Consider the following 57,671-nt stretch of genomic DNA (forward strand, 5'->3'; position numbering starts at 1 on the left):
ATGTCACCAACCAGGCCGACGACTGCCGGACCACGGTCTACGGCAGCAACACGGTCACGGGCGGCAAGGGCCTTACCAACATCGAGGTGACGCCGTGAGGTGACGCCGTGAGGTGACGTCACGAGGTGCGCACGACACGGCCGGGCCGCAGGCGCCTGCCGCGCCCGGGACCGAACCGGTGCCCCAACCGGTCGACGGCGACCTCGCCCGGCCTCGGTGCAGCAGGGCGCACCGGTCGCCGAACACCGCGCGTCCCGCGCACCGCGGGCCGCCCCGGAGAGGCACCCGGGCCCGGAGGGCGGCCCGGACGCCGAACCCGGAGAACGGAAAAGCCACGGGGCCCGCATCCGAAGGATGCGGGCCCCGTGGCGTCGATCAGCGGCTCCACCTCAGCCGCGCGACCCGGCTACCCGGCTGCCGCCGGAGCGGCAGGCGCTCAGCTCTGGCCGCCGGCCAGCTTCTCGCGCAGGGCGGCCAGGGCCTCGTCCGACGCGAGCGCGCCGGAGTTGTCCTGCGTCTCCGAGGAGTAGGAGCCGCCGGAGGCGGCCGGAGCGGACTGCTCGCCACCCTCGGCCGCGGCCTGCGCGTCGGCCTCGCGGGACTTGATGACCTGCGCCTGGTGCTGCTCGAAGCGCTGCTGGGCCTCGGCGTACTGCGTCTCCCAGGCCTCACGCTGCTGCTCGTAGCCGGGCAGCCAGTCGTTGGTCTCGGGGTCGAAGCCCTCGGGGTAGATGTAGTTCCCCTGGTCGTCGTACGACGCGGCCATGCCGTAGAGGGTCGGGTCGAACTCGACCGAGGCCGGGTCGGCGCCGAAGGACTCGTTGGCCTGCTTCAGCGAGAGGCTGATGCGGCGGCGCTCCAGGTCGATGTCGATGACCTTGACGAAGATCTCGTCGTTGACCTGGACGACCTGCTCCGGGATCTCCACGTGGCGCTCGGCCAGCTCGGAGATGTGGACCAGGCCCTCGATGCCCTCGTCCACCCGGACGAACGCGCCGAACGGCACGAGCTTGGTGACCTTGCCGGGCACGACCTGCCCGATCTGGTGGGTCCGGGCGAACTGCTGCCACGGGTCTTCCTGGGTCGCCTTCAGCGACAGGGAGACGCGCTCGCGGTCCATGTCGACGTCCAGGACCTCGACGGTGACCTCCTGGCCGACCTCGACGACCTCGGACGGGTGGTCGATGTGCTTCCAGGACAGCTCGGAGACGTGCACCAGGCCGTCTACGCCGCCCAGGTCCACGAAGGCGCCGAAGTTGACGATCGACGAGACCACACCGGACCGCACCTGACCCTTCTGGAGGGTGGTGAGGAAGGTCTGGCGCACCTCGGACTGGGTCTGCTCCAGCCAGGCGCGGCGGGAGAGGACGACGTTGTTGCGGTTCTTGTCCAGCTCGATGATCTTGGCCTCGAGCTCCTTGCCCACGTAAGGCTGGAGGTCGCGGACACGGCGCATCTCGACGAGGGAGGCCGGAAGGAAGCCGCGGAGGCCGATGTCGAGGATGAGACCACCCTTGACGACCTCGATGACGGTACCGGTGACGATCCCGTCCTCTTCCTTGATCTTCTCGATGGTGCCCCAGGCACGCTCGTACTGGGCACGCTTCTTCGAGAGGATCAGGCGCCCCTCCTTGTCCTCCTTCTGGAGGACGAGGGCCTCGATCTCGTCGCCCACGGCGACGACCTCGTTCGGGTCGACGTCGTGCTTGATCGAGAGTTCCCGGGACGGGATGACGCCCTCGGTCTTGTAACCGATGTCGAGCAGGACCTCGTCCCGGTCGACCTTCACGATGACGCCGTCGACGATGTCGCCGTCGTTGAAGTACTTGATCGTCTCGTCGATCGCGGCGAGGAAGGCTTCCTCGTTACCGATGTCGTTGACCGCTACCTGCGGGGTGGTGGCGGTGGTCTCGGTGCTGCTCGTCATGTGGGAAAGGGCTCCGGTACGGACATTGAAGTCGTAGGTACTGCTTTGCGCCGTGAGCCCGTTTCGCTCTGAAGACGCCGGACAGCCTAGGAGGCGCTTTCCCTCTCCCCACCGGTCGCCGGGAACCGGAAGAGCCAGAAATGCACCTCGACAACCGAGGGGACATACAACAGATGCGAGCACGGCCTGCTCGGTCTGAGGCGCGCAGGCCCGCAGCGCAACTTGTAGCATACGGGGGCAGCCGGACAGGGTCAATGCACGAAGACGCACACCCGGGGCGGATCACCACATACCCGGCACACATCCTGTTGCCTCAGGCCACATGGGTAGCGAGGACGCGCCTCGGGGGACCGTCCGGCGGGTCGCACCACAGGGAACGGCAGCAGGCTCGACCGGAGAATACGACGATGGAGCCGATCATCCAAGAGCGCGATCTGACGGGGCCCTCCGGAGGCCCTGCGGAGGAGCATTCCCAGCCATCCGGGCCGTTCAGGCGGACCGAGGGGGCCGAGGGGGCCGGGCCGTTCGAACCGGAGGCCACTCGCCGCACCTCCTCGGCCGCGGAGAGCAGCCGCGCCAACCGCGGCTGGTGGGACAGGAACGCCGACGAGTACCAGCACGAGCACGGTGCCTTCCTGGGGGACGACCGATTCGTGTGGGGGCCCGAGGGGCTGGACGAGGCCGAGGCCGGGCTGCTGGGCCCGGTGGCCGCGCTGGCCGGCCGCAGGGTGCTCGAAGTGGGCGCGGGTGCCGCGCAGTGCTCGCGGTGGCTGGCGGCGCAGGGCGCGCGGCCGGTCGCCCTTGACCTGTCGCACCGGCAGCTCCAGCACGCGCTGCGGCTCGCGGACGCGCTTCCCCCGGGCGCCGGCGTGCGCCTGGTGCAGGCGGACGCCGGGGCCCTGCCCTTCGCGGCCGGCTCCTTCGACCTGGCCTGCTCGGCGTACGGGGCGCTCCCGTTCGTGGCCGAGCCGGTGCGGGTGCTGGCGGAGGTGTACAGGGTGCTGCGGCCCGGCGGCCGGTTCGTCTTCTCGGTCACGCACCCGATCCGCTGGGCCTTCCCGGACGAGCCGGGCCCCGAGGGCCTGTCGGTCGGCTCCTCCTACTTCGACCGCACGCCGTACGTGGAGCAGGACGAGGCGGGCCGGGCCGTGTACGTCGAGCACCACAGGACGCTCGGTGACCGGGTGCGGGACGTGGTCGCCGCCGGATTCCGCCTGCTGGACCTGGTGGAACCCGAGTGGCCGTCCTGGAACGGTCAGGAGTGGGGCGGCTGGTCGCCGCTGCGCGGGAACCTGATCCCCGGCACGGCGATATTCGTCTGCGAGCGCTGACGGCGGCCCGCCCCGCCCCACCCCCGCACGGGCGGCGCGGGCGACGGACCGGCGGCCCCGGCGGCCCCGGTTGGGGCTGAGCCGACGGCTGCGGCGGCCGACCCCGCGCGCCCCGCGGAGGCGGGGCCGACGGCGTTCCGTGCGCCCCGCGGAGACGGTGCCGGGCGCGCGGGCGCCGGGTGCCGGGCCCTGCCGCCGGCCCGGTCGCCGTCCGGGACACTGGCCGTGTGATGCGTACCGATGCCCTGGACCGGCTGCCGGTCCGCACTGCACTGCCCGCGCTGCGTACGGCCCTGGACGGCCCCGGCGCGCACGGCGCCGCGGTCCTGTGCGCGCCGCCGGGAACCGGCAAGACCACCCTCGTCCCGCTGGCGCTGGCCGGGCTCCTGGCGGACGGCGGTCCGGTGCGGCGCGTGGTGGTCGCGGAGCCGCGCCGTATCGCGGCCCGTGCCGCCGCGCGCCGGATGGCGTGGCTGCTCGGCGAGCAGCCCGGCGCGAGCGTGGGCTACGCGGTGCGCGGCGAGCGCGTGATCGGAGCGCACACGCGCGTGGAGGTCGTCACCACGGGCGTGCTGATGCAGCGCCTGCAGCGCGACCAGGAGCTGGCCGGTGTCGACGTGGTGGTGCTCGACGAGTGCCACGAGCGGCATCTGGACGCGGACACGGTGGCGGCGTTCCTGCTGGACGTGCGGGCCGCGCTCCGCCCCGAGCTGCGTCTGGTGGCGGCGTCGGCGACGACCGACGCGCAGGGCTGGGCGGCGCTGCTGGACGGCGCGCCGGTGGTCACGGCACAGGGGGTCTCGTATCCCGTGGACGTGGTGTGGGCGCCGCCCGCAGCGCCGGTGCGGCCGCCGCACGGGATGCGGGTGGATCCCGCGCTGCTGGCGCATGTGGCCGCGGTGGTGCGCAGGGCGCTCGCGGAGCGGGACGGCGACGTGCTCTGCTTCCTGCCGGGCGTCGGCGAGATCGGCCGGGTGTCGGGGCTGCTGGGCGGCCTGCCGGGCACCGAGGTGCTCCAGGTGCACGGCCGGGCGCCCGCCGCGGTCCAGGACGCGGTGCTCACGGGCGGCCGGAACCGGCGGGTGGTGCTGGCCACGGCGGTGGCGGAGTCGAGTCTGACGGTGCCGGGAGTGCGGACGGTGGTGGACTCCGGCCTCGCCAGGGAGCCGCGTACGGACCATGCGCGCGGTCTGGGCTCGCTCACGACGGTACGGGCCTCGCAGGCGGCGGCACGGCAGCGGGCGGGCCGCGCGGGCCGTGAGGGGCCGGGCGCGGTGTACCGCTGCTGGGCCGAGGCGGAGCACGCCCGGTTGCCGCGGTTCCCCGCGCCGGAGATCAGGGTCGCCGACCTGACGGCTTTCGCTCTCCAGACGGCGTGCTGGGGCGACCCCGGGGCCACGGGGCTGGCGCTGCTGGACCCGCCGCCCGCGGGTGCCCTGGCTGCGGCCCGGGAGGTCCTGACGGCGATCGGTGCGATAGGGGACGGGGGCCGGGCAACGGACCGCGGTGTCCGGATGGCCCGTATGGGGGTGCATCCCCGACTGGCGCGTGCGCTGCTGGACGGGGCGCGCGAGGTCGGTGTCCGGCGTGCGGCGGAGATCGTCGCGCTGCTGAGCGAGGAACCGCCCCGCGCCTTCGGGGACGATCTGGCGGCGGCCTGGCGCGCGGCACGGCGCGGCGGCGACGCTGCGGGGGACGGGTACGCCGGGCGGTGGCGGCGGGAGGCGGGGCGGCTGGCCGGCGCGGCCCGCGGCGCTCTCGGGAGCTCCGGCCGGCAGCCGCGGGACGACGGGGCGCAGGACGACGGCGGTGGGCGGGGGGCCGGGGACGACCAGGCGGCCGGGCTCGTCGCCGCCCTGGCGTTTCCGGAACGACTTGCGCGCTCCCGTGGTGACGGCACCTATCTGATGGTGTCCGGCACCGGGGCGGAGCCCGCGGACGGATCGGCGCTGCGCGGTGCGCCCTGGCTGGCGGTGGCCGTGGCGGACCGGCCCGTGGCACGGGCACACGCCCGCGTGCGGCTCGCCGCGCCGGTCGACGAGGACACCGCACGGCAGGCGGCGGCCCCCCTGCGTTCCGGCGCGGAGGAGGTCGGCTGGGTGGCCGGGGACGTGGTGGCGCGCCGGGTGGAGCGGCTGGGCGCGGTCGAGCTGACCGCACGGCCGCTGCGCGACCCGGCGCAGACCCTGGTGCGCGCAGCGCTCCTGACCGGCCTGGCGGACGAGGGCCTGGGACTGCTGCACTGGACCCGCGAGGCACGGGAACTGCGTATGCGCCTGGCGTTCCTGCACGACAGGGCCGCCGGCCGGGGCAAGGACGCCGAGGGCCACGCGCGCGTGGCGGACGGTGCGCCGAAGGGCGCGGCGGATGCCGGCGGTGGCCCCGCACCGGTCGGCGGTGCATGGCCGGACGTGTCGGACGAGGCCCTGCTCGCACGGGCCGGCGAATGGCTGGAACCGGAGCTCGGGCGGGCCCGGCGGCGGGCGGACCTGGCCAGGATCGACGCGGGCGGCTGCCTGCGGCGGCTGCTGCCGTGGGCGTCCGGTGAGGCGGCGCGGCTGGACGAGCTGGCTCCTGAGCGGATCGTGGTGCCCAGCGGGTCCCGGGTGCGGGTCGACTACTCGGATCCGCGGCAGCCGGTGCTCGCCGTGAAGCTGCAGGAGATGTTCGGACTGGCCCGCACGCCCGTGGTGGCGGGGGTGCCGGTGCTGGTGCACCTGCTGTCGCCCGCGGGTCGTCCGGCGGCCGTCACCGCCGACCTGGCGTCCTTCTGGCGGGAGGGGTACCGGGCGGTGCGGGCCGAGTTGCGCGGACGGTATCCGAAGCATCCGTGGCCGGAGGACCCGTCCCGTGCGGAGCCCACCCGGCACACCACCGCGCGGGCGCGCCGCTGAGGGCGCTGGGCGAAGGCGGACCCGCGGGCCCCGTGCCGTCACGCACGGGGCCCGTCGTCCGCGTTGCCGGTGGTGTCACGACCCCGAGGTGCCCTGCGCGCCTCCCGGCGGCTGCGTGGTTTCGCTGTCGGCCGCCTGGACGGTCAGCTTGACGTCGAGGGTGCCGCCACCGGTGGTGGTGATGCGCAGCAGGAAGGTGCCGGTGGTGTCGTCCGCGTAGAGCTCGGGGAGCTTCAGGAGGCCGTTCTCGTCGGTGGTGAGGTTCGTGAGGGTGCGGATCGGCTTGCCGGCGTCGTCCTTGAAGTAGGGGCCCTTGTCGTTCTCCGACGAGTCGAGGACGGACGTGACGAGGGTGGCGGTCGCGGCGACGCCGGGCGCGGCCGCTCCCTGGTAGGTGGCCTTCACCTCGACGTCGTCCGCGAAGGTACCGCCCGGCGTGCAGATGAGGTCCTCGTCGCTGGTCCTTGCGAGCCTGTCGGCCTGGCGCGCGGTGACCGTCGCCTTGAAGTCGAGGGCGGGCACGGCGCGTCCGACGACGGTGGCGCGGACGACGAAGTCGCCGGCCTTGTCGCCCGCGTCCAGGGCGGGGGCGGTGGCGGTGCCGGAGGCGTCCGTCTGGACGGTGGCCACGGTCTCGCCGCCCTCGAACGTCGCGCCCGTGTCGCCGATGAGGGTGAAACGCACGCGTACCCGGCTCACCGGAGCGTTCTGGCTGTTCTCGGTGCGGGCCTTGACGCGCTGGGTGAAGGACTCCCCGGCGGTCGCGCTGAGCGTGCCGGTGCCGGCGTCCTCGATGTGGGTGACGGTGTCCGTGGGCGTCTCGTCGCCGGAGTCGCCGTCCGCACCGCTCCCGGGGCCGGGGTCCGTCGCGCCGGGGTCCGTCGCGCCGGGATCCGTGCCGGGGTCCGTCGTGCCGGGCTCGGATCCGTGGTCCGCCCCACCGGGCTTGCCGGGCTTGCCGGGGGTGCTGGGTCCCTTGGGCGGCGGGGACGAGGGGTCCGGGGTCTCGTCGCTGCGGTCGCGGGGCGGGACACCGGTGCCGTCCGGTACCTCGTGCGTGCCCTTGCGGTAGTACTCGTACCAGGACAGGACCGTGTTCAGGTAGTCCTGCGACTGGTTGTAGGACAGGATCGCGCGGTGGAGGTCGCCCGTGACGGACATGTCCCGGCCGCCGGCGCACAGGTAGCGGCCCGCGGCCAGCGCGGCGTCGTAGACGTTGTTGGGGTCCTTCTTGCCGTCGGCGTTGCCGTCGGCGCCCCAACCGGTGTGGTCCGGACCGCCCTGGGACCAGGTGGAGGGTATGAACTGCATGGGGCCGACCGCGCGGTCGTGCACCGCGTCACCGTCCAGCAGGCCGTTGTCGGTGTCGGTGATCTCGGCGAAGCCGTGGCCGTTGAGCACCGGGCCGAGGATGGGGCTGAGCGTGGTGCCGTTCGCGTCGACCGCGCCGCCGCGCGCCTGACCCGACTCCACCTTGCCGATGGCCGCGAGCAGTTGCCAGGGGAGGTTGCACCCCGGCTGCGAGGTGGCGAGCGCGTCGGCGGCCTTCTTGTAGGCGTCAAGCACCGTGGCCGGTATGCCGGCCTCGGTGTCGCCGTGGGCGGCCGGCGGGTGGTCGGCGGAGGGTGGCGGGGTGGGGCTGTTGAGCGGGGGCAGGTCCGTGTAGTACGGGGAGTCGCCGGTCGCCGACGAGTCGCCAGGAGGCGTGGTGGCCTCGGACGTCTGGCCGCGGTGGGCGTCCTCGGTCACACCGGGGGCCTGTGAGGCGGAAAGCGCCGCGACCGCGGCTGCCGCCACCGCCGTGGTGGCCGCTCCTCTGCGAAGCCTCCTGCCGAACTGCGCCGCCATCCCGTAAACCCCTCCGTCGGTGTCGTCCCGCCGTGCGCTCCCCCGCACGGTCGGTCCTGGCGACCCTACGGCAACTTCCTGTGCGCGGGCAGCCGTTCGTGCCCGAATTTCACCAGTTGACTACATGCGTGTCATCGGCAGGAAAGGGTCGGGGGGTGGGGGCGGGGCTGTGCGCGCCCGCCCCGCCCGTCGGCCTGGGCCTTGCCCCGCCCTCTCGCCGTGGCTCATCGCGCCGCTTCCCGCGCCCACTTCGGAGCGGGGCTGTGCCTCGGGCAGGGCAGTGCGCGGAACTCCGCGCGCGGTTCGCCCTCGGCCGGTTGGCCGGATACGGCCGAGAGGGCCCTTGCGGGACCATGGCGGCCCCACCGGCTCGCCATGGCTCATCGCACCCCCCGCCCCCTTCGGGGCGGTCAGTGGGCCGCTGACTCCCAGTTCGGGCCGGCGCCGACCGAGACGTCCAGGGGGGCGCGGAGGGCGACCGCGGAGGACATCTCGCGGCGGACGAGCTCCTCGACCGCCGCACGCTCGCCCGGAGCGATCTCCAGGACGACTTCGTCGTGGACCTGGAGGAGCATCCGGGACCGGAGGCCGGCCTCGGTCAGGGCGCTGTCCACCTTCAGCATCGCGATCTTGACGATATCGGCGGCCGTGCCCTGGATGGGGGCGTTGAGCGCCATCCGCTCGGCCATCTCTCGGCGCTGGCGGTTGTCGCTGTTGAGGTCGGGGAGGTAGCGGCGGCGGCCGAGCATCGTTTCGGTGTAGCCGGTGGCGCGGGCCTCGTCGACGGCACGGCGCAGGTAGTCGCGCACTCCGCCGAAGCGCTCGAAGTAGGTGTCCATCAGGACGCGTGCCTCGGCCGCCTCGACGTTCAGTTGCTGGGAGAGGCCGAAGGCGGACAGGCCGTAGGCCAGGCCGTACGACATCGCCTTGATCTTGCGGCGCATCTCCGCGTCGACCGCGGAGGTGGAGACTCCGAACACCTGGGAGGCGACGGTGGAGTGCAGGTCCTCGCCGGAGGTGAACGCCTCGATGAGGCCCTCGTCCTCGGAGAGGTGGGCCATGACGCGCAGCTCGATCTGGCTGTAGTCGGCGGTCATCAGCGACTCGAAGCCCTCGCCCACGACGAAGCCGCGGCGGATGGCGCGGCCCTCGTCCAGCCGGACCGGGACGTTCTGGAGGTTGGGGTCGGTGGACGACAGGCGGCCGGTCGCGGCGACGGTCTGGCTGAAGGTGGTGTGGATGCGGCCGTCCGCCGCGATGCACTTGAGCAGGCCCTCGACGGTGACCCGCAGCCGGGCCTGCTCGCGGTGGCGCAGCATGATGACCGGCAGCTCGTGGTCGGTCTGGGCGGCCAGCCAGGCGAGTGCGTCCGCGTCGGTGGTGTAACCGGTCTTGGTCTTCTTCGTCTTCGGCAGGGCCAGCTCGCCGAAGAGCACCTCCTGGAGCTGCTTGGGCGAGCCGAGGTTGAACTCGTGGCCCACGGACGCGTGCGCCTCCTTCACGGCCTGCTGCACGGCCGCCGCGAACGTCTGCTCCATGGCCTCCAGGTGGGGGCGGTCCGCGGCGATGCCGTGCCGCTCCATGCGGGCCAGCAGGGCCGAGGTCGGCAGCTCGATGTCGGTGAGCAGACCGGTGGCGCCGACCTCCTTGAGCCGGTCGCCGAAGGCGGTGCCCAGGTCCAGGATCGTGCGCGCCTGCACCATCAGGGCCTCGGCCTCGGCGTGGTCGTCCGTACCGAAGGCGAGCTGGCCGTCCGCCTCTGCGGCGGGGACCAGTTCGCGGCCGAGGTACTCCAGGGAGAGCGCGTCGAGGGCGAAGCTGCGGCGGCCCGGCTTGACGAGGTAGGCGGCGAGGGCGGTGTCCATGCTGACGCCCTCGATCCGCCAGCCGTGCTCCGCGAAGACCCGCAGGGCCCCCTTGGCGTCGTGCAGCACCTTGGGCTTGCCGGGATCGGCGAGCCAGTGCGCGAAGGCGTTCTCGTCGGACTCGTCGAGCTGGGACGGGTCGAACCAGGCGGCGGCGCCTGCCGCGGCGGCCAGCGCGACCTCGGCCACCGCGCCCGAGCCGAGCTGCCAGGTGTCCACCGTGGCCACGCCGAGGACCGCGTTGCCGTGCTCGGCGAGCCAGGGGGCCAGCTCACCGCTGCCGAGCACCGAGCCGTCCAGCTCGATGCCCTCGGCGGGCGGGGCGGACTCGGCCTCCTTTGAGCCGGGGTCGACGGCGAGCAGCCGCTCGCGCAGCGAGGGATTGCGGATCTCCAGGGTGTCCAGCACCATCGCCACGGCCGTGCGGTCGTAGGCGGCGCGCTCCAGGTCCGCGACGCCCTTGGGGAGCTCGACCGTGCGGCTCAGCTCGGTGAGGCGGCGGTTGAGCTTGACGGACTCCAGGTGGTCGCGGAGGTTCTGCCCGACCTTGCCCTTGACCTCCTCGACACGCTCCACCAGCTCGGCGAAGGAGCCGAACTGGTTGATCCACTTGGCGGCCGTCTTCTCACCGACGCCCGGGATGCCGGGGAGGTTGTCCGACGGGTCGCCGCGCAGGGCGGCGAAGTCGGGGTACTGCGAGGGCGTGAGCCCGTACTTCTCGGCGAGCTTGTCAGGGGTGTAGCGGGTGAGCTCGGAGACGCCCTTGGTGGGGTACAGGACCGTGGTGTTCTCGGTGATCAACTGGAAGGAGTCCCGGTCACCGGTGACGATCAGCACCTCGAAACCGGCCGCCTCGGCCTGGGTGGCGAGCGTGGCGATGACGTCGTCGGCCTCGAAGCCCTCGATCGCGAAGCGCTCGGCACGCATCGCGTCCAGCAGCTCGCCGATCAGCTCGACCTGGCCCTTGAACTCGTCCGGCGTGGTCGCGCGGTTCGCCTTGTACTCGGCGAACTCCTGGGAGCGCCAGGTCTTGCGGGAGACGTCGAACGCCACCGCGAAATGAGTGGGCGCCTCATCACGCAGGGTGTTCGCCAGCATCGAGGCGAAGCCGTAGATCGCGTTCGTAGGCTGGCCCGTCACGGTGGTGAAGTTCTCCGCGGGCAGCGCGAAGAACGCGCGGTAGGCCAGCGAGTGCCCGTCCATGAGCATGAGGCGGGGGCGGGCCTGCCCGGTCGGCGTGCCGGACGGGCTGCCGGTCGGCTTCTTGCTCTTCTTCGATGCTTTCTCTGCCACGGGTCCGATCCTGCCACGGAGCACTGACAGTGCGGGCCCCGGCTTCGCCGGCCCCCGGTGCGCCCGACGCGGCGGACGGGGCGCGTCCCCTCCCGGGTCCGCCCCGGCGGCGGGAGGCGGGGTCCGGGGCACCGGCACGTCGGTGCCCCGTGGCACGATCGAAGGCGCCGGCGAGGAGATCGCGGCACCGGCAGCCCCCGGCAGGACACCCGGGGTGCGCCGCATACGCTCGAAAGGGAGCCGAGATGGCCAGTAAGCCGCCCCAGGGCGATCCGGTTCAGGACGCACCCGAGGTCGCCGAGCCGCGGCACGCGGCCGCGGGCCTGCCCGCCATCGGGCACTCGCTGCGCATGGCGCAGCAGCAGATGGGCGTGCGCCGCGCCGCGCTCACCCTGCTGCGGGTCAACCAGAAGGACGGCTTCGACTGCCCGGGGTGCGCCTGGCCCGAGCCGGGCCGGCGGCACACTGCCGAGTTCTGCGAGAACGGCGCGAAGGCGGTCGCGGAGGAGGCCACGCTGCGCCGTGTGACGCCCGACTTCTTCGCCGCGCACCCGGTCGCGGACCTGGCCACCCGCAGCGGCTACTGGCTGGGGCAGCAGGGCCGCCTCACCCACCCGATGTACCTGGCCGAGGGTGCGGACCGGTACGAGCCGGTGTCCTGGGAGCAGGCGTTCGACATCGTCGCCGAGGAGCTGACGGCGCTCGACTCCCCCGACGAGGCGGTCTTCTACACCTCGGGGCGCACCAGCAACGAGGCCGCCTTCCTCTACCAGCTCTTCGTCCGGGAGTTCGGCACGAACAACCTGCCGGACTGCTCCAACATGTGCCACGAGTCCTCGGGCTCCGCGCTGACCGAGACGCTGGGCGTCGGCAAGGGGAGCGTGCTGCTCGACGACCTGCACCAGGCCGACCTGATCATCGTCGCCGGGCAGAACCCAGGCACCAACCACCCCCGGATGCTCTCCGCGCTGGAGAAGGCCAAGGCCGGCGGCGCCCGGATCATCACCGTCAACCCGCTGCCGGAAGCGGGGCTGGAGCGCTTCAAGAACCCGCAGACCCCGAAGGGCCTGACCAGGGGGGCCGCGCTCACCGACCTCTTCCTTCAGATCCGCCTCGGCGGCGACCAGGCGCTGTTCCGCCTGCTGAACAAGCTGATCATCGAGACGGACGGCGCGGTCGACGAGGAGTTCGTCGGGACGTACACGCACGGGTACGAGGAGTTCGCGGCGGCGGCGCGGACCGCCGACTGGGACGAGACGCTGGCGGCGACGGGCCTGGAGCGCTCCGCGATCGAGCGGGCCCTGCGGATGGTGCTGGAGTCCCGGCGGACCGTGGTCTGCTGGGCGATGGGCCTCACCCAGCACAAGCACGCGGTGCCGACCATCCGCGAGGTGGTGAACTTCCTCCTGCTGCGCGGCAACGTCGGCCGCCCGGGCGCGGGCGTGTGCCCGGTGCGCGGCCACTCCAACGTGCAGGGCGACCGCACGATGGGAATCTTCGAGCGGCCCGGCGCCGATCTGCTGGACGCCCTCGAGCGGGAGTTCGGGTTCGCTCCGCCCCGGGAGCACGGCTACGACGTGGTGCGGGCCATCAGGGCGCTGCGGGACGGTGCGGCGAAGGTGTTCTTCGCGATGGGCGGCAACTTCGTCTCCGCCTCGCCCGACACCGAGGTCACCGAGGCGGCGATGCGCCGCGCCCGGCTGACGGTGCACGTCTCCACCAAGCTGAACCGCTCCCACGCGGTGACCGGCGCACGGGCGCTGATCCTGCCCACCCTGGGCCGCACCGAGCGGGACCTGCAGGGCAGCGGCGAGCAGTTCGTGACGGTGGAGGACTCCATGGGCATGGTGCACGCCTCGCGCGGCCGGCTGGACCCGGCGAGCGCGCACCTGCTCTCCGAGCCGGCGATCGTGTGCCGGCTGGCGCGCCGGGTACTGGGCCACGAGTCGCGCACGCCCTGGGAGGAGTTCGAGAAGGACTACGCGACGATCCGGGACCGCATCGGGCGCGTGATCCCCGGCTTCGAGGACTTCAACGCGCGCGTGGCGGTACCCGGGGGCTTCGCCCTGCCGCACGCGCCGCGCGACGAGCGCCGCTTCCCCACCGCCACGGGCAGGGCCAACTTCACCGCGGCACCCGTCGAGCACCCGCACCTGCCCGAGGGCCGGCTGCTGCTGCAGACGCTGCGCTCGCACGACCAGTACAACACCACGATCTACGGCCTCGACGACCGCTACCGCGGTATCAGGAACGGCCGCAGGGTCGTGCTGGTCAACCCCGCGGACGCGGCGGCGCTGGGCCTGTCGGACGGTTCGTACACGGACCTGGTCAGCGAGTGGGAGGACGGCGTGGAGCGGCGGGCACCGGGGTTCAGGGTGGTGCACTACCCCACCGCGCGCGGGTGCGCCGCCGCGTACTACCCGGAGACGAATGTGCTGGTCCCGCTGGACGCGACCGCCGACACCAGCAACACCCCCGCGAGCAAGTCCGTCGTGGTGCGCCTCGAACGGTCCGCTCTGGGCTGAGCACTTGCTCAGGTCGTGCCCGGGCGTATGAGATGGGCGCAGCACACGCACTCGGAGAACGGAGCCTGGCCCATGGGTGAGCAGCACGGAGCGCGGCACACCGTGAAGTTCCCGCAGGAAGTGGTGGACGAGTACACCGCGCTCGGGCTTGACCTGCCCGCGCTGTTCTCGGCCGGGGCCCTCGGCGAGCGGATGGGCATCGAGATCACCCAGGCGTCGGCGGAGCGCGTGGTGGGCACCATGCCGGTCGAGGGCAACACCCAGCCCTACGGCCTGCTGCACGGCGGAGCCTCCGCGGTGCTCGCCGAGACGCTCGGCTCGGTGGGCTCGATGCTGCACGGCGGTCCGCACCGCTTCGCGGTGGGCGTCGACCTCAACTGCACCCACCACAAGGGCGCACGCTCCGGTCTGGTGACGGGGGTCGCGACACCCGTGCACCGGGGGCGCTCCACGGCGACGTACGAGATCGTGATCAGCGACGAGCAGGGCCGGCGGGTGTGCACCGCCCGCCTCACCTGCATGCTGCGCGATTCGACCGCCAACGGCAGCAGCGCCGACGGCAGCACGGGCTAAACCGGCGCGGGACGGCGGGACGGCGGCCGCGAACGCCGTCCGGGGAGTGGGCACCGGGAAGTCGGCGGGCCGGCGGACCGCAAGTCAGGCGGAGGTTGCGGGGCCGCGGGGGCGCTGGACGCTCGCGGAGCAGCGCAGGCACACCGGGGTCGCTGGCACACCCCAGGAACGCGTAAGCTGCGCTACGCGGTCGCCCGCACAAACCGGCCACCGGGTCATGTGCCCGTACCACCGGTGGGGTTCCGCTGATCGTCCGGCCCTCCGCGGTACTCTCCGTCACCTGGGTGCCGCCCCTCCCGCGCACCCGTGAAATCGGGTACCACGCGCACGGGCATCCCCACGGTGCTCAACCGTGAATGCGCAAAAGCATCGTGGAATGCCGCCCTTCCTTTTCCCGCAAGCAACACGCTGTAATACGCATGCAAAGCAGCGGCTGACATTCTCGTGGGTTGGGCATACCGCTCGGGCTTTTCCGTGGCGCTCGCCGCGGCACGCCCGCCACCGGCCGCGTCATGACCAAACCCCCCGACAGTGCTGCAGGTTCTCAACTGGTGGACAGCACCCGGCGAAGCATCCCCGCTCAGCCGCCCCTTTTAACGCAGCAATTGGGCCAGGTCATAACAAGAACGTCACAGCCTTGGCCAGAACACTCCATTGCCCAAAACCCGCGTTTAGAGTCACGCCCAGTCACCGCGCCACCGGATTCCTTGTCAGTTCGGTTCTCGCGCTCGACCCGGCTGCCCCACAAGGGAGCGCCGTGCCAGGGGAAAGGACTGATCGTGCGCCAACGCTCACTCATAGCCATCACCGCCGTACTCTCGGCGGGAGCCCTCACGCTCACCGCCTGCGGCTCACGCGACAAGAAGGACAGCGCCGGCGGCGACAGCGGCACCACCACGGTGGTCATCGGCGTCGACGCGCCGCTGACCGGCCAGAACTCCGCCACCGGGCTGGGCATCCAGTACGGCACGCAGATCGCCGTCGACGAGGCCAACGCGAAGAAGACCGTCCCCGGCGTGACCTTCAAGGTGGTCGCCCTCGACGACAAGGCGCTGCCCGCCACCGGCCAGCAGAACGCCTCCCAACTCGTCGCGGACAAGCAGGCCCTCGGCGTCATCGGCCCCCTGAACTCGGGTGTGGCCACCTCGATGCAGCAGACCTTCGCGGCCGCGAACCTGGCCGAGATCTCGCCTGCCAACACTGCACCGGAGCTCACCCAGGGCAAGAACTGGCAGACGGCCAAGAAGCGGCCCTTCAAGACGTACTTCCGCACCGCCACCACCGACGCCCTCCAGGGCGGCTTCGCGGCCCAGTACGCGGTGAAGACGCTCGGCAAGAAGAAGCTCTTCGTCGTCGACGACAAGCAGACCTACGGTGCCGGCCTCGCCAGACTCTTCAAGTCGAACGCCTTGAAGTTCGGCGGCAAGGTCATCGGCGAGGACCACGTCAACACCGGTGACCGCGACTTCTCCAGCCTGGTCACCAAGATCAAGAACTCGGGCGCCGACCTGGTCTACTACGGCGGCCAGTACGACGAGTCGCAGGTCATCACCAAGCAGCTCAAGGACGCCGGCGCCAAGATCCCGCTCTTCGGCGGCGACGGCATGTTCTCCGACACCTACATCAAGACCGCCGGCAAGGCGTCCGAGGGCGACCTCGCCACCTCCGTCGGCGTCCCGCTCGACACCGTCGACGCCGCGAAGGACTTCATCAAGACCTACAAGGACAAGAAGTACCCCGGCGACTACGGCACCTACGGCGGTTACTCGTTCGACGCCGCCAACGCCCTCATCAAGGCGGTCGGCGAGGTCGTCTCCGCCAACGACGGCAAGCTCCCGGGCGACCTGGACAAGAACCGCAAGGACGTGGTCGCCGCCGTCCAGAAGACCAACTTCCAGGGCATCGCGGGCCCCGTCGCCTTCGACGACTACGGCGACACGGTCAACAAGCAGCTCACCGTCTACCAGGTCAAGAACGGCAAGTGGACCGCCGTGAAGAGCGGCACCTTCGACGCCGCGTGACCCCTGCGCGCACCGCGCGGTAGACACACCCGCCCAGCCCGGCACCACCACCGCGGTGCCGGGCGTGGCGCTCTTCAGTGACCGGGGGACACCGTCCCCGGCTTCCCGCACCACACCAGTCACCCACCACCACGACACGGAGGCCACGCGGTGCATGCTCTGCCGCAGCAGCTGGCCAACGGGCTGTTCCTCGGCTCGATGTACGGGCTGATCGCCATCGGCTACACGATGGTGTACGGCATCGTCCAGCTCATCAACTTCGCCCACGGCGAGATATTCATGACCGGCGGCTTCGGCGCGCTCACGGTCTACGTCTACGTCCTGCCCGACGGGGTCTCCATGTGGGTCGCCGTCCCCCTCATGATCGTCGGAGGCGGCCTCGTCGCCGTCCTGGTGGCGATCGGAGCCGAGCGCTTCGCCTACCGACCGCTGCGCGGCGCACCCCGTCTCGCCCCCCTCATCACGGCGATCGGGCTCTCCCTCGCCCTCCAGCAGCTCGTCTTCAACCTCTACCCGAACGCCAAGTCCGCGATCTCCTTCCCCGGACTGCCCTTCGGGCCCTACCACCTGGCCGGCATCCGCATCCAGGCCGGTGACATCTTCCTGCTGGTCGCCGCGCCCCTGTGCATGGCCGCCCTCGCGTTCTTCACCAAGACCTCGCGCACCGGCCGTGCCATGCAGGCCACCGCCCAGGACCCGGACACCGCCCAGCTCATGGGTATCAACACCAACAAGATCATCGTGATCGCCTTCGCGATCGGCGGGTTCTTCGCCGCCATCGCCGGTGTCGCCTACGGGTTCAAGATCGGCAGCGTCTCGTACGACATGGGCTTCCAGGCCGGTCTGAAGGCCTTCACCGCGGCCGTCCTCGGCGGCATCGGCAACATCTACGGCGCCATGCTCGGCGGAGTCGTCCTCGGTCTCGCCGAGGCCGTCGCCACCGCCTACATCTCCGACATCCCCGGGATGCAGCAGCTCGGCGGCCAGGCATGGGCGGCCGTCTGGGCCTTCGTCCTCCTCATCCTGGTCCTGCTGTTCAGACCTCAGGGCCTCCTCGGCGAACGCGTCGCGGACAGGGCGTGATCCACCATGACCACCATCATCGAACCCACCGAGCCGGCCGTGGCCGCCACCCCGGCGCGCGGTCTGCTGCCGCTGCCCACCGGCCTCGCCAAGGCCCTCGTCCCCGCCGGCGGCCTGATCACCGTCGTCAGTGCCTTCCTGCCCTGGACGTGGACCTCCGAATTCGCCGGCGACCTGACCGTCTACGGCTATCCGGCGGGACTCCAGACCCTCGCGATCGTCGCCGGTGTGCTCGCCCTCGCCTACGGCCTCGGTGAGCACGGTGTGCCGGGCCTGCGCTGGACCAACCCCGGCAAGAGCCCGAACGCGCTCTTCCTCGCCGCCCTCACCGTGTTCGCCGTCACCTGGTATACGGGCATCGCCATCACCGTCGAACTCGGCGGCCTCGTCAACCTGGAGCCCGGCGGCTTCATCGCCATGGCCGGCGGCCTCATCGGTGTCGTCGGCGCGCTCGGCCTGCCCCAGCCGGCCGACAACGAGGCGACCGGCCTCGCCGCCTACGTCGCCAAGCCCGCCCACGTCCCCGACGCCGAGCTTCCCGGCGCGTGGATCCAGCGGCTCATCCTCACCGCCGCCGTCGCGCTCGGGCTCGTGGTCTTCACCTACGGCATCGGCATCGATCCCGCCGAGAGCGAGACCTTCATCGGCTTCGTCCTCCTCGTGGCCATCGGCGCCTGGACCCTGAACACCTCCGGCCTGCTGGCGCGGTACTCCCGGCTCAGCGCCGGCCACCGGGGCTTCGCCACCACCATGGCCTTCGTCGCCGCGGTGATCTTCCCCTTCACCCAGTCCGACGACCACAACGCGAACCTCGGCGTCAACATCCTCATCTTCGCCACCGTCGCCCTCGGTCTGAACATCGTCGTCGGCCTGACCGGCCTGCTCGACCTCGGCTACGTCGCCTTCCTCGGCGTGGGGGCGTACGCCGCGGCGCTCGTCTCCGGCTCCGAGTTCTCCCGCTTCTCCGGTGTGCACGTGCCCTTCTGGGGCGCCGCCCTCATCGGCATGGGCGCCAGCCTGGTCTTCGGTGTGCTCATCGGCGCACCGACCCTGCGGCTGCGCGGCGACTACCTGGCCATCGTCACGCTCGGCTTCGGGGAGATCTTCCGCATCGCCGTCAACAACATGGACGGCAGCTCGGGACCCGACATCACCAACGGCCCGGACGGCATCACCAACGTGCCCGACCTCAAGCTGTTCGGGTTCGACTTCGCCCAGGCCCACGAGATCGGCCCGTTCACCATCGGCCGGTTCGCCAACTACTTCTTCCTGATGCTCCTCTTCACCGCGATCGTGGTGCTCGTCTTCACGCGGGCGGCCGACTCCCGCATCGGGCGGTCCTGGGTGGCCATCCGCGAGGACGAGACCGCCGCCACCGCCATGGGCATCAACGGCTTCCGCGTCAAGCTCGTCGCCTTCGCCCTGGGCGCCACCCTGGCCGGCCTGGCCGGCACCGTCTACGCGCACGAGACCTACGGCGTCGTCCCGAACCCCTACCAGTTCGCCGGTGCCGCACCGCCCAACTCCGCCTTCCTGCTCGCCGCCGTCGTGCTCGGCGGCATGGGCACGGTCGGCGGTCCCCTGCTCGGCGCCAGCCTGCTGTACCTCATCCCGGAGAAGCTCGGCTTCCTCAAGGAGTACGAGCTGCTCGCCTTCGGCGTCGCCCTCATCCTCCTCATGCGCTTCAGGCCCGAGGGGATCATCTCCGACAGCCGCAAGAAGCTGGAGTTCCGTGCGACGGGACAGATGGACGTCCCGGACCAGACCACTCTCGAACCGGCCACCGGCGTCGCCAAGGCGGGGGGCTGAACCACCATGACCACCACCACGGAAACCACCGCGGACACCACCGCCACCGCCACGGTCCTCAAGGCCGACGGCGTCACCATGCGCTTCGGCGGCCTCACGGCCGTCCGCGACGTCTCCCTCACCGTGCGCAGCGGCGAGATCGTGGGCCTCATCGGTCCCAACGGCGCCGGCAAGACCACTTTCTTCAACTGCCTCACGGGCCTCTACGTCCCCACCGAGGGACGCGTCGCCTACAAGGGCACCACCCTCCCGCCCAAACCCCACCTGGTCACCCAGGCGGGCATCGCGCGGACCTTCCAGAACATCCGGCTCTTCGCCAACATGACCGTGCTGGAGAACGTCCTCGTCGGGCGTCACACCCGCACCAAGGAGGGGCTGTGGTCCGCGCTGCTGCGCGGTCCCGGATTCCGGCGGGCCGAGGAGGCCTCCCGCGCCCGCGCCATGGAGCTCCTGGAGTTCACCGGCCTCGCCGAGAAGGCCGACCACCTCGCGCGCAACCTCCCCTACGGCGAGCAGCGCAAGCTGGAGATCGCCCGCGCGCTGGCCAGCGAACCCGGCCTGCTGCTGCTCGACGAGCCGACCGCGGGCATGAACCCCCAGGAGACCAGGGCCACCGAGGAACTCGTCTTCGCCATCCGCGACAAGGGCATCGCCGTCCTCGTCATCGAGCACGACATGCGGTTCATCTTCAACCTCTGCGACCGCGTCGCCGTGCTCGTCCAGGGCCAGAAGCTCGTCGAGGGCACCCCCGACGTCGTCCAGGCCGACGAGCGCGTCATCGCCGCCTACATCGGCAGCCCCATGGAGGACTCCCCCGAGGACGAGGCGCTCGCCGAGGTCCAGGCCGCCGAGGCGGCGGCCGGCGCTGCGGACACCCAGGAGGACGCCAAGTGACCGCACCCGCACTCCTCGACGTCAGGGACCTCCGCGTCGCCTACGGCAAGATCGAGGCCGTCAAGGGCATCTCCTTCAGCGTGGCCGCAGGCGAGGTCGTCACCCTCATCGGCACCAACGGCGCCGGCAAGACGACCACCCTGCGCACACTGTCCGGGCTGCTCAAGCCGCGCTCCGGCAGCATCGTCTTCAACGGGGAGCCGATCAGGAGGCTCCGCCCCGACGAGATCGTCGCCCGCGGGCTCGCCCACTCCCCCGAGGGCCGGCACATCTTCCCGCGCATGACCATCGAGGAGAACCTCCTCCTCGGCGCCTTCCTGCGCAGGGACAAGTCCGGCATCGCCGACGACGTGCAACGCGCCTACGATCTCTTCCCGATCCTCGGGGAGCGCCGCAAGCAGGCCGCCGGCACGCTCTCCGGGGGCGAGCAGCAGATGCTCGCCATGGGCCGTGCGCTCATGTCGCGGCCCAAGCTGCTCATGCTGGACGAGCCGTCCATGGGCCTCTCCCCGATCATGATGCAGAAGATCATGGCGACCATCCGGGAGCTCAGCTCCGAGGGCATCACCATCCTGCTGATCGAGCAGAACGCCCAGGCCGCGCTGTCGCTGGCCGACCACGGCCACGTCATGGAGATCGGCACCATCGCCATCTCGGGTACCGGCCAGGACCTCCTGCACGACGAGTCCGTCCGCAAGGCGTACCTCGGCGAGGACTGACGACGGCAGCCCGCCCGTCGGGAGCGGCCCGCCCGGCCATCCGGGCGGGCCGCTCCCGGCGCGCCAGGCCCGGTGCCGGCCGCCGGCGCAGGCGTCACGGCGCAGGCGTCACGGCGCACGCGTCACAGCGCACACACACGAAGCGGCCCGACCCCTCCGCAGCAGGAGGGTCGGGCCGCTTCCGTGCGCGCCGCTACTTTCCCTTGGCCGCCTTCTTCTCCTCGGCGTCCTCGATGACCGCCTCCGCCACCTGCTGCATGGACATACGGCGGTCCATCGACGTCTTCTGAATCCACCGGAAGGCCGCCGGCTCGGTCAGTCCGTAATCCGTCTGGAGAACCGACTTCGCACGGTCCACGAGCTTCCTGGTCTCCAGGCGCTGGGTGAGATCGGCGACCTCTTTCTCCAGGGTGCGCAGCTCGGTGAACCGGGACACCGCCATCTCGATGGCGGGCACCACATCGCTCTTGCTGAACGGCTTCACCAGATACGCCATGGCGCCCGCGTCGCGCGCCCGCTCGACCAGGTCGCGCTGGGAGAACGCGGTCAGCATCAGCACCGGGGCGATCGACTCCTCGGCGATCCGCTCGGCCGCCGAGATGCCGTCCAGCTTCGGCATCTTCACATCGAGGATCACCAGGTCGGGGCGGTGCTCGCGGGCCAGCTCCACGGCGTGCTCCCCGTCTCCTGCCTCGCCGACGACGGAGTAGCCCTCCTCCTCCAGCATCTCTTTCAGGTCGAGACGGATCAGCGCCTCGTCCTCGGCGATGACGACACGGGTCGTCGCCGGGGGAACGTGCGCCTTCTCGTCATCGGCGGCGGGCTGGGGGGACTCGGGGGCGGTCACTGGGACTCCTCGGTGCGGGGCAGGTTCCTGCTCGTACGAGCCTACCCAGCTACGATAAGGTGGTGCCGCGAGGGGTTGGGCATTCCCTTCCTTTTCCGAGGCCCCAGTACTCCAACTGGTCAGAGAGGCCGCTCTCAAACAGCGGACAGTGTGGGTTCGAATCCCACCTGGGGCACTTTCCTCCGGATTCCCGGCCGGGGATTCGAACCCGGAAATTCCACGGCGAGATCCGGCCCCGGGCAGCCGGAGCCGGATCGTGACGCACCCCACAGGCACCGCCTACCGCGGCGCGTCGTCCTCCCCGATCCGGTGGACCCGGAGCAGGTTCGTGGTACCGGACATGCCGGGCGGCGAGCCGGCCGTGATGATCACGATGTCGCCCTTGGCGCACCGCCCGATCCTGAGAAGCTCGTCGTCGACCTGCTCGACCATCGCGTCGGTGGACTCCACGTGCGGTCCGAGGAAGGTCTCCACCCCCCAGGTGAGGTTCAACTGGGCGCGGGTCGCCGGTTCCGGGGTGAAGGCGAGCAGCGGGATCGGCGAGCGGTAGCGGGACAGGCGCCGCACGGTGTCGCCGGACTGCGTGAAGGCGACCAGGAACTTCGCGCCGAGGAAGTCGCCGATGTCGGCGGCAGCACGCGCGACGGCGCCGCCCTGGGTGCGCGGCTTGCTGCGCTCGGTGATCGGCGGCAGGCCCTTGGCGAGGATGTCCTCCTCGGCCGCCTCGACGATCCTCGCCATCGTCCTGACGGTCTCCACCGGGTACTTCCCGACGCTGGTCTCGCCGGAGAGCATCACGGCGTCGGTGCCGTCGATGACGGCGTTGGCGACGTCGGATGCCTCGGCGCGGGTCGGCCGGGAGTTGTCGATCATCGAGTCCAGCATCTGGGTGGCCACGATCACCGGCTTGGCGTTGCGCTTCGCCAGCATCACGGCGCGCTTCTGGACGATGGGCACCTGCTCCAGCGGCATCTCCACACCGAGGTCGCCCCGGGCCACCATGATGCCGTCGAACGCGGCCACGATGTCCTGTATGTTCTCGACGGCCTGCGGCTTCTCCACCTTGGCGATGACGGGGACGCGGCGGCCCTCCTCGTCCATGATGCGGTGCACGTCGTCGATGTCGCGTCCGGTGCGCACGAAGGAGAGGGCCACCACGTCGGCGCCGGTGCGCAGCGCCCAGCGCAGGTCTTCCCGGTCCTTCTCGGAGAGCGCGGGGACGGAGACCGCGACGCCCGGGAGGTTCAGGCCCTTGTGGTCGGAGACCATGCCGCCCTCGACCACCAGGGTGTGAACGCGCGGGCCGTCCACCCCGGTCACCTCCAGAGTGACCTTGCCGTCGTCGACGAGGATCAGCTCACCCGCGCTGACGTCAGCCGCCAGCCCCTGGTAGGTGGTGCCGCAGCACTGCCGATCACCCTCGGTGTCCTTCTCCACCGTGATGGTGAAGGTGTCGCCGCGTTCAAGAAGTACGGGACCCTCGGTGAAACGACCGAGTCGGATCTTCGGACCCTGAAGGTCGGCGAGGATCCCGACACTCCGGCCGGTCTCCTCGGACGCCTTGCGCACCCGGTGGTAGCGCTCCTCGTGCTCGGCATAGGTGCCGTGGCTGAGGTTGAGGCGCGCTACGTCCATTCCGGCCTCGACGAGTGCCTTGATCTGGTCGTACGAGTCAGTGGCGGGTCCCAGGGTACAAACGATCTTTGCTCGGCGCATGGTTCGAGCGTAGGGCTTACCGGCCGGTAGAGAATTGGCCGCACATGACTACCCAACAACCTTTGTATGAAGGGTTATTGACAACTGTTGAATTGTGCGTATGGCCGCTCCGATGAGCGGGAATGGCGTTCTGATCCGCGCCCGCGCATGGCCCGACGAGGCTCACAGCCGGGGCGCGATCATCGTGAAACGGGCGTTGACCTGCGCGTGGACATACTGGCGCTGGGGCTGGAGATCGAGCGGCGGTGCCTGCGGGACAGGGGCTCCGGCGAAGGCGGAGGTGCGCAGGGCGCGGCTCGTGCCCGCGTCCGCGCCGTGTCCGCTCGGCTGCTCGGCGCCCGTGTCGGCGATCTCCACGAGTGCGGCGAGCCGGGTGCCCAGGGCCTCCGCGTACTCGCGGGCGCGCTGCACCGCCTCCACCACCGCCTGCCGGCGCGCTTCGCGATGGGCGGGCGAGTTCGGACGCAGCGCCCACCAGGGGCCGTCGACCTGGGTGAGTTCCAGGTCGGCGAGCCGGGTGGTGAGTTCGCCGAGCGCGGTGAAGTCCACCAGGTCCGCGCCGACGCGGACCCTGCCCTGGTAGGCGCGGACCCGTTCGCCGCGGCCGTGCCTTGCGAGTTCGGGACTGATCGAGAACGCACCGGTCTCCAGGTTCTCCACCGCGTCCCCGTACGCCCTGACCAGGTCGAGCACGGCCGAGTTCCGGCGGGTGAGGTCGTCGAGGGCCTCCTGCCTGCTGGTGCCGCGGGCGCTGACGGTGATGCCGATCCGGGCGAGCTCCGGTTCGCACTCCAGATGGGCCTCCCCGCGGACGGCGACCCGGGGAGCGTCCGGGGTGCCGTAGGGCACGGGCGGGCGGGCGTCGCCGGAAGGCGGATGCGTGGTCATGGCCACCACTGTGGCACCGGGGCGGCGCCGCGCGCGCCCGTCCCGCCGATCCGCCCGTCCGCCCGTCCGCCGGTCCGCCGGTCCGCCGGTCCCTGGACTCGCGATCCACCGATCCGCCGACCCGCCGACCCGCCATTGCACCGATCCCGCCCCCTCCGATCCGCCGAGCCCGCTCACGAGCCCGCCGATCCGCGGTGGCCGCCGCTCCCCCGCCCCCGGTCCGCGCGTGGCCCGGCCCCGGTTCAGCCCACCGGGTAGCCCCAGGCCCTCGCGATCTGCGCCAGCCGCGGGGGCAGATCCGTGCCGGGGTCGGCGCCGCGGGCCCGCTGGATGCGGCCGGACCTGATGGCACCGCTCCAGTCACCGAGCTGGGGCTGGAAGCTGCCGTGGTCCTGGCGTCCGTAGTCGAGCATGGAGCTCTCCCAGGGGACGCCGAGGTGGTCGCACAGGCCGCGGGTGACCTTCTCGGGCTCGGCCGTCAGCTCCTCATAGGTGATCACACGGGCGTGCAGGTGGTGCCGCGCCTCCTCCAGCTTCTCGCTGTAGTCCAGCACCTCGGCGTGGATCTGCCCGAGGTCGGGGTCGGTGCGGCGGCGGGCGAGCGAGGTGACGACGGCGGCCGGGTGGCGCAGCAGGATGACATAGCGGGCGCCGGGCCAACATCGGTGCAGACGCGGCCACATCAGCGTGTTCGGCGGTGTCTTGTCGACGATGACGTCCTTGCCGCTGCGACTCAGCTCCAGATGGAGCAGGCGGTCCCACAGGACGTGCTCCAACTCGTCCTTGTCGAGTTCGAGCCCCTTCATGGCCGCCGCGGTGAACTCCCGGGCCAGGTGGACGTGGAGGGTGCGCAGGTGCATCTCGTGCGGTGCGCGTATCCGGGTGTGGCTGTTCAGCAGGACCCTCAGCAGGGTGGAACCGGAACGCACGCTGGAGAGGACGAAGACCGGGGACTCGACCAGGCGCGGTGCGGACGGTGCGACGTAATCCGCGGCCCGGCACGGGGCGCCGTCGACGCCGTCAGCGGATGACACGACGGTCACGGCGGACACGGCGGACACGGCCGCCTTGCCGGCACGCGCCGCGGGGCTCCGCCGGGGCGGAGCCACCGCCTGGGCCATCAGCCTGCCCCGGCGCCTGAGTCCTCTGCCGATGTTCGACATCCCTGTGTGCCGCACGCTGGCGCTCCTTCCTGACGTACTGCCGTGCTCGCTGCCGGCCGCCCTCGCGCACGGATCGCCGTGCCCGGTGCGCCTGGCCGGCCAGACCTCCCCCCGGTGGTCCTGACATCCCAGGGGCGCGAGGCGAACACCAGATGTCGGCAAAGGAACGCGTTCCTGCTCCCCGTCCTCACAAAGCTGCTCTGACCTGGCGTTTTGCCCTTCCCTTAATTCTTTATGGGATTCCTGACCGAACTTTGTGCGATGTGTGGGAACCCTTGACCTTCCCCAGGGCCCGTTTCATCCCCTTCGCCGCTCCTTCCATCGACGGTCCATCGACGGTCCCATGGCCGGCAGCCGAGCAGCCCACATCGAGCACACGGCCGCCGGCACGGAAGAAGACCGCCACATCCGGATCGGCCCCCGAGCCGGACGGCGAACCCTCGCAGGAAGTCCGTTCAGGAAGGGTCGGCCGGAGCGTTCCGGTCCAGACGGGCTCCCAGAGCGGCGGCGAACTCCTCCGCGCGGGCCAGTTGGACGCGCAGCCTCTCCACCTGTTCGACGGCGGCCCGTTCGTAGCCGCGCACACGCTCCAGCAGGGCGTCGCGCTCGCCGGCGCCGAGACCCGCGCCGGCGTCGAGGCGGTCCGTGGCCTCCAGCAGGTCGCGCATCTGCTCCAGGGTGAAGCCCAGCGGCTTCATGCGGCGGATCACCATGAGACGGGCGACGTCGGATTCGGTGTAGAGACGGAAGCCGCCCTGGGAGCGTGCGGACGGGACGACCAGGCCGGTCTCCTCGTAGTGCCGGATGGTCCGCAGGGACAGCTCCGTGCGTGCGGCGACCTCGCCGATCTGCATGTGCTTGGCGTCCACGTCCGTGCTCCCCACTCCCCGGCCTTCCGCCGCCCCGGCGGGGCGCGTCCCGTACGCCCCCTCACTCCCTACTCTAACGTTAGGGTAGAGTTGCCGATGGCGAGGGCGGCCCGTCGCTGCCTCGCCGTTGCCGTGTCGGGGCCGACGGTGCCCCCGGCGAAGTTCCGACTCCTTGCGGGAGCCCACCGTGCACGAGTCACGTGACGCCCGGCCCCGCCGCCTCTCCACGGCGATCCGCCGGCCCTGACACCAGCGCGCGACCGACATTCGCCCGCCCCGGTCCTCAAGGGCCTCCGCTCCGGCGGCAGCGGACCGACGCGTGGCCCGGCGCCCCTCCTCTCCGTACCGACCCGCGCCCCGCGGCTCCGCCGGGTGCGCCCGAAACACGACGGGTACCCACCCCTTGCCTTCTTCTGCGTTCACCGGCCGCTTCACCCCGGCCTTGCTGCTGCGCGGCCCCGGCCGTCCCCCGTGGCTGTCACCGAAGGTCTTCCGCACGGAGGCTCTGGCGGGCCTGGTCGTCGGTCTCGCGCTGATTCCCGAGGCGATCTCCTTCTCCGTCATCGCAGGCGTCGCCCCCGAGGTGGGGTTGTTCGCCGCGTGCACCATGGCCATCGTGATCGCGTTCGTCGGCGGGCGGCCCGCGATGATCTCGGCCGCCACCGGCGCCGTCGCCCTGGTCGTCGCACCCGTCGCCCGCCATCACGGACTGGGCTACCTGATCGCCACCGTCATCCTCGCCGGCGTCTTCCAGGTCATCCTCGGCGCTGCGGGCATGGCCAAGCTGATGCGGTTCGTGCCCCGCAGCGTGATGGTCGGCTTCGTCAACGCCCTGGGCATCCTCTTGTTCACCGCCCAGATCCCCAACCTGCGCGACGTTCCCTGGCCGGTCTACCCGCTCGTCGCCGGTGGCCTGGTCCTGATGGTGCTGTTCCCCAGGCTGACCAAGGCCGTCCCGGCGCCACTGGTGGCCATCGCGATCCTGACCGCGATCACCCTGTCCGCCGGCATCGCCGTGCCGACGGTCGGCGACAGGGGCACCCTGCCCTCCTCGCTGCCCGTGCCCGGGATCCCGGACGTGCCCCTCAGCGTCCACACGCTCACCGTGATCGCGCCCTACGCCTTCGCCATGGCCCTGGTGGGGATCATGGAGTCGATGATGACCGCAAAGCTGGTCGACGACCTCACCGACACCCACTCGAACAAGACCCGGGAGGCGATCGGCCAGGGCGTCGCCAACATCGTCACGGGCGTGTTCGGCGGCATGGGCGGCTGCGGCATGATCGGCCAGACCATGATCAACGTCAGGAGCGGGGCCCGCACCCGCCTCTCCACCTTCCTGGCCGGGACCTTCCTGCTCATCCTCTGCATCGCGCTCGGACCGGCCGTCTCCCGCATCCCCATGGCGGCCCTGGTCGCCGTGATGGTCCTGGTCTCCGTCGGTACCTTCGACTGGCACTCCGTCAAGCCCGCCACCCTCAGGCGCATGCCGGTCGGCGAAACGGCCGTCATGGTCATCACCGTCATCGTCGTCGTCGCCACCGACAACCTGTCCATCGGTGTCGTCGTGGGCTCTCTGGCCGCCATGGCCGCCTTCGCCCGCCGTGTCGCCCACCTCACACACGTCACCTCCGTCACCGACCCCGACGGCACGCAGGTCGTCTACGCCGTCACCGGTCAACTGTTCTTCGCCTCCGCCAACGACCTCGTCACCCAGTTCGACTACGCGAACGACCCGGACAAGGTCGTCATCGACCTCACCGGCACCCATGTCTGGGACGCCTCCTCCGTCGCCGCCCTGGACGCCGTCGAGACCAAGTACGCCCAGCGCGGCAAACAGGTCGAGATCGTCGGTCTCAACGATCCGAGCGCCCGTCTGCACGGACAGCTCAGCGGCGAACTCTCCGCCGATCACTGAGCCGCCGGCGCGGCGCAGGCACCCACGGCCCGGGGCCGCGCCTTCCGCGCGAGCCGGGCGGGCTCGGCCGGCCCCGGTTCGGGGCGGACTCGGCCGGCGCTGCGTGTCCGTTCGCCGCAGCCGTACGAGAGCGCGGCCGGATCGCAACGCCCCAGGGGTGCCGTCGGACGGGCGCCTGGGACAGAATCTACGCGCGTCGTCGTACGCATGCTCATGCCGCCCATGCCGAGGAGAACAACAGATGCCGCTCGACAGAAGGACGTTCCTTGGCCGGTCCGCCGTGACGGGCGCGGGCGTGGCGCTGACCGGTGGCGCCGCCGTGCCCGCCGTCGCCGCCCCGGCGGTGCCGGAGCGGGACGCCGGGCGGCGAGACGACCGCGGCCACGGCCCGACGCGCTACTCGTTCACCGTCCTCGGCACCACCGACCTGCACGGCAACGTCTTCAACTGGGACTACTTCACCGACGGGGAGTTCGACGACGCCGACCACAACGACGTCGGCCTGGCGAAGATCGCCACGCTGGTGTCCGGCATCCGCGAGGAGCGGGGCCGGGGAAACACCCTCCTCATCGATGCCGGCGACACCATCCAGGGCACCCAGCTCTCCTACTACTACGCCCGGGTCGACCCGATCACCGCGCAGCACGGCCCGGTGCACCCGATGGCGCGTGCGATGAACGCGATGGGCTACGACGCCGCGGCGCTCGGCAACCACGAGTTCAACTACGGCATTCCGCTGCTGCGGAAGTTCGAGGAGCAGTGCGACTTCCCACTGCTCGCGGCGAACGCCCTGGACGCGAGGACCCAGCGCCCCGCCTTCAGCCCGTACGTGATCAAACGGCTGCGCACCCCGAGCGGCCGGGAGGTACGGGTCGCGATCCTGGGACTCACCAACCCCGGCATCGCCATCTGGGACAAGGCGAACGTGTCCGGACGGATGACCTTCCCCGGGTTGGAGGAGCAGGCCGCCGCCTGGGTGCCCAAGCTGCGCTCGATGGGCGCCGACGTGGTGATCGTCTCCGCGCACTCGGGCGCCGACGGCACCTCCTCGTACGGTGACCAGTTGCCGTACGTGGAGAACGCCTCCGCGCTGGTGGCCCAGCGGGTGCCCGGCATCGACGCGATCCTGGTCGGCCACGCCCATGTCGAGATCCCCGAGCGGCTGGTCACCAACGAGCGGACCGGGCGGCAGGTCGTGCTGTCGGAACCGCTCAAGTGGGGCCAGCGGCTGACCCGGTTCGACTTCGACCTGGCGTGGTCGCACGGCCGCTGGACGGTCGAGCGGGTCGGCGCGCGGGTCCTCAACTCCAACACCGCCGCGGAGGACCCGGCGATCACCGGTCTGCTCGCCGAGGAGCACAAGAAGGTCGTCGCCTACGTGGGCGAGGTCGTCGGCACCTCCAAGACCGCGATGGACACCGCGCAGGGCCCGTACCGGGACGTCCCGCTGATCGACCTGATCAACCACGTGCAGACCCTGACGGTCGAGGCGGCGCTGGCCGGCGGCGAGTACGCGGACCTGCCGGTGCTCTCGCAGGCGTCGTGCTTCTCCCGCACCGCGCGGATCGCGGCCGGCGACATCACCATCAGGGACGCCGCCGGCCTCTATCCCTTCGACAACACCCTTGAGGCGCGCCTCGTGACGGGCGCCCAGGTGCGGGACTACCTGGAGTACTCCGCCAGGTACTACGTCGAAACCGCGCCCGGCGCCCCGGTCGACCCGGCGAAGCTCACCAACGCGGACAGCATCCCGGACTACAACTACGACGTCGTCTCGGGCCTGACGTACGACATCGACATCGCGCAGCCGGCCGGTTCCCGGATCACCGGCCTGGCGTTCCGGGGCGAGCCGCTGGACGACACGGCGCGGTTCGTGCTCGCGGTCAACAACTACCGGGCCGCGGGCGGCGGGAACTTCCCGCACGTCCCGGACGCGCAGCAGATCTGGTCGGACTCGGAGGAGATCCGGAACACCATCATCGCCTGGGTGCGGGAGAAGGGCGTCCTCGACCCGGCGGAGTTCGCCTCCGTGGACTGGGGGCTCACCCGGGCCGGCGCTCCGGTCTTCGAGGACGCCCGGGCCTGACGGCCACCTGCCGCCCGCCGGCCCGGCCGTGACGGGCGGTAGGGCGGGCGGTACGGCGGGCGGGCGGCTCCGGACGGTTCTCGGCCACCGTCCGGAAGCGTCCGTTCCGTGTCACCTCCCGGCCAGGCCGAAGGTGGTGAACGCGGTGCGCTCGGGCAGCGGGTAGGGCTCCTTGCCGGTGATGTCGTTGAGGATGCCCGCGCTGCGCCAGGCGGCGAGGCCGAGGTCGGGCGCGCCGACACCGTGGGTGTGCCGTTCGGCGTTCTGCACGTAGATGTGGCGGCTCGTGGCGGCGATCTCCGGGTCGAGGACCAGGCGGTGGTGCTCGTCGACGAGCGGGCGGCCTGCGGTGTCCCGCCGTATCTGGGGGGCGATGCCCGCGAGCAGCCGGTCCAGCGGGCGCTGGCGGTAGCCGGTGGCCAGGACGACGGCCTCGGTGGTGAGCCGGGAGCGGGTGCCCTGTTGGAGGTGTTCCAGGTGCAGTTCGACCTGGCCGAGCGCGACCCGGCCCGCGGTGCGCACCAGCACGCCGGGGGTGAGCACCGCATCGGGCCAGCCGCCGTGCAGGGTCCGCTGGTAGAGCTCGTCGTGGATGGCGGCGATGGTGCCGGCGTCGATGGCCTTGTGGAGCTGCCACTGCCGGGGCAGCAGCGTGTCGCGCACCGGTTCCGGCAGGGCGCGGAAGTAGCGGGTGTAGTCCGGTGTGAAGTGCTCCAGGCCGAGCTTGGAGTACTCCATGGGCGCGAACGCCTCCGTACGGGCCAGCCAGTGCAGGCCCTCGCGGCCGGCGGGCCGGTTGCGCAGCAGGTCGAGGAAGACCTCGGCGCCCGACTGGCCGGAGCCGATGACGGTGACGTGCCGGGCGGCGAGGAGGCGCTCGCGGTGCTGGAGGTAGTCGCAGGAGTGCACGACCGGGACGCCGCGGGCCTCGACGAGCGGCTTCAGCGGCTCGGGGACGTCGGGCGCGGTGCCGAGGCCGAGCACGACGTTCTTCGCGTACGTGCGCTCGGAGGACTCGGTGAACCCGTGCTCGTCGAGCCGGGTGAGGTCCACCTGGAAGAGGGCGCGTTCGGCGTCCCAGTGGACGGCGTCGACCCGGTGGCCGAAGTGCAGCCCCGGGAGGTTCTCGCTCACCCAGCGGCAGTACGCGTCGTACTCGGCCCGGCGGATGTGGAAGCGCTCGGCGAAGTAGAACGGGAAGAGCCGGTCGATGGTGCGCAGGTACGCGAGGAACGACCAGGGGCTGGCGGGATCGGCGAGCGTGACCAGGTCGGCGAGGAAGGGCACCTGGAGGCTGGCGCCGTCGATGAGCAGCCCCGGATGCCACCGGAAGGCGGGCTGCTGGTCGTAGAAGGCGGTGTCGAGGGCGGCCAGGGGGTGGGCGAGGGCGGCGAGGGAGAGGTTGAAGGGGCCGATGCCGACGCCGACCAGATCGCGGGGAGCGCTGCTCGCCGGGCCGGTCGGGCCGGTCGCTTCGGTCGCGCCGGTCGCGCCGGCACGGCCCGCGGGGGGAGTCTTCTTCGGGGCTGGGTCCGCCGCGGCGGGGCGGGCGGCGGGGGCGCCCGGCGTGCCGGGCGCACGGTGGGGTGTGGGGGGCGTCGGGCTCATCGGGGGGCGTGTCCTTCCACCAGTTTCAGGAGTGCGGCGAGGTCGCTGGTGCGGGTGTGCGGGTTGAGCAGCGTGGCCTTGAGCCAGAGCCGGCCGGCGATCCTGGCCCTGCCGATCACGGCACGGCCCTCGGTGAGCAGCCGGCGCCGGATCTGCGCGACACGGCCGTCGTCGGCACCGGTGGGACGGAAGAGGACGGTGCTGATGGTGGGCGTGTCGTAGAGCTCGAACCCGGGGTGCGCCGCGATCAGCCGGGCGAGTTCATGTGCGTGTGCGCACACCGCGTCGGCCAGTGCGCCGAGCCCGCCGCGGCCGAGTGCCCGGGCGGTGACGGCGATCTTCAGGATGTCGGGGCGGCGGGTGGTGCGCAGCGAGCGGCCCAGCAGGTCGGGCAGGCCCGCCTCGGTGTCGTCGGCGGCGTTGAGGTACTCGGCGCTGTGCCGGAGGGTGTCGAGGTCGCCGGGGTCGCGGACGGCCAGCAGACCCGCGGCGACCGGCTGCCAGCCCAGCTTGTGCAGGTCGAGGGTGACGGTGTGCGCCCGGTCGAGGCCGGTGAGCAGCGGCTTCATACGGTCGCTGAGCAGCAGGGCACCGCCGTAGGCGGCGTCGACGTGCAGCCGGGCGCCCGCCGCGGCGCAGACGTCGGCGATCGCGGGCAGCGGGTCGATGAGCCCGGCGTCTGTGGTGCCGGCGGTGGCGGCCACCAGCAGGGGGGTGCCCCGGGGGCGGGCCCGCAGGGCGTCGGCAAGGGCGAGCGGATCGATGGTCCCCGTCGGCGCGGGGACGGTGACCGGCCTGGGCAGGCCGAGCAGCCAGGCGGCACGGGACAGGGAGTGGTGGGCGTTGTCGCCGCAGACCAGTTGGACGGGCCCGTGCCGTTCCCTGCCGAGCAGCAGGGCGAGTTGGTTGGCCTCCGTGCCGCCGGTGGTGACGAGGGCGTCGGCCGCACCGCGCCGGCCGCCGGCGGCCGGGTACACCTCCGCGGCGAGCGCCCTGGTGAGCAGGGTCTCCAGGGCCGAGGCGGCGGGGGCCTGGTCCCAGGAGTCCATGGACGGGTTGAGGACGGACGCGGCGAGGTCGGCCGCGGCGGCCACGGCGAGCGGCGGGCAGTGCAGGTGCGCGGCGCACAGCGGGTCGGCGGGGTCCGCGGCGCCCTCGGCGAGCATCCGCACCAGATCGCGCAGGGCCGCCTCGGCACCGGCTCCGTGCTGCGGCAGGGCGGTGCCCACGGTTTCCCGCACCCGCGCCGCCACGGCACCGGGCCCGCCCGCCGGCAGCGGTCCGCCGCGCAGCACCGCCCCGTCGTGCAGGGCGTCGAGCACGGTGCTGAGCAGGGGCCCCAGGGCCGCGGCGCCCTGGGTGCCCGAGGCGAGCGGCTGCGAGGGGCTCATCGGAGGTCCTTCGGGTACGCACGGACGGGAGCCCCCAGCCTGTCCGCAGCACCGGCCGTCGCGCCCGCGAGTGCCGGCAACCCCGCCCGAAAGAGGGACGTCGTCCCGCACGGAACCCGGTGGTGTGCTAAGGAGCGGACGGCGTACCGTCGGCCGGATGACGCACGGGGACGGGCACATGCACGCCGCGCACGGGCGTGGCGGAAGGAACGGGAGGAACGCTCCGCGGGAGCCGTTCGCGGGCGCGGGCGCCCTCGTCGTGGACGGCCCCGGCGGGCGCCGTGCCGTGCTGCGCGAGGCCGAGCCCGGTGACGAGGCGGCGCTCACCGCGCTGTTCGAGGACTGCGAGGACTGGTTCCTGGCGGCCACGGGGCTGCCGTCGGCACCGGGTGACGTGCAGGGCCTGTTCTATGCGCTGCCGCGGGGCGCGGACCAGGACGGCAAACGGGTGCTGGTCGCGGAGAGCGGCGGCACCGTGGTCGGGGTGGTGGACGTGGTGCTGCGCCATCCCGCCTCGGACGCCGCGGCGGTGGGACTGTTCCTGCTGGCGCCCGGGTGCGCCGCGCCGGGCTGGGTACGGCGCTGGCCCGGGTGCTGCTGGAGCGCGCCGCCGCCGCGGGCATCAGCCGGGTGACGGCGACGGTGCCGGTGGGCTGGACGGCCGGGGAGGCGTTCGCGACGGCGCTCGGCGGTGCGCTCTGCGCGCCGCTGCCGGCCCGGCCCGAGGTGGGCAACCACAGGACGGGCCCGCGGGAGCGGGCCGTCAGACGGGTCGAGCTGCGCCGGGGCGGCCGGTGACGTAGGCCGCCCCGGACCGCGGTCAGCAGCCGCGCACCCGCAGCGCACGCCGGAGGTCGTCGAGCTGGTCGGCGAGGCCGCGGCGGAGCGCGGGGACGGGGTCGGCGCCGCCGAGGCAGGCCTCGCCGAGCCGGAGGTTCTCGGCAGTGACGGCGTGCGCAGGGAAGGCGTACCGCGTCGCCGCCGCGGCGATGGCCGGGCCCCTGCGTTCGGCGAGTGCGACGGCGTCGGGGTAGTAGCGGGGCACGTAGTCGCGCAGCAGGTCGAGCTGCTCAGGCTGCCAGAAGCCCACCGCGGTGGCGGTGAAGAGGTAGTTGGAGAGCTCGTCGCCGATAAACAGGCTCTCCCAGGCGCGGCGTTTGGCGTCCGGGTCCGGCAGGGCCGCACGGCAGCGGGCCGCGCCCTCCCGGCCGGTGGCGCTCGGGTCCCGGTCGAGTTCGGCGGCGATGGCGGCCTCGTCGACGGCGCCGAGCACGGCGAGCCGGGTGAGGATCCGCCAGCGCAGCTCGGGGTCGAGCTCGGGTCCGCCGGGCACGGTGTCGTCGGCGAGCCAGGCGCTCAGGGCGGCGGGGTGCTGGGCGGCGTCGACGAAGTGGCGTACGGCGGTGAGCCTGAGCCCCGGGTTCTCGCCGCCCTCGGTGCGCCTGAGCAGGTCGCGGCTCAGGGCGGTGAGCGTGCTGAGCGCGGCGGGCCGGGCGGCGGCGGGGAGGTAGCGGTCGGTGATCTGGCGCCCGGCGAAGGCCAGTACGCCCTGCACGATGGCGAGGTCGTCCTCGTGCGGGAGGTGGGTGCGGGCCGCGTCCAGGTAGGCGGCGGGGGCCAGCTCGCCGTCGCGGACCATGTCGCGGGCCGCGTTCCAGACCACCGCGCGGGCCAGCGGATCGGGCAGCCCGGACAGGCCCTGCACGGCGGTGTCCCAGGAGGCCGGGTCGAGGCGGACCTTGGCGTAGGTGTAGTCCTGGTCGTTGAGGAGGACGAGGGCGGGTCGCGGGCCCTCGCCGTTCAGGCTGGTCCGGCCGCCCCCGGCGGGGAAGTCGCGCTCCCAGCGGGCCCGTGCGACCAGCCGGGTCGGCTCGGCGGGGTCGCGGTCGTAGAGGCCGATCGCGAGCCGGTGCGGGCGGTGGCCGCTGTGCCGCACGTCCAGGGTCCAGGCGTTGCTGTCGCCGCCCAGGGCGGGGGTGAAGGTGTCGACTCCGGTGGTGCGCAGCCAGGACGCCGCCCAGGACCGCATGTCGCGGTCGGTGTGCCGGGCGAGCGAGTCGATGAAGTCGGCGAGGGTCGCGTTGGCGAACCGGTGCCGGGCGAAGTGGGTGTTGATACCGGCCAGGAAGCTGTCCTCACCGAGCCAGACGACGAGCTGGCGCAGCGCGGAGGCCCCCTTGGCGTAGGAGATCCCGTCGAAGTTGAGCAGCGCGGACGCGGTGTCGTCAACGGCCTCGGGGGCGACGGGATGGGTGGAGGGACGCTGGTCGGCGTCGTAGCCCCAGGCCTTGCGGGCGACGCCGAAGTCGACCCAGGTGCTCGTGAAGCGGGTGGCCTCCACGAGGGTCTGGTAGCCCATGTACTCGGCGAAGGACTCGTTCAGCCAGATGTCGTCCCACCACCTGAGGGTGACCAGGTTGCCGAACCACATGTGGGCCATCTCGTGGGCGATCACCATCGCGCGGGTCTGCCGCTCGGTGTCGGTGACCGCGGAGCGGTAGACGAAGTCGTCGCGGAAGGTCACCAGGCCCGGGTTCTCCATCGCCCCCGCGTTGAACTCGGGGACGAACGCCTGGTCGTAGGAGTCGAAGGGGTAGGGCTCGTCGAACTTCTCGTGATAGCGGTCGAAGCACGCCCTGGTGATGGCGAAGAGCTCCTCGGCGTCGGCGTCCAGGTGCGGCGCCAGGGAGCGGCGGCAGTGCAGGCCGAAGGGCAGGCCGCGGTGCTCGGTGCGCACGGAGTGCCAGGGGCCGGCGGTGACGGCGACCAGGTAGGTGGAGATCGGCGGGGTGGCCGCGGCCCGCCAGCGGCCCCCGCCGAGGTGCTCAGTGACGCCGTTGGCAAGGACCTGCCAGCCTTCGGGGACCGTGACGGTGAGGTCGAAGACGGCCTTCAGGTCGGGTTGGTCGAACGCGGCGAAGACGCGCTGGACGTCCTCCATGAAGAGCTGGGTGTAGGTGTAGGTCTCGCCGTCGGCGGGGTCGGTGAAGCGGTGCATGCCCTCGCCGGTGTGCGAGTAGTGCATGGCCGCGTCGACGCTCAGCTCGTGCTCGCCCGGTGCCAGGCCGGTCAGCGGCAGGCGGTTGTCGTCGAGCGAGGAGGTGTCGAGGGGGTGCCCGTCCAGGGTGGCGGAGCGCAGCCGGGCCGGCCTGAGTTCGACGAAGGTGTCCGCGGTGGCCGATGACCCCGGTGCCCGGACGGTGAACCGGATGACGGTACGGGAGTCGAAGGTCTCGTCCCCGCGGGTGAGATCGAGGTCGATCGTGTACCGCTGGACGTCGAGCAGTTGGACGCGGGTCTGCGCTTCATCGCGCGTCAGTACGGGCATGGGGACATGCTGCCCGATCGCGGTCGGGCGGCACAGAGCGGGTTGTGCCCCGCACTCAGCCGAGTTCGAGGGTGGTGATCCCGAAGACGCGCTGGTCGGCCAGGGGGCGGATGGGTCCGGTGTACATCCGGGCCGTCTCGAAGGACGGGGCGAGGCCGAGTTCCTCCGCCATCGCGACGGCCGCCGGGTTGGACTCGGGGACGTCGAGGGTGACGGGGGTGCGGCCGGTGCCCGCGGTCAGCGCGTCGAACAGCGCGCGGGCGTCGGCGGGGGTGTCGGCGAACAGCGGGCCGATCCGGTAGGAGGAGTGGGCGGGCCTGAGCACGCCGTATCCGGTGAGCCGGCCGTCGGTGACACGGGCGAGGGCGCGGTGGCCGGGGGTGGTGAGCCACCGCGCGAGGAAGCGGGGGCGGTCGGCGGGGTGGCAGGCGCTGTCGTAGGCGGTGATCGCCTCGGTGCCGACGGTGGCCGCGGGGACGATGCCGGCGGGCTCCGGTGCACAGCCGGGTGCCGGGCCCGTGTAGCGGTGGGTGCGGTGGGAGGGGGTGAAGCCGGAGCGGCGGTAGTTGTCCTGCTGGGCCACCACACCGTCCAGGCCCACCGTGCGCCGGCCGGCGCCGGCCAGTGCGGCCTGCCAGGTGGCGAGGCCGAAGCCGCGGCCGCGCTGGTCGGGACGGACCAGGTAGAAGCCGAGGAAGGCGTAGTCGGGGCCGTAGCGGACCACGGAGACGGCGGAGACGGGCTCGCCGTCCCTCCGGCCCAGGTGGAAGCCCTCGGGGTCCTGCGCGAAGAACGCCGCGGCGTCCGAGCGGCCCGGGTCCCAGCCCTCGTCCGCCGCCCAGCCGCCGACCACCGCCCACTCGTCGGGCGTGGCACGGGTGACGGTGAAGCGGGCCGGGGGCGCGGTCACCGCGGCGTCCCGGACGCCGGTCGCGGCAGCGGCGGGGCGCCGTGCGCCGGCTGCTGGGCGTGCTCCGCGATGCGCTCGTGGTGCCTGATCACCTCGGCGATGATGAAGTTCAGCAGCTTCTCGGCGAAGGCCGGGTCCAGCTTCGCGTTCTCGGCGAGGCTGCGCAGCCGGGTGATCTGCTGCGCCTCGCGGGACGGGTCGGCGGGCGGCAGCCGGTGCTCGGCCTTGAGGTGGCCGACCTGCTGGGTGCACTTGAAGCGTTCGGCGAGCATATGGACGACGGCGGCGTCGATGTTGTCGATGCTGTCGCGCAGCCTGGCCAGCTCTGCGCGGATCGCGGGGTCGACGGCGGGCAGGGCGGCGCGCTGGCCGGGCTCCGCCGTGCGGCCGGGAGCGGGCGCGTGGATCGGCTCGGCCTCGTTGGCGTTGCTGGTCGTCATGGGTGTTCAGCCTAGTCCGTGGACGTGAACGGGCGGGAGGAGCGCGGGAGGGTTCCCCCGTCCGTGGCAGGGCCGCGTCCGGTGGGCGGGGCTGGGCGTCCGGTGGACGGTGCGCCGGGCGGCGCGGACGGCGTGAGGTCGGGGCCCGGCGCGTCTACAGTGGAAGGCGGTGCCGCGGCACGGCGCTCCGGTGCGGCGTTCGCCCGCCCCGGGCGGCCGTGGCGGGCTCGGGCACTCCCGGTGGGCTCTGCGGCCGGCGGCCGGTCAGGGCGGCAGGGTGCGGTGACCGTGGCCTCTGAAGGGGGTTGCGCGTGGCGAACGACGGACCTGTGGAGCACGGCTTCCCGCACCTGGACACGGTGCGTGCGGCGCTCACGGCGCTGTACAGGCGGCTGACCTACGACACCGTGCACTCCTTCGAGACGAGTGTGGTCCCCGCGGACGTGGCCTTCTGCGACCAGGACGACCTCCACCTGGGTGTGCAGCGGGTGGCCCGGGAGATGGTGCGGCACTACCGGCTGCCGGACGCCCGGATCATCGTCAGCTTCCGTGAGATGACCCATGCCGCCAACGTGGAGCTGGCGGCGGGGCCCGAGTACTTCATCGAGCTCAACGACCGGTTCCGTACGCACCGCAACGACATCGGCGCCGCGCTGGCCCACGAGGTCATGCACGTGTACCTGCACCGTCTCGACCTGTCCTTCGCCGGCACCCGGGACAACGAGATCCTCACCGACACCGCGGCCGCCTACCTGGGCGCGGGCTGGCTGCTGCTCGACGCGTTCCGCGAGGACGGCGTCTCGTCGCAGAAGCTCGGCTACCTCACCCCGGAGGAGTTCGGGTACGTCCTGGCCAAGCGTGCTCTCGCCTTCCACGAGGACCCCTCCGTCTGGTTCACCAGCCCGCAGGCCTACACGTCGTACACCAAGGGCATGGAGATGGCACGGCAGGACGAGCGGCAACCGCCGCTGACGGCGGCCGGCTGGGCGGGCCGCCGCCGGTACGCCAAGGACCGGCGCTACGCCCAGGAGCACGGCGTGCCCCACCCGCAGGGCGGCCCCTACGCCTTCGACGTCCGGGGCAGCCTGCGGGTGTCCTTCGACTGCCCCACCTGCCGGCAGCGGATCAGGGTGCCGGTGCGCGGCCGCGTCCGGGCACGCTGCGGGCTGTGCCGCACGGTCCTGGAGTGCGACACCTGATCCCCGGCCCCGGGCAGGCCCGGGCGGGGTGCGGGAGCGGCACCCCGGACGGGCCCGTCAGGCGGCGGCCCCGGGCGGAGGGTCCCTTCCGTACGAGGCGCCGGGGGGCCGGGGCTCCCGCCGGGGAGGCGGACATTTACGATGGGGAACATGTGTGCACCCGCCCGCCATCTCTGCCTCGCGCTGTTCGCGAGCTCGGCGTGGTGCGTCGACGACGGCCTCTGTAGCCGCTGACCACGCGGTACGGGCCGCCCCGCCCGCCGCACCGAGCCGGTTGCCGGGCCCCGCACGGGCCGGACGGCCGCCGCCGCTCCCCGCCACTTCCTGGCACGCTTCCCGTCCGGGCCACCGCCGTCCCGTACGCGTCTTTGCCCCTGCACGCCCTGGAGTCCCTCATGACCACCACCTCCCCGGCCGCCACGGGACCGCGGCGGGTGTCCACCGCCCTGCTCTCACCGGCCCCCACCAGCGCCCCCGCCCCCGAGGCGCCCCGGGCACCCGCGGTCCGGCGGGTCCCGCTGCTGGTCGCCGCGCTGATCGCGGTGGGGCTGAGCACGTACGTGTTCGCCGCGCACGGCGCGAAGCCGGGTGTCCTGCTGCTGCTCGGCCTCGGCCTCGGCTTCGCCCTCTTCCACTCCAGATTCGGCTTCACCTCCGCCTGGCGACAGCTCGTCGCGGTGGGCAACGGCACCGGGCTGCGCGCCCACGCGCTGCTGCTCGGTACGACCGCGACCCTCTTCGCCCTGCTCATCGGCACCGGCACCGGGCTCTTCGGGTCGGTGCCCGCCCCGTCCGGTGGGCCGCTGGGCGTGGCGCTGCTGGTCGGCTCGTTCCTCTTCGCCGTCGGGATGCAGCTCGGCGGCGCCTGCGCCTCGGGCACGCTCTTCGCGGTGGGCTCGGGGCAGTCGTCGATCGTGCTGACGCTCGGCGGCTTCATCGCCGGCTCGACGCTGGCGGCCTGGCAGTTCGGTGTCTGGCACGACTGGCCCGCCTTCGGCCCCTACGTCCTGTCCGACCACATCGGCTGGTTCGGCTCCTGGGCCGTGACGATCGCGGCGCTCCTGGTGATCGTGGCGGTCTCCCGGGTCGTCCAGCACCGTCGCACTCCCCCGCCGGCCGGTGCCGTCCCGACGGCCCGGGGCGCGGCCGCACGGATCGTCCGCGGTTCCTGGCCGCTGGCCGTGGGCGCCGTCGTCCTTGCGGCGCTGGGCGCGGGCGTGCTGCTGGTGTCGGGCGGCGCATGGGGGGTGACCAGCGCCTTCGCCCTGTGGGGCAGCAGGGTCGTGGCGGCACTCGGCGGGCACCCCGAAACCTGGGCCTTCTGGCGGCAGCCCGGCAACTCGACGATGCTGTCCTCCCCCGTGCTCGCCGACAAGAACAGCCTGACCGACATCGGGATCATGGTGGGTGCCGCGGTGGCCGCCGCGCTCGGCGGCGCGTGGGCCCTGCACCGCGGCATCCCCTGGCGCACTGCCGTCGCCGCCGTGCTCGGCGGGATCCTGATGGGCGTCGGCGCCCGGTTGGCGGGCGGCTGCAACATCGGCGCCTACCTCGCGGGCATCGCCTCCGGCAGCCTGCACGGCTGGGTGTGGGGTGCCTGCGCCCTGGCCGGCACCTGGGCGGGCCTGAAGGTGCGGCCGGTGTTCGGGCTGGCCAACCCCAGGCCGGGCGACGGGATCTGCTGACCGGGGCCCGTCCAACCGCGCGGCCGCCGACCGGAACGCGCCACGGCGCCTGCGAAGGTCCAGGTCGGGGACATACAGGCGCCGCGCTCAGTTCCGTACGCCGTTGTACGGGACGTTGTGGTGAGCGCCGCTCGGCGCTCGGTGCGCCCCGAGGGGCGCGGGGACCCACGAGCGGCCACGGCACACCGTCGCGTCACCACCGGCCGGGAGGGACGGCTGCCGCCTCGGAACCGGTTGTCACCGCGGAGGCGGTCGCCACCCCGTCCGTGCCGGCGGCCGGTGGTGGGCCGCTCGGGCCCGTACGGCGGGGCCGCACATCGCGCCGGCCCCGCGCCGCCGCCGGCGGCGCGGGTGTCCGGGGGCCGGGTCCGGAGCCGTCAGACCACCAGCGAGCGGTCGGTCGGGCGGATCGGGGACGGCAGCTCGCTGGCACCGGTGAGGTAGCGGTCGACGCCGCGGGCGGCCGAGCGGCCCTCCGCGATGGCCCAGACGATGAGCGACTGGCCGCGGCCCGCGTCGCCCGCGACGAAGACCCCGGGCACGTTCGTCTGGAAGTCCGCGTCACGGGCGATGTTGCCGCGCGCGTCCAGCTCCAGCCCGAACTGGCCGACCAGCCCGTTGTCCTGGTCGGTGCCGGTGAAGCCCATCGCGAGCGTCACAAGCTGCGCCGGGATCCGCCGCTCGGTGCCGGGCTTCGGGGTGACCTTGCCGTCGACGAACTCGACCTCCGTGAGGTGCAGCCACTGCACGTTGCCGTCCTCGTCGCCCTCGAAGTGGGTCGTCGACGCGGCGTAGATGCGCTCGCCGCCCTCCTCGTGCGCGGTGGTCACCTTGTAGAGCATGGGGAACGTCGGCCAGGGCTGGGCGGCGCTGCGCTCCTCACCGGGGCGCGGCATGATCTCCAACTGCGTGACGGAGGCCGCGCCCTGCCGGTGCGCGGTGCCCACGCAGTCGGCACCGGTGTCGCCGCCGCCGATGACGACGACGTGCTTGCCCTCGGCGCTGATGGGCGAGGTCACGTAGTCGCCCTCCTGCACCTTGTTGGAGAGCGGCAGGTACTCCATCGCCTGGTGGATGCCGTTCAGCTCACGGCCCGGCACCGGCAGGTCCCGGGCGGTGGTGGCGCCCGCGGCGATCACCACGGCGTCGTAGCGTCCGCGCAGCCGCGCCGCGTCGAGGTCGCGGCCGACCTCCACACCGGTGCGGAACTTGGTGCCCTCCGCCCGCATCTGCTCGATGCGGCGGTTGATGTGCCGCTTCTCCATCTTGAACTCGGGGATGCCGTACCGGAGCAGACCGCCGATGCGGTCGGCGCGCTCGTAGACGGCGACGGTGTGGCCGGCGCGGGTGAGCTGCTGGGCGGCGGCGAGCCCCGCGGGGCCCGAGCCGATCACGGCGACGGTCTTGCCGGACAGGCGCTCCGGGGCCTGCGGCGCGACTGTGCCGTCCTCCCACGCCTTGTCGATGATGGAGACCTCGACGTTCTTGATGGTGACCGGCGCCTGGTTGATGCCGAGCACGCAGGCCGACTCGCAGGGCGCCGGGCAGAGCCGGCCGGTGAACTCGGGGAAGTTGTTCGTGGCGTGCAGCCGCTCGGAGGCCGCCGTCCAGTCCTCCCGGTAGGCGTAGTCGTTCCACTCGGGGATCAGGTTCCCCAGCGGACAGCCGTTGTGGCAGAACGGGATGCCGCAGTCCATGCAGCGGCTGGCCTGGGTGCTGACGATCGGCAGCAGGGAGCCGGGGACGTAGACCTCGTTCCAGTCCCGGACCCGCTCCTCGACGGGGCGGGTCCTGGCGACCTCGCGGCCGTGGTTCAAAAAGCCCTTGGGATCAGCCATTGGTCGCCGCCTCCATCATCTTCTCGGTGATCTCGGTCTCGGAGAGACCGGCCCGCTCGGCGGCGTCCTTGGCGGCGAGCACTGCCTGGTAGGTACTGGGAATGATCTTGCTGAAGCGCTGGACGGCGGTGTCCCACTCGGCCAGCAGCTTCTCCGCGACCGTGGAGCCCGTCTCGTCCCTGTGCCGGCGCACGGCCTCGTGCAGCCACTGCCTGTCGGTGTCGTCGAGCGCCCCGACCGAGGCCAGGTTGCCGGAGTTGACGTTGTCCGGGTCGAGGTCGATGACGTAGGCGATGCCGCCGGACATACCGGCCGCGAAGTTGCGGCCCGTCGGGCCGAGGACGACCGCACGGCCGCCGGTCATGTACTCGCAGCCGTGGTCGCCGACGCCCTCGGTGACGACGGTCGCACCGGAGTTGCGCACGCAGCACCGCTCGCCGGTGCGGCCGCGCAGGAACAGCTCGCCGCCGGTGGCCCCGTAGGCGATCGTGTTGCCGGCGATGGTCGAGTACTCGGCGAGGTGGTCGGCACCGCGGTCCGGCCGGACGATGACCCGGCCGCCGGACAGGCCCTTGCCGACGTAGTCGTTGGCGTCGCCCTCCAGGCGCAGTGTCACGCCGCGCGGCAGGAACGCGCCGAAGGACTGGCCCGCGGAGCCGGTGAAGGTGATGTCGATGGTGTCGTCGGGCAGGCCCGCACCACCGAACTTCTTGGTCACCTCGTGGCCGAGCATGGTGCCGACGGTGCGGTTGATGTTGCGGATGGGCACCTGGGCACGGACCGGCTGGGCCTCGGTGGCCGACTGCGCGGCGAGGGCGTCGGCGGCCAGCCTGATCAGCTCGTTGTCGAGCGCCTTCTGCAGGCCGTGGTCCTGCGCGACCGCCTGGTGGCGCACCGCGCCGTCCGGCAGGTCGGGCACGTGCAGCAGCGGCTCCAGGTCGAGGCCCTGTGCCTTCCAGTGGTCGACGGCGCGGCCGACGTCCAGCACCTCGGCGTGGCCGACGGCCTCCTCGATGGAGCGGAAGCCCAGTTCGGCCAGCAGCTCGCGGACCTCCTCGGCGATGAACTGGAAGAAGTTCACGATGAACTCGGGCTTGCCCGCGAACCGCTCGCGCAGCACCGGGTTCTGGGTCGCGATGCCGACCGGGCAGGTGTCCAGGTGGCAGACCCGCATCATGATGCAGCCGGAGACGACCAGCGGCGCGGTGGCGAATCCGAACTCCTCGGCACCGAGCAGTGCGGCGACGACCACGTCGCGGCCGGTCTTGAGCTGGCCGTCGGTCTGCACCACGATGCGGTCCCGCAGGCCGTTCAGCAGCAGCGTCTGCTGGGTCTCGGCGAGGCCGAGCTCCCAGGGGCCGCCCGCGTGCTTGAGGGAGGTGAGCGGTGAGGCACCGGTTCCGCCGTCGTGGCCGGAGATCAGCACCACGTCCGCGTGCGCCTTGGACACGCCCGCCGCGACCGTGCCCACGCCGACCTCGGAGACCAGCTTGACGTGGATCCTGGCCGCCGGGTTGGCGTTCTTCAGGTCGTGGATCAGTTGGGCCAGGTCCTCGATGGAGTAGATGTCGTGGTGCGGCGGCGGAGAGATCAGGCCGACGCCGGGCGTGGAGTGCCGGGTCCTGGCCACCCACGGGTAGACCTTGTGCCCGGGCAACTGCCCGCCCTCGCCCGGCTTGGCGCCCTGCGCCATCTTGATCTGGATGTCGTCGGAGTTGACCAGGTACTCGCTGGTCACGCCGAACCGGCCGGAGGCCACCTGCTTGATCGACGAGCGGCGCGCCGGGTCGTACAGCCGGTCGGGGTCCTCGCCGCCCTCGCCGGTGTTGGACTTGCCGCCCAACTGGTTCATGGCGATGGCGAGCGTCTCGTGCGCCTCCTTGGAGATGGAGCCGTACGACATGGCACCGGTGGAGAACCGCTTGACGATCTCGGACGCGGGCTCCACCTCCTCGATCGGGATCGGGGAACGCCCGGACGAGCCCGTCTTGAATCCGAACAGGCCGCGCAGCGTCATCAGCCGCTCGGACTGCTCGTTCACGCGTCCCGTGTACTTCTTGAAGATGTCGTAGCGCCGGGAACGGGTGGAGTGCTGGAGCCGGAAGACCGTCTCCGGGTCGAAGAGGTGCGGCTCGCCCTCGCGGCGCCACTGGTACTCGCCGCCGATCTCCAGTGCGCGGTGCGCCGGGGCGATGCCGGAGGCGGGGTAGGCCTTGGCGTGCCGGGCGGCGACCTCCGCGGCGACGACGTCGATGCCGACACCGTTGATCTTCGTCGCGGTGCCGTCGAAGTACTTGGCGACGAACTGCTCGTCGAGACCGACGGCCTCGAAGACCTGCGCGCCCCGGTAGGAGGCGACGGTGGAGATGCCCATCTTGGACATCACCTTCAGCACGCCCTTGCCGAGCGCGTGGATCAGGTTGCGGATGGCCGTCTCCACCTCGATACCGGGCAGGAACGTGCCCGCGCGCACCAGGTCCTCGACGGACTCCATCGCAAGGTACGGGTTGACGGCGGCGGCGCCGTAGCCGATGAGCAGCGCGACGTGGTGCACCTCGCGCACGTCGCCCGCCTCCACCAGCAGGCCGACGTGGGTGCGCTGCCGGGTGCGGATGAGGTGGTGGTGGACGGCGGCGGTGAGCAGCAGCGACGGGATCGGGGCGTGCTCGGCGTCGGAGTGCCGGTCGGAGAGCACGATCAGGCGGGCGCCGGCCTCGATGGCGGCGTCGGCCTCTGCGCAGATCCCGTCGATCCTGTCCGCCAGCGCCTCGCCCCCGCCGCTCACGCGGTACAGGCCGGAGAGGGTCACGGCCTTCATACCGGGCATGTCGCCGTCGGCGTTGATGTGGATCAGCTTGGCCAGCTCGTCGTTGTCGATCACCGGGAACGGCAGGGTGACGCTGCGGCAGGACGCGGCGGTCGGCTCCAGCAGGTTGCCCTGCGGGCCGAGCGAGGAGCGCAGGGAGGTGACGAGCTCTTCCCGGATGGCGTCCAGCGGCGGGTTGGTGACCTGTGCGAAAAGCTGGGTGAAGTAGTCGAAGAGCAGCCGCGGACGGCTGGACAGCGCGGCGATGGGGGTGTCGGTGCCCATCGAGCCGATCGGCTCCGCGCCCGACTTCGCCATCGGCGCGAGCAGGATCCGCAGCTCCTCCTCGGTGTAGCCGAAGGTCTGCTGGCGGCGGGTGACGGAGGCGTGCGTGTGCACGATGTGCTCGCGCTCGGGGAGGTCCTCCAGCTCGATCTCGCCGGCTTCCAGCCACTCCGCGTAGGGGTGCTCCGCGGCGAGTTCCGCCTTGATCTCGTCGTCCTCGATGATGCGGTGCTCCGCGGTGTCGACGAGGAACATCCGGCCGGGCTGGAGGCGGCCCTTGCGGACCACCTTGGCGGGGTCGATGTCGAGCACGCCGACCTCGGACCCCAGCACGACCAGGCCGTCGTCGGTGACCCAGTAGCGTCCCGGGCGCAGGCCGTTGCGGTCCAGCACCGCGCCGACCTGGGTGCCGTCGGTGAAGGAGACGCAGGCCGGGCCGTCCCAGGGCTCCATCAGGGTGGAGTGGTACTGGTAGAAGGCCCGCCGGTCCTCGTCCATGGAGGGGTGGTTCTCCCAGGCCTCCGGGATCATCATCAGCACGGCGTGCGGCAGCGGGCGGCCGCCGAGGTGGAGCAGTTCGAGGACCTCGTCGAAGGTGGCGGAGTCGGAGGCACCGGGGGTGCACACGGGGAAGATGCGGTCGAGTTCACCGTCCCCGAAGAGGTCGGAGGCGAGCTGCGACTCGCGGGCCCGCATCCAGTTGCGGTTGCCCATGACCGTGTTGATCTCGCCGTTGTGCGCCACGAAGCGGTACGGGTGGGCGAGCGGCCAGCTCGGGAAGGTGTTCGTGGAGAACCGCGAGTGCACCAGCGCGATCGCGGACGCGAAGCGGCGGTCCGACAGGTCCGGAAAGAAGGGCTCCAACTGCCCGGTGGTGAGCATGCCCTTGTAGACGATCGTGCGCGCGGACAGCGAGGGGAAGTAGACGCCGGCCTCGCGCTCGGCGCGCTTGCGCAGCACGAACGCCTTGCGGTCAAGGTCGATGCCGCGGGCGGAACCGGCCTCGTCGGTGACGAAGAGCTGGCGGAAGGCGGGCATGGTGGAGCGGGCCGTGGCGCCGAGCATGTCGGGGGCGACCGGCACGTCGCGCCAGCCCAGCACCGTCAGGCCCTCGTCGGCGGCGAGGGTCTCGACGTGGGCGACGGCCTTGGCGGCCGCGTCCGCGGTGGCCCCGCCGGCCGCGGCGCCGACGGCGCCCGCGGCACCCGGGGCGTGCACGCCCGCGACGGGCAGGAAGGCGATGCCGACGGCGTAGGCGCCCGCCTCGGGCAGCGCGAAGTCGGCGACCTCGCGCAGGAACGCGTCGGGGACCTGCGACAGGATGCCCGCACCGTCACCGGTGTCGGGCTCCGAGCCGGTGGCACCGCGGTGCTCCAGGTTCCGCAGTACGGTCAGCGCCTGCTCGACCAGCGCATGGCTCGCCTCACCGGTGAGGGTGGCCACGAAGCCGACGCCGCAGGCGTCGTGCTCGTTGCGCGGGTCGTACATGCCCTGCGCGGCAGGGCGGGCGTCCATGTACCCCCAGCGGGAGGGCTCGTGGGGCGCGGAATGCTGGGACGGCTGGCGCGGTGTACGCATCGGCTCTCCCGTCGTCGTCGTGGCTATGAGCACCTCCCAGACCGGGTCCGGGGTGCGGATGCCGAGGGACGACTTTGGCCCTCCGCGAAATTTCGTGCAGGTTACATGATGAAACGCTTCTCGAAAAACGGATGTCGCGTTCCAACATGCGGACATCACCGATGAGCGGCGGGCGCCGATCGAGGCGACATGAAGGGTGTCCGCACACAGCCCTGCGGCAGGTGCACGGACTCCGTGCCGACCGCCCTATCGAGGCAGACGCCGACACCGCGGACGGATACCCGCTGGTATGTACAGGACGGACACGTTGGTGACTGACAGACCTTGTTCGGTACGGCAGACTTGTCGAGACTTGGTACGGACCTACAGGGGCAGATCGTTGCCCGTCGGTCCGCTGAACGGCGAGCTTCGTTGCCCGCCCAGTGCTAAACGCTCATGCCCAGGGGTCGGCGCATTGAAACCGCCTGGTAACAGGGACTTGCGCAGTCATCCACATGGATGCACAGGGAAACCAGCCCAGCCTATTATCCTACGGCCGCACCGAAGAGACTGCCCAGGGCGTAGGTCACACCGGCAGCCGCGCCACCCAGCGCAAGCTGGCGCAGACCGCTGAACCACCAGGTCCGCGCGGTCACGCGGGCCACCACGGCGCCGCAGCCGAACAGGCCGAGCAGGGCGAGCAGCACGGCGGGCCACAGGGCGCTCGCGCCGAGCAGGTACGGCAGGACGGGCAGCAGGGCGCCCAGGGCGAAGGAGCCGAAGGACGACGCGGCGGCGACGGCCGGCGAGGGCAGGTCGCCCGGGTCTATGCCCAGCTCCTCCCTGGCGTGGATCTCCAGCGCCTGCTCGGGGTCCCTGGAAAGCTGCCGGGCGACCTCGCGGGCCAGCGCGGGGTCGACGCCGCGCGCCTCGTAGAGCGCCGCGAGCTCCTCCTCTTCGTCCTTGGGGTTGCGCAGCAGTTCCCTGCGCTCCACGTCGAGCTCGGCCTCCACCAGCTCGCGCTGGGCGGCGACGGAGGTGTACTCACCGGCGGCCATCGAGAACGCGCCTGCGGCGAGGCCCGCCAGACCGGTGATGACGATGGTCTGCTGGGAGACGGCGCCCCCTGCCACGCCGGTCATCAGGGCGAGGTTCGAGACCAGGCCGTCCATCGCGCCGAACACCGCGGGACGCAGCCAGCCGCCGTTGACATCGCGGTGCGTGTGGTTGTCGCGATGCGCCTCGTGCAGCGTGGCCTCGGTGTCAATGATGGACATCAGCCCACCGCTCCTTTCCTCGTGCCGGGGCACGGTGCCCCTGCGTATGCCCTCCGGCACCCTCGAAAGTACGCACGAAAAAGTTCCGCCGCCAGCAAGGAAGGCCGTACTTACCTGCGCAAACGCCGCCCTGCCGGCGGTGGATCCGGGGAGTTGCCGGGCTGTGGGCGGCGGCTTTGGCAGCGGCTCCGGCGTCCGTCCGGAAGCCTGCCGGGCGGGCCCTTCTTCGGACGAGGACCCGCGGGACACGGCTCGCGAGCTTGGTATCGCCGCGGCCGGAAAGGAGAGGGGGACCGGGGCCGGGAGCCGTCGGCGGCGCAGCGGACACCGCCCGGCGAGGGACGTGCCCGGGCGGATGGCGCCTTTCCGCCACGGCGGGCCGGGCGCCGCGGCGGTGGAGGGGGTGGTTCGGTGGTGAGGTGGCGGCCGGGACCGGGAGGGGTGAGCGGGTGACGACGGCTGCGGAAGGGCGTCCGGACCCGGCACCGCCGACCCGGCATGTCGCGGCGGGGTGCCGCTGCCGCGGAGCAGGGGGTGCGGTCCGTGCGGGCCCGGACGCTCAGGGTGTGCCGGGCTTGCCCGAGTCGGCCATGGATCCCGAGGGTGCCGGTGCTTCCTCGTCCTCGGCGCCCCGGCCCGCGGCACCCTCGTCCGCGGTGTCCTTCTCCGCCTCGTCCGCGGTGTCCCCCTCCGAGGCGCCCTCGCCCGCACGGGTGGCCTCCCCGCCCGCGGCGTCCTCGCCCGCGACCGCCTCCGTACCGGAAGCCCCGCCGGAGTCCGCCCCGCCGGAAACCACCTCGCCGGGCGCGTCCGGTCCCGCGGCGACCGCCCGGGGCTCCACGATCTCCTCACGGCCGGGCCGCAGCCGTGCGGACACCACCATGTACACCACGGCGAGCACGAAGACGACGATCGCGGTCCACTCGTTCAGCCGCAGCCCCAGCACATGGTGCGCCTCGTCCACGCGCAGGTACTCCGTCCCCGCGCGTCCGACGCAGTACGCCGCCACGTACAGCGCGAGCACCCGCCCGTGTCCCAGCCGGAAGCGCCGGTCGGCCCAGATCACCAGCAGGGCGACGAAGACGCACCACAGCGACTCGTACAGGAACGTCGGGTGGTACAGACCGGGCACCCGGCCGTCCGCGGTCGACGTGATCTTCAGCGCCCACGGCACGTCCGTCGGCCGTCCGTACAGCTCCTGGTTGAACCAGTTGCCCCAGCGCCCGCATGCCTGGGCCAGCGCCACCCCGGGCGCGACCGCGTCGGCCCACGCGGGCAGCGGGATGCCGCGCCTGCGGCACCCGATCCAGGCGCCCACCGCGCCGAGAGCGATGGCGCCCCAGATACCGAGGCCGCCCTCCCAGATCTTGAAGGAGTCGACCCAGTCACGGCCCGGGCCGAAGTACAGCTCGTAGTCGGTGATGACGTGGTACAGCCGCCCGCCGACCAGGCCGAACGGCACCGCCCACACCGCGATGTCGGCCACCGTGCCGGAGGTCCCGCCGCGGGCGATCCAGCGCCGGTTGCCGAGCCACACGGCCACGAAGACGCCGATGATGATGCAGAACGCATAGCCGCGCAGGGGAACGGGGCCGAGGTACAGCACACCGTGCGACGGGCTGGGAATGAAGGCTAGGTACATGGCAGACCCGACGCTACCCTGCCGGACCGCACCGGCGGCAACCCAACCGGCTACGGCTCCATAACGAGCCCGGTCCCGCCGCCCCGATCGGACCACCGCGGCGCCCGGGCGGCCGGTGCGCCCGGGCGGCCCCGGGCCCGCGGTGCGGCGGGCGGCGGGCGGCGGCGCGGTCGTCCGGTCCGCACGGTCCGCCGGTGCGCGGCGGACCGTACGCGGTCGACGGTTTCGCGGCGGACCGTGCGCGGTCGACGGGGCCCGGTCCCGCCGCCGCGGAGTCAGCGGTCGGCCGCCTCCACCATCTGCCGCAGCTTCTGCGGGGTGAGCGGATCGCCCTGCCTGCCGAAGACGTTCCTGCCGTTGAGCAGGACGGTCGGGGTGCCCTGGAAGGTGCTCTCCTGGAAGGCCTTGTCGGACTTGGCGACCCAGCCGTTGTGCGTGCCGTCCTCGACGCACTTGCGGAAGGCGGGGGTGGACAGGCCGCCGACCTTGTCGGCGAGGCGCAGGAGCGTGCCGTTGTCCGCGTAGCTGTCCTGCGTCTCGGCCGGCTGGTTGTCGTAGAGCACGTCGTGGTACCGCGGGAACCTGCCGGCCTCCTGGGCGCAGGCCGCGGCGTTGGCGGCGTGCAGGGAGCCGCTGCCGCCGGCGTTGTCGTCGATGAGCGTGACCAGGTGGTACTGGATCCTGAGCTGTCCGCGGGCGGCCAGGGCCTGCAAGGTCGGGCGGAAGGTGGTCTCGAACTGCTTGCAGGCGGGGCAGCGGAAGTCCTCCCAGACGGTGAGGGTGGACTTCGCGCCCTCCTGGCCGACGGGGATGGCGAGGGCGCCCTTGCCGACGGCTCCCTTGGGCGCGACGACGGGCCCCGCCGAATCGCTCTTGTCGCCGCCGGCGTTCGCGGCGAGCACCCCCACCACCGCCGCCAGGCCCATCACGCCCACCACGGCCACCCCCACCAGCAGGTTCCTGCGGCGCTTCTCACGCGTCCTGAGCTGCTCGCGCTCGGCGGCCAGTCGCTCACGGGCCGTGCGCCTGCCCTTACCGTTCTTGTCGTTCACACCCCGCAAAACGACCCGGGGAGGCACGTGCGCGCCTCCCCGGGTCAGGTCCACCCGGACGAGTTACGCGGTGCCGCGCACGCCCCGGGCCAGCTCCGCGGCGAGCGCCCCGACGCCGGCCAGGGCCGCCTGGTGGTCCGGAGCGTCCAGCATCCGCTTGACGAAGGCGGAGCCCACGATGACGCCGTCGGCGAAGCCCGCGACCTCGGCGGCCTGTGCGGCGTCGGAGACCCCGAGGCCGACGCAGACGGGCAGGTCGGTGGTGGCCCGGGTGCGGCACACCAGCTCCTCCGCCTGGGTGCCCACGGACTCCCTGGTGCCGGTGACGCCCATCAGCGACGCCGCGTAGACGAAGCCCGTGCCCGCCGCGGTGATCGTGGCGAGCCGGGCGTCCCTGCTGCTGGGCGCGACGACGAAGACCGTGGCGAGGTCGTGCTTGGCGGCGTGCTCCCGCCAGGTCGCCGACTCCTGGACCGGCAGATCGGGCAGGATGCACCCGGCGCCGCCCGCCTCGGCGAGCTCGGCCGTGAACCGCTCGATGCCGTACCGGTCGATCGGGTTCCAGTAGGTCATCACGAGGACCGGCTTGCCGGTCGCCCGGTGGGCCTCGCGCACCGTGCGCATCACGTCCGCGATCCTGACGCCGCCGCGCAGCGCGATGTCGTCCGCGGTCTGGATGACCGGGCCGTCGAGCACCGGGTCGCTGTGCGGCAGGCCCACCTCCATGACGTCCGCACCGCCGTCGAGGACGGCCGTGACCGCCTCGATGCCGCCCTCGACGGTCGGGAACCCGGCGGGCAGGTAGGCGATGAGGGCGGACCTGCCCTCGGCCCTGGCCCGGGCGAGCGTGTCGGTCAGTAGCTGGATGTTCCCGCTCATCGAGCGTCCCCCTCGATCTCGGCGGTGCCGCCGTCGCCGGCGGAGGCGTCCGCTTCGACGGCCGCGTCCGTGTCGTACAGGCCGAAGTAGCGGGCGGCCGTGTCCATGTCCTTGTCGCCGCGCCCCGAGAGGTTGACGACGATCAGCCCGTCCTCGCCGAGTTCGCGGCCGACCTCCAGGGCACCGGCGAGGGCGTGTGCGCTCTCGATGGCCGGGATGATGCCCTCGGTCCGGGAGAGCAGCCGCAGTGCCTGCATCGCCTCGTCGTCGGTGACCGCGCGGTACTCGCCGCGGCCGCTGTCCTTGAGGTGGGCGTGCTCGGGGCCGATGCCCGGGTAGTCGAGTCCGGCGGAGATCGAGTACGGCTCGGTGATCTGGCCCTCGTCGTCCTGGAGGACGTAGGAGCGGGAGCCGTGCAGGATGCCGGGCTCGCCCGCGGTGAGGGTCGCCGCGTGCTCCCCGGTGGCGATGCCGTGGCCGGCCGGTTCGCAGCCGATCAGGCGCACGTTTGGGTCGGCCAGGAAGGCGTGGAAGAGGCCGATGGCGTTCGAGCCGCCGCCGACGCAGGCCACCGCCGCGTCGGGCAGCCGCCCCGCGCGCTCCAGGAGCTGGCGGCGGGCCTCCACGCCGATGACGCGGTGGAAGTCGCGGACCATGGCCGGGAAGGGGTGCGGTCCCGCCACGGTGCCGAACAGGTAGTGCGTGTGGTCGACGTTGGCGACCCAGTCCCTGAACGCCTCGTTGATGGCGTCCTTGAGGGTCCTGGAACCGGACTTCACGGCGATGACCTCGGCGCCCAGCATGCGCATGCGGGCGACGTTCAGCGCCTGGCGCCGGGTGTCGATCTCACCCATGTAGATGGTGCACTCGAGCCCGAAGAGCGCGCAGGCGGTGGCGGTGGCCACGCCGTGCTGGCCGGCACCGGTCTCCGCGATGACCCTGGTCTTGCCCATGCGGCGGGTCAGGAGGGCCTGGCCCAGCACATTGTTGATCTTGTGAGAGCCGGTGTGGTTGAGGTCCTCGCGCTTGAGGAGGACACGGGCGCCGCCGGCGTGCTCGGCGAACCTCGGGACCTCGGTGAGGGCGCTGGGGCGGCCCGTGTAGTTCACCATCAGGTCGTCGAGTTCCGCGCCGAACGCCGGATCGGACTTGGCCTTGTCGTACTCGACGGCGACCTCGTCGACGGCGGCGACCAGCGCCTCCGGGATGAACGCGCCGCCGAAGGCGCCGAAGTAGCCCTCGGCGCTCGGGGTGTGCCCCGACGAATCGGGGAAGAAGTAGCTGCTTGGCATGTGGGATGCCCTCACGGTGCCTCCCGGGGCGGGCCCCGGGATCTGGTGGTCGTTTGTCGTGTGCGGCTGCCGGACGGGGCGCGGGCCGTTGGCCCGCACCCGCTTCACCCGGCGGGGCGAACGCCCCGCCGGGTGATGGACGGACAGCCTCGCGGCCGCGGCTGAGGACCCTTCGACGGGTCGCCCGCGCGGTCGGCGGACCGTACGGCTGGTGCCGCCGGTCCACGGGTACGGCCGGCGTCCCACCGGTCCCCCGCCGGGCGGGTCGCCACGGCGGGAGGACGGGCCTCGGCGCCGAGGACGGGCCGCGGTACCGAGGACGGCGGGTCAGCCCCGCACGGCCCCGGCGCACCGCAGCCCGGCTCCGGGCCGGTGCACCGTCCCCGCGGGCGGCCGCACGGCCGGTGGCCGCGGGTGTGCCGCGCGCCGGTGGCCGCGGGTGCCACCCGCGGCGGGCACGGCTGCCACGGGCCCTCCGCCGCCGGACGGGTGCCGTCGCGGTCGGAGGGTTTCGTGGCAGGGCGTGGCCCGGTGGGGGTGGCCCGGTGGAGTGGCCGGACGTCAGTGGTGGCGGTGTCCGGTGGGCCGGGGCCATCGCATGCCGTTGACCTGGCCCGGCTCGTCCCCGATCACATAGCGCACCCGCCGGCCGTGCACCCGCCGGGCCGGTGCGCGGCAGCCCCGCGGCCGGCAGCCGCGGGCGAGGCGGGCGTAGGGGTCGCGCGCCGTCCCGGCGGGCGGGCAGGCGCACCGGCCGGGGTCCGCCACCCGGACCGGGCCGTCGGCCGACGGGCCGGGCTCCGGAGGGCCGGAGGGGCCGGTGAGGCCGGAGGGGCCGGTGAGGCCGGAGGAGACCACAGGGACGGCGGGCATCGGGTCAGCCCCTCCCGTGCCGCAGCGCGGGGTGCTCGCCCGCGGCGACCAGGTCGGAGACGGCGGTCCTCGGGTCCTTGCCGGTCACCAGCGACTCGCCGACCAGGACGGCGTCGGCACCCGCGTTGGCGTAGGCGATCAGGTCGTGCGGCCCGCGGACACCCGACTCCGCGACCTTGACGATGCCCGGCGGGAGCTCGGGGGCGACCCGCTCGAAGGTCGACCTGTCGACCTCCAGCGTCTTCAGGTTGCGGGCGTTGACCCCGATGACCCTGGCACCGGCCGCCACGGCCCGCTCGGCCTCCTCCTCGTCGTGCGCCTCGACGAGCGGCGTGAGCCCGATGGACACCGCGCGCTCGACGAGCGACTCCAGGGCCGGCTGTTCGAGCGCGGCGACGATCAGCAGGGCGAGGTCCGCGCCGTACGCGCGCGCCTCCCAGAGCTGGTACGACGTGAAGATGAAGTCCTTGCGCAGCACCGGGATGTCGACCTTGGCGCGTACGGCCTCCAGGTCGGCGAGGGAGCCGCCGAACCTGCGCTGCTCGGTCAGCACCGAGATGACGGCCGCGCCACCGGCCTCGTAGTCGGCGGCCAGCGCCGCGGGGTCGCCGATCGCGGCGAGCGCGCCCTTCGACGGGCTGGACCGCTTGACCTCGCAGATCACCTTCACACCCGAGCCGCGCAGCGCGGCGGCCCCGTCCCGGGCCTGGGGGGCCCGCCGCGCGCGCTCCTTGAGCTCGTCGAGGCTGATGCGCGCCTGCCGCTCCGCGAGGTCGGCACGGACCCCCTCGATGATCTCGTCGAGCACACTCACGCGAGCGCTCCCCTCTCGGACGGCTCTCCGGCGGCCACCCGATGCCGGGCGGAAGCCCGGCGGTCGTGCTGCGGGCCGGCAGCCGAAGATCGAAACTGTGTCCCGGATCACCCCGGCATGGGGCAACCCGGTGCTCTCTGTGATGGTATCCGCAGCGGGGACCCGACCCCGCATCCGGGCCGGGGAAAGGCTCATTACCTGGATGTTCGTCTGTTGCTCAAGGATGCAGCCGGCCACCGAAAGGCAGGTTCCGGACAATGGTGAAGACGGTGAGCAGCGCACCGAGCGTCCAGAGGCTCCCGCGTCCGAGCGGGGGCGCCGGCGCCCGCCCCCGCGCTGCCCCGACCACCCAGGCGCCCCAGAACACCGCGAAGAGCCCGTAGCCCAGCACGGCCACCGCATTGGCCTCCAACGAGCCGGCCAGGTCGCCGTGCGCCAGTGCGTGGGCGCCGCGCAGGCCCCCGCAGGCCGGGCACCACAGACCGGTGAACCGCCGCAGCGGGCACACGGGGTAGTGGCCGGGCTCGTCGGGATCGACGACGGCCACGTAGGCGAAGGCGGCGGCGCAGGCGGCCAGGACGCCGGCGGGTGCGAGCAGCCGCCTCAGAGCGCCGGCGGCAGGAGCTGAGGGCTCCGGCGAGGCGGCCGCACCGGGCGCGGAGCGGGTCGATGCGCCGTACGGGCGATCAGGTCCGCCATGGACCGCAGCGGGGCCCGCGGAGGTGGTGGCGGCCGGAGTGGGGTGCGCAGGGGTGGTGCGCGCGGGCGGACTGGGCGCGGGGGCGCTCCGCGCCGGGGCGCGGTGCGAACGTGCGGAGTGCGCGTCTACCACGCAGGCAGTGTCCCCCGCCCCGGCCGCTCCCGCCCGCCGGCGGCCCCGGCCCGTCGGCGCCCTCGCGCCGGGGCCCGGCCCCGCGTCGTGGCCCGGGGGCGTCAGCTCTCGGAGGCGGCCGTGCGCGACGGCCGGCGCCGCCCCTGGCCGAGTCCCATGAGGCGCATGATGCCGCCCACCACCGCGCCGAGGAAGATCACCGCGATGCCGACCCAGAAGCCGACAGCGTCGTCCATGACCATGAAGGCACCCGCGACGCAGAAGCCGATGAAGGTGATGATGACACCGGTCCAGGCTGCCGGGGTGTGTCCGTGGCTGTTGCCCGCCATGACTTGCTCCTCGTTGCTCTATGCGGTCGATGGGGCCGCCTGCGTGCCGTGCGCGGTGCCGTGGCGCCGGGCCCCGCCCGTCATTGTCCCGCACGTGCACGGCCGCCCGTGCCCGGGGTGGCCGCCGCGCGCGGGGCCCCACCTGGCCGTGCGCGGGGGCGCTGTCAGGCCCCGCCGGTGGTCGGGTCCTCGCCGCGGTCCAGCGCCTTCCACAGGTCCTCGGGGCGGTCCGGGTCGACCGCGCGCACGGCGCGGGCCCGGGGGGTGCCGTCGCGTTCGTAGCGGCTCGACATGCCCGGCCACAGGCGGCCGTAGCGCAGTGCGAGCAGCCCGGCGACGAGGATGAGCACGCCGCCGGCGGCCGCCACATAGGGCCACGCGGTGTGGCTCAGGGCCTCCACGCCGGCCGCGGTGTCGCCGGAGACCTGCGCGGCCTTCTCGTCCAGCGCCGAACCCGCCGAGTCGGCGGTGGCGCCCAGCACCGCTGCGGCCACCGTGCCCGCACCGCTCAGCGCGAGCAGGGCGGACACCAGCAGCCGGCCGGCGCGGCGCACCGCGAAGACGGCGACGAGTGCGGCGAGGCCCACGACGGCGAGTGCCGCGGGCGCGCCGGTCACGTCGCTGCCCTTGGCCGTGAGCGGCAGGTCGCCGCCTGCCACCGCGGCCGTGCCCTCGGCCCAGCCCTGGCGGGAGGCGAGCAGGGCCACGGCCGCGCCTGCGGAGCCGAACAGCAGGGCGGCGGCCAGGCTGCGCCGCCCGCTGCGAGCGGCGGACGACCCGGCGTCGGTACGGGGCTGTGGTACGGCGGAAGTCACCCCACCACTATCCCTCACGCCCGGCGCGCCCCCGGGGGCCGGGGGGTGGCGCGGGCCGCGCAGGGCCGCCGGAGCCCCGCCGGACGCCTCACCGGGCACCGGTGCCCGCCGCGCGGGGCGGGGCGCTCCCGCCCGCCGCGGTCAGCCGGTTGGCCGCGTGGACCGCCCTGAGGACCGCAGCGGCCTTGTTCCGGCACTCGGTGTCCTCGGCCACCGGGTCGGAGTCCGCGACCACGCCGGCGCCGGCCTGGACGTAGGCGGTGCCGCCGCGCAGCAGGGCGGTGCGGATGGCGATCGCGGTGTCCGAGTCGCCGGCGAAGTCCAGGTAGCCGACGCAGCCGCCGTACACGCCGCGGCGCGCGGGCTCCAGCTCGTCGATGATCTGCAGGGCCCGTGGCTTGGGCGCGCCGGAGAGGGTGCCGGCCGGGAAGCAGGCCGTGAGGACGTCGAACGCACTGCGCCCCGCGGCGACCCGCCCGGTGACCGTGGAGACGATGTGCATGACGTGCGAGTAGCGCTCGACGGACATGAAGTCGACCACCTCCACCGA

At 72.7% G+C, this 57,671-nt stretch carries 42 protein-coding genes and 1 tRNA gene (2 of these 43 running past the window's edge); 17 read left to right on the forward strand and 26 right to left on the reverse strand.

All coding sequences use genetic code 11. The annotated features are described in order from the left end of the window. A protein-coding gene (locus IE313_RS06815; protein WP_189930029.1) for a right-handed parallel beta-helix repeat-containing protein crosses the window boundary here: on the forward strand, positions 1 to 98 show its final stretch. 868 nt of this gene lie to the left of the window's left edge; only the last 98 of its 966 coding nucleotides appear in the window; the start codon falls outside the window, past its left edge; it ends in the stop codon at positions 96 to 98. Positions 99 to 436: 338 nt separating this feature from the next. Here the strand turns inward: IE313_RS06815 and rpsA are convergent, their stop codons facing one another. Continuing rightward, the gene (gene rpsA, locus IE313_RS06820; RefSeq protein ID WP_189930030.1) at positions 437 to 1,927 is read right to left on the reverse strand and encodes a 30S ribosomal protein S1; all 1,491 of its coding nucleotides are present in this window, start codon (positions 1,925 to 1,927) and stop codon (positions 437 to 439) included. A 407-nt stretch (positions 1,928 to 2,334) separates the two neighbouring features. Between rpsA and IE313_RS06825 the strand changes: the two genes are divergently transcribed. Next, positions 2,335 to 3,258, forward strand: a complete 924-nt coding sequence (locus IE313_RS06825; protein WP_189930031.1) for a class I SAM-dependent methyltransferase — start codon at positions 2,335 to 2,337, stop codon at positions 3,256 to 3,258. A gap of 227 nt (positions 3,259 to 3,485) precedes the next feature. Continuing rightward, positions 3,486 to 6,152, forward strand: a complete 2,667-nt coding sequence (gene hrpB / locus IE313_RS06830; RefSeq protein ID WP_189930033.1) for an ATP-dependent helicase HrpB — start codon at positions 3,486 to 3,488, stop codon at positions 6,150 to 6,152. 75 nt (positions 6,153 to 6,227) lie between these two features. Here the strand turns inward: hrpB and IE313_RS06835 are convergent, their stop codons facing one another. Beyond that, positions 6,228 to 8,000, reverse strand: coding sequence for a lytic transglycosylase domain-containing protein (locus tag IE313_RS06835; RefSeq protein WP_189930035.1), 1,773 nt, complete (start codon positions 7,998 to 8,000; stop codon positions 6,228 to 6,230). A 410-nt stretch (positions 8,001 to 8,410) separates the two neighbouring features. Next, positions 8,411 to 11,158 (reverse strand): DNA polymerase I, encoded by a 2,748-nt coding sequence (polA, locus tag IE313_RS06840; protein ID WP_189930036.1) that lies wholly within the window; start codon positions 11,156 to 11,158, stop codon positions 8,411 to 8,413. A gap of 245 nt (positions 11,159 to 11,403) precedes the next feature. Here polA and IE313_RS06845 point away from each other — a divergent pair, with 245 nt between their 5' ends. The 7 genes from IE313_RS06845 (at position 11,404) to IE313_RS06875 (ending at position 20,782) form a co-directional block, all read left to right on the forward strand. Further along, entirely contained in the window at positions 11,404 to 13,683 is a 2,280-nt protein-coding gene (locus IE313_RS06845; protein ID WP_189930037.1) for an FdhF/YdeP family oxidoreductase, read from the forward strand. A gap of 72 nt (positions 13,684 to 13,755) precedes the next feature. Then, positions 13,756 to 14,256, forward strand: a complete 501-nt coding sequence (locus IE313_RS06850) for a PaaI family thioesterase (RefSeq protein ID WP_189930038.1) — start codon at positions 13,756 to 13,758, stop codon at positions 14,254 to 14,256. A 779-nt stretch (positions 14,257 to 15,035) separates the two neighbouring features. Then, a complete protein-coding gene (locus tag IE313_RS06855; protein WP_229924434.1) occupies positions 15,036 to 16,277 on the forward strand; it encodes a branched-chain amino acid ABC transporter substrate-binding protein in 1,242 nt (413 codons plus the stop codon). 150 nt (positions 16,278 to 16,427) lie between these two features. After that, positions 16,428 to 17,360, forward strand: a complete 933-nt coding sequence (locus IE313_RS06860; protein WP_189930040.1) for a branched-chain amino acid ABC transporter permease — start codon at positions 16,428 to 16,430, stop codon at positions 17,358 to 17,360. Between the two features lie 6 nt (positions 17,361 to 17,366). Beyond that, on the forward strand, positions 17,367 to 19,169 hold the full coding sequence (locus IE313_RS06865) for a branched-chain amino acid ABC transporter permease (protein WP_189930041.1): 1,803 nt from the start codon (positions 17,367 to 17,369) through the stop codon (positions 19,167 to 19,169). Between the two features lie 6 nt (positions 19,170 to 19,175). Beyond that, positions 19,176 to 20,063 (forward strand): ABC transporter ATP-binding protein, encoded by an 888-nt coding sequence (locus IE313_RS06870; protein ID WP_189930042.1) that lies wholly within the window; start codon positions 19,176 to 19,178, stop codon positions 20,061 to 20,063. Continuing rightward, positions 20,060 to 20,782, forward strand: a complete 723-nt coding sequence (locus IE313_RS06875) for an ABC transporter ATP-binding protein (protein ID WP_189930043.1) — start codon at positions 20,060 to 20,062, stop codon at positions 20,780 to 20,782. The genes IE313_RS06870 and IE313_RS06875 overlap by 4 nt, the downstream gene beginning before the upstream one ends. Positions 20,783 to 20,975: 193 nt before the next feature. Here the strand turns inward: IE313_RS06875 and IE313_RS06880 are convergent, their stop codons facing one another. After that, positions 20,976 to 21,629 (reverse strand): ANTAR domain-containing response regulator, encoded by a 654-nt coding sequence (locus tag IE313_RS06880; protein ID WP_189930044.1) that lies wholly within the window; start codon positions 21,627 to 21,629, stop codon positions 20,976 to 20,978. A gap of 100 nt (positions 21,630 to 21,729) precedes the next feature. Here IE313_RS06880 and IE313_RS06885 point away from each other — a divergent pair. After that, a tRNA-Leu gene (locus tag IE313_RS06885) sits at positions 21,730 to 21,804 on the forward strand. Between the two features lie 104 nt (positions 21,805 to 21,908). Here IE313_RS06885 and pyk read toward each other — a convergent pair. The 4 genes from pyk to IE313_RS06905 form a co-directional block, all read right to left on the reverse strand. After that, complete coding sequence (pyk, locus tag IE313_RS06890) at positions 21,909 to 23,345, reverse strand: pyruvate kinase (RefSeq protein WP_189930045.1); 1,437 nt, start codon at positions 23,343 to 23,345, stop codon at positions 21,909 to 21,911. A 162-nt stretch (positions 23,346 to 23,507) separates the two neighbouring features. Further along, a complete protein-coding gene (locus IE313_RS06895) occupies positions 23,508 to 24,233 on the reverse strand; it encodes an SIMPL domain-containing protein (protein ID WP_189930046.1) in 726 nt (241 codons plus the stop codon). A gap of 242 nt (positions 24,234 to 24,475) precedes the next feature. After that, positions 24,476 to 25,354 carry a sulfotransferase family protein gene (locus IE313_RS06900; protein ID WP_373316943.1) on the reverse strand — a complete coding sequence of 293 codons (879 nt, stop codon included), beginning with the start codon at positions 25,352 to 25,354 and terminating at the stop codon, positions 24,476 to 24,478. 497 nt (positions 25,355 to 25,851) lie between these two features. Continuing rightward, positions 25,852 to 26,265, reverse strand: coding sequence for a MerR family transcriptional regulator (locus IE313_RS06905; protein ID WP_229924436.1), 414 nt, complete (start codon positions 26,263 to 26,265; stop codon positions 25,852 to 25,854). 403 nt (positions 26,266 to 26,668) lie between these two features. On the opposite strand from IE313_RS06905, the gene IE313_RS06910 reads away from it, so the two are divergent. Further along, on the forward strand, positions 26,669 to 28,183 hold the full coding sequence (locus IE313_RS06910) for a SulP family inorganic anion transporter (RefSeq protein WP_189930047.1): 1,515 nt from the start codon (positions 26,669 to 26,671) through the stop codon (positions 28,181 to 28,183). Positions 28,184 to 28,424: 241 nt separating this feature from the next. Continuing rightward, positions 28,425 to 30,269, forward strand: coding sequence for a bifunctional metallophosphatase/5'-nucleotidase (locus IE313_RS06915; RefSeq protein WP_189930048.1), 1,845 nt, complete (start codon positions 28,425 to 28,427; stop codon positions 30,267 to 30,269). A gap of 111 nt (positions 30,270 to 30,380) precedes the next feature. Here IE313_RS06915 and IE313_RS06920 read toward each other — a convergent pair whose 3' ends face one another. Beyond that, entirely contained in the window at positions 30,381 to 31,877 is a 1,497-nt protein-coding gene (locus IE313_RS06920; protein ID WP_189930049.1) for a lysine N(6)-hydroxylase/L-ornithine N(5)-oxygenase family protein, read from the reverse strand. Then, a complete protein-coding gene (locus tag IE313_RS06925) occupies positions 31,874 to 33,268 on the reverse strand; it encodes a pyridoxal phosphate-dependent decarboxylase family protein (RefSeq protein WP_189930050.1) in 1,395 nt (464 codons plus the stop codon). The genes IE313_RS06920 and IE313_RS06925 overlap by 4 nt, the downstream gene beginning before the upstream one ends. A gap of 157 nt (positions 33,269 to 33,425) precedes the next feature. On the opposite strand from IE313_RS06925, the gene IE313_RS06930 reads away from it, so the two are divergent. Both IE313_RS06930 and IE313_RS06935 read left to right on the forward strand, forming a co-directional pair. Next, a complete protein-coding gene (locus IE313_RS06930) occupies positions 33,426 to 33,902 on the forward strand; it encodes a hypothetical protein (protein ID WP_189930051.1) in 477 nt (158 codons plus the stop codon). Then, entirely contained in the window at positions 33,899 to 34,066 is a 168-nt protein-coding gene (locus tag IE313_RS06935; protein ID WP_189930052.1) for a hypothetical protein, read from the forward strand. Before IE313_RS06930 ends, IE313_RS06935 begins: the two co-directional genes overlap by 4 nt. A 22-nt stretch (positions 34,067 to 34,088) precedes the next feature. On the opposite strand, the gene pepN is transcribed toward IE313_RS06935, so the two are convergent. The 3 genes from pepN to IE313_RS06950 are packed head-to-tail and all read right to left on the reverse strand — an operon-like array spanning position 34,089 to position 37,946. Next, positions 34,089 to 36,596 carry an aminopeptidase N gene (gene pepN / locus IE313_RS06940; RefSeq protein ID WP_189930053.1) on the reverse strand — a complete coding sequence of 836 codons (2,508 nt, stop codon included), beginning with the start codon at positions 36,594 to 36,596 and terminating at the stop codon, positions 34,089 to 34,091. A 55-nt stretch (positions 36,597 to 36,651) separates the two neighbouring features. Then, positions 36,652 to 37,506, reverse strand: a complete 855-nt coding sequence (locus tag IE313_RS06945) for a GNAT family N-acetyltransferase (protein ID WP_189930054.1) — start codon at positions 37,504 to 37,506, stop codon at positions 36,652 to 36,654. Continuing rightward, positions 37,503 to 37,946 carry a chorismate mutase gene (locus IE313_RS06950; RefSeq protein WP_189930055.1) on the reverse strand — a complete coding sequence of 148 codons (444 nt, stop codon included), beginning with the start codon at positions 37,944 to 37,946 and terminating at the stop codon, positions 37,503 to 37,505. The genes IE313_RS06945 and IE313_RS06950 overlap by 4 nt, the downstream gene beginning before the upstream one ends. A 311-nt stretch (positions 37,947 to 38,257) precedes the next feature. Here IE313_RS06950 and IE313_RS06955 point away from each other — a divergent pair, with 311 nt between their 5' ends. Beyond that, complete coding sequence (locus IE313_RS06955) at positions 38,258 to 39,145, forward strand: hypothetical protein (RefSeq protein ID WP_189930056.1); 888 nt, start codon at positions 38,258 to 38,260, stop codon at positions 39,143 to 39,145. Between the two features lie 395 nt (positions 39,146 to 39,540). Continuing rightward, positions 39,541 to 40,830: a YeeE/YedE family protein gene (locus tag IE313_RS06960; RefSeq protein WP_189930057.1), complete on the forward strand. Its 1,290-nt coding sequence runs from the start codon at positions 39,541 to 39,543 to the stop codon at positions 40,828 to 40,830. Between the two features lie 377 nt (positions 40,831 to 41,207). Here the strand turns inward: IE313_RS06960 and IE313_RS06965 are convergent, their stop codons facing one another. From IE313_RS06965 to IE313_RS07025, 13 genes are all read right to left on the reverse strand, one after another. Then, positions 41,208 to 42,668, reverse strand: a complete 1,461-nt coding sequence (locus IE313_RS06965) for a glutamate synthase subunit beta (RefSeq protein WP_189930058.1) — start codon at positions 42,666 to 42,668, stop codon at positions 41,208 to 41,210. Further along, positions 42,661 to 47,337 carry a glutamate synthase large subunit gene (gltB, locus tag IE313_RS06970; protein WP_189930059.1) on the reverse strand — a complete coding sequence of 1,559 codons (4,677 nt, stop codon included), beginning with the start codon at positions 47,335 to 47,337 and terminating at the stop codon, positions 42,661 to 42,663. The genes IE313_RS06965 and gltB overlap by 8 nt, the downstream gene beginning before the upstream one ends. A 524-nt stretch (positions 47,338 to 47,861) precedes the next feature. Beyond that, the gene (locus IE313_RS06975; protein WP_189930060.1) at positions 47,862 to 48,593 is read right to left on the reverse strand and encodes a VIT1/CCC1 transporter family protein; all 732 of its coding nucleotides are present in this window, start codon (positions 48,591 to 48,593) and stop codon (positions 47,862 to 47,864) included. Between the two features lie 559 nt (positions 48,594 to 49,152). Beyond that, a complete protein-coding gene (gene lgt, locus IE313_RS06980; RefSeq protein ID WP_189930061.1) occupies positions 49,153 to 50,235 on the reverse strand; it encodes a prolipoprotein diacylglyceryl transferase in 1,083 nt (360 codons plus the stop codon). 275 nt (positions 50,236 to 50,510) lie between these two features. Further along, complete coding sequence (locus IE313_RS06985; RefSeq protein WP_189930062.1) at positions 50,511 to 51,287, reverse strand: DsbA family protein; 777 nt, start codon at positions 51,285 to 51,287, stop codon at positions 50,511 to 50,513. A gap of 63 nt (positions 51,288 to 51,350) precedes the next feature. After that, a complete protein-coding gene (gene trpA, locus IE313_RS06990) occupies positions 51,351 to 52,166 on the reverse strand; it encodes a tryptophan synthase subunit alpha (protein WP_189930063.1) in 816 nt (271 codons plus the stop codon). Then, a complete protein-coding gene (trpB, locus tag IE313_RS06995) occupies positions 52,163 to 53,458 on the reverse strand; it encodes a tryptophan synthase subunit beta (protein WP_189930064.1) in 1,296 nt (431 codons plus the stop codon). The genes trpA and trpB overlap by 4 nt, the downstream gene beginning before the upstream one ends. 561 nt (positions 53,459 to 54,019) lie before the next feature. After that, a complete protein-coding gene (trpM, locus tag IE313_RS07000; RefSeq protein WP_189930269.1) occupies positions 54,020 to 54,226 on the reverse strand; it encodes a tryptophan biosynthesis modulator TrpM in 207 nt (68 codons plus the stop codon). A gap of 109 nt (positions 54,227 to 54,335) precedes the next feature. After that, positions 54,336 to 55,145, reverse strand: coding sequence for an indole-3-glycerol phosphate synthase TrpC (gene trpC, locus IE313_RS07005; RefSeq protein ID WP_189930065.1), 810 nt, complete (start codon positions 55,143 to 55,145; stop codon positions 54,336 to 54,338). Positions 55,146 to 55,362: 217 nt separating this feature from the next. After that, positions 55,363 to 55,752, reverse strand: coding sequence for a DUF2752 domain-containing protein (locus IE313_RS35000; RefSeq protein WP_229924463.1), 390 nt, complete (start codon positions 55,750 to 55,752; stop codon positions 55,363 to 55,365). 326 nt (positions 55,753 to 56,078) lie between these two features. After that, complete coding sequence (locus IE313_RS07015) at positions 56,079 to 56,306, reverse strand: HGxxPAAW family protein (protein WP_189930067.1); 228 nt, start codon at positions 56,304 to 56,306, stop codon at positions 56,079 to 56,081. 164 nt (positions 56,307 to 56,470) lie between these two features. Then, complete coding sequence (locus tag IE313_RS07020) at positions 56,471 to 57,121, reverse strand: TIGR02234 family membrane protein (RefSeq protein ID WP_189930068.1); 651 nt, start codon at positions 57,119 to 57,121, stop codon at positions 56,471 to 56,473. An 88-nt stretch (positions 57,122 to 57,209) separates the two neighbouring features. After that, positions 57,210 to 57,671: the end of an anthranilate synthase component I gene (locus IE313_RS07025; RefSeq protein ID WP_189930069.1), read on the reverse strand. It continues 1,083 nt past the right edge of the window; only the last 462 of its 1,545 coding nucleotides appear in the window; its start codon lies off the right edge, out of view — the gene reads right to left on this strand; the stop codon is at positions 57,210 to 57,212.

The sequence above is a fragment of the Streptomyces sulfonofaciens genome, assembly GCF_014656295.1.
Taxonomy (GTDB): Bacteria; Actinomycetota; Actinomycetes; order Streptomycetales; family Streptomycetaceae; genus Streptomyces; species Streptomyces sulfonofaciens.

Coding starts and splice junctions, on each gene's coding strand:
- IE313_RS06895 (WP_189930046.1), bottom strand. CDS start 24,233: ATGACCACGCATCCGCCTTCCGGCGACGCCCGCCCGCCCGTGCCCTAC.
- trpB (WP_189930064.1), bottom strand. CDS start 53,458: ATGCCAAGCAGCTACTTCTTCCCCGATTCGTCGGGGCACACCCCGAGC.
- IE313_RS06950 (WP_189930055.1), bottom strand. CDS start 37,946: ATGACGACCAGCAACGCCAACGAGGCCGAGCCGATCCACGCGCCCGCT.
- IE313_RS06865 (WP_189930041.1), top strand. CDS start 17,367: ATGACCACCATCATCGAACCCACCGAGCCGGCCGTGGCCGCCACCCCG.
- IE313_RS06930 (WP_189930051.1), top strand. CDS start 33,426: ATGACGCACGGGGACGGGCACATGCACGCCGCGCACGGGCGTGGCGGA.
- IE313_RS06925 (WP_189930050.1), bottom strand. CDS start 33,268: ATGAGCCCCTCGCAGCCGCTCGCCTCGGGCACCCAGGGCGCCGCGGCC.
- IE313_RS06960 (WP_189930057.1), top strand. CDS start 39,541: ATGACCACCACCTCCCCGGCCGCCACGGGACCGCGGCGGGTGTCCACC.
- IE313_RS06920 (WP_189930049.1), bottom strand. CDS start 31,877: ATGAGCCCGACGCCCCCCACACCCCACCGTGCGCCCGGCACGCCGGGC.
- IE313_RS06965 (WP_189930058.1), bottom strand. CDS start 42,668: ATGGCTGATCCCAAGGGCTTTTTGAACCACGGCCGCGAGGTCGCCAGG.
- IE313_RS06870 (WP_189930042.1), top strand. CDS start 19,176: ATGACCACCACCACGGAAACCACCGCGGACACCACCGCCACCGCCACG.
- IE313_RS07015 (WP_189930067.1), bottom strand. CDS start 56,306: ATGGCGGGCAACAGCCACGGACACACCCCGGCAGCCTGGACCGGTGTC.
- IE313_RS06850 (WP_189930038.1), top strand. CDS start 13,756: ATGGGTGAGCAGCACGGAGCGCGGCACACCGTGAAGTTCCCGCAGGAA.
- pyk (WP_189930045.1), bottom strand. CDS start 23,345: ATGCGCCGAGCAAAGATCGTTTGTACCCTGGGACCCGCCACTGACTCG.
- trpA (WP_189930063.1), bottom strand. CDS start 52,166: ATGAGCGGGAACATCCAGCTACTGACCGACACGCTCGCCCGGGCCAGG.
- pepN (WP_189930053.1), bottom strand. CDS start 36,596: ATGCCCGTACTGACGCGCGATGAAGCGCAGACCCGCGTCCAACTGCTC.
- gltB (WP_189930059.1), bottom strand. CDS start 47,337: ATGCGTACACCGCGCCAGCCGTCCCAGCATTCCGCGCCCCACGAGCCC.
- rpsA (WP_189930030.1), bottom strand. CDS start 1,927: ATGACGAGCAGCACCGAGACCACCGCCACCACCCCGCAGGTAGCGGTC.
- IE313_RS06835 (WP_189930035.1), bottom strand. CDS start 8,000: ATGGCGGCGCAGTTCGGCAGGAGGCTTCGCAGAGGAGCGGCCACCACG.
- IE313_RS06845 (WP_189930037.1), top strand. CDS start 11,404: ATGGCCAGTAAGCCGCCCCAGGGCGATCCGGTTCAGGACGCACCCGAG.
- IE313_RS06900 (WP_373316943.1), bottom strand. CDS start 25,354: ATGGCCCAGGCGGTGGCTCCGCCCCGGCGGAGCCCCGCGGCGCGTGCC.
- IE313_RS06915 (WP_189930048.1), top strand. CDS start 28,425: ATGCCGCTCGACAGAAGGACGTTCCTTGGCCGGTCCGCCGTGACGGGC.
- lgt (WP_189930061.1), bottom strand. CDS start 50,235: ATGTACCTAGCCTTCATTCCCAGCCCGTCGCACGGTGTGCTGTACCTC.
- IE313_RS06975 (WP_189930060.1), bottom strand. CDS start 48,593: ATGTCCATCATTGACACCGAGGCCACGCTGCACGAGGCGCATCGCGAC.
- IE313_RS06825 (WP_189930031.1), top strand. CDS start 2,335: ATGGAGCCGATCATCCAAGAGCGCGATCTGACGGGGCCCTCCGGAGGC.